Source organism: Streptomyces californicus (assembly GCF_000717645.1).
Lineage (GTDB): Bacteria > Actinomycetota > Actinomycetes > Streptomycetales > Streptomycetaceae > Streptomyces > Streptomyces californicus.
This window is the reverse complement of the sequence record NZ_JNZZ01000004.1, coordinates 1-57,671: the sequence shown is the minus strand read 5'-3', so window position 1 is coordinate 57,671 and position 57,671 is coordinate 1. Positions and strand designations below refer to the sequence as shown.

The 57,671-nt window shown below is 72.3% G+C and carries 47 protein-coding genes and 1 pseudogene (1 of these 48 running past the window's edge); 24 read left to right on the top strand and 24 right to left on the bottom strand.

The features are described 5' to 3' along the window. The 3 genes from IF19_RS0106870 to IF19_RS0106860 all read left to right on the top strand — a co-directional run. A protein-coding gene (locus IF19_RS0106870; protein ID WP_030276187.1) for an outer membrane protein assembly factor BamB family protein crosses the window boundary here: on the top strand, window positions 1-1,350 show its 3' portion. It extends 546 nt beyond the left edge of the window; only the last 1,350 of its 1,896 coding nucleotides appear in the window; its start codon lies beyond the left edge, outside the window; it ends in the stop codon at window positions 1,348-1,350. Between the two features lie 85 nt (window positions 1,351-1,435). After that, window positions 1,436-3,364 carry an outer membrane protein assembly factor BamB family protein gene (locus tag IF19_RS0106865; protein WP_030276186.1) on the top strand — a complete coding sequence of 643 codons (1,929 nt, stop codon included), beginning with the start codon at window positions 1,436-1,438 and terminating at the stop codon, window positions 3,362-3,364. 282 nt (window positions 3,365-3,646) lie between these two features. Further along, complete coding sequence (locus tag IF19_RS0106860; RefSeq protein ID WP_223857937.1) at window positions 3,647-4,450, top strand: helix-turn-helix transcriptional regulator; 804 nt, start codon at window positions 3,647-3,649, stop codon at window positions 4,448-4,450. Between the two features lie 116 nt (window positions 4,451-4,566). Here the strand turns inward: IF19_RS0106860 and IF19_RS0106855 are convergent, their stop codons facing one another. Together IF19_RS0106855 and IF19_RS0106850 are read right to left on the bottom strand one after the other, a co-directional pair. After that, entirely contained in the window at window positions 4,567-4,869 is a 303-nt protein-coding gene (locus IF19_RS0106855; protein WP_030115520.1) for a hypothetical protein, read from the bottom strand. A gap of 15 nt (window positions 4,870-4,884) precedes the next feature. Beyond that, window positions 4,885-6,555, bottom strand: coding sequence for a sodium:solute symporter family protein (locus tag IF19_RS0106850; protein WP_030115519.1), 1,671 nt, complete (start codon window positions 6,553-6,555; stop codon window positions 4,885-4,887). A gap of 304 nt (window positions 6,556-6,859) precedes the next feature. Between IF19_RS0106850 and galT the strand changes: the two genes are divergently transcribed. Genes galT through galK form a run of 3 tightly spaced genes read left to right on the top strand, consistent with a single transcriptional unit; the run spans window position 6,860 to window position 10,100 of the window. Beyond that, window positions 6,860-7,903: a galactose-1-phosphate uridylyltransferase gene (galT, locus tag IF19_RS0106845; protein WP_030115518.1), complete on the top strand. Its 1,044-nt coding sequence runs from the start codon at window positions 6,860-6,862 to the stop codon at window positions 7,901-7,903. After that, entirely contained in the window at window positions 7,900-8,898 is a 999-nt protein-coding gene (gene galE / locus IF19_RS0106840; RefSeq protein ID WP_030115517.1) for a UDP-glucose 4-epimerase GalE, read from the top strand. Before galT ends, galE begins: the two co-directional genes overlap by 4 nt. Then, window positions 8,895-10,100 carry a galactokinase gene (galK, locus tag IF19_RS0106835; protein WP_030115516.1) on the top strand — a complete coding sequence of 402 codons (1,206 nt, stop codon included), beginning with the start codon at window positions 8,895-8,897 and terminating at the stop codon, window positions 10,098-10,100. Before galE ends, galK begins: the two co-directional genes overlap by 4 nt. Window positions 10,101-10,230: 130 nt before the next feature. Here galK and IF19_RS0106830 read toward each other — a convergent pair whose 3' ends face one another. Beyond that, window positions 10,231-10,671 carry a GNAT family N-acetyltransferase gene (locus IF19_RS0106830; protein WP_030115515.1) on the bottom strand — a complete coding sequence of 147 codons (441 nt, stop codon included), beginning with the start codon at window positions 10,669-10,671 and terminating at the stop codon, window positions 10,231-10,233. 245 nt (window positions 10,672-10,916) lie between these two features. Here IF19_RS0106830 and IF19_RS0106825 point away from each other — a divergent pair, with 245 nt between their 5' ends. Continuing rightward, window positions 10,917-11,714, top strand: coding sequence for a response regulator transcription factor (locus tag IF19_RS0106825; RefSeq protein WP_030276185.1), 798 nt, complete (start codon window positions 10,917-10,919; stop codon window positions 11,712-11,714). On the opposite strand, the gene IF19_RS0106820 is transcribed toward IF19_RS0106825, so the two are convergent. Then, on the bottom strand, window positions 11,670-12,167 hold the full coding sequence (locus tag IF19_RS0106820; protein WP_030115513.1) for a MarR family winged helix-turn-helix transcriptional regulator: 498 nt from the start codon (window positions 12,165-12,167) through the stop codon (window positions 11,670-11,672). The two genes, IF19_RS0106825 and IF19_RS0106820, sit on opposite strands and share 45 nt — an antisense overlap. 88 nt (window positions 12,168-12,255) lie before the next feature. On the opposite strand from IF19_RS0106820, the gene IF19_RS0106815 reads away from it, so the two are divergent. Together IF19_RS0106815 and IF19_RS0106810 are read left to right on the top strand one after the other, a co-directional pair. Beyond that, the gene (locus IF19_RS0106815; protein ID WP_030115512.1) at window positions 12,256-13,068 is read left to right on the top strand and encodes a trans-aconitate 2-methyltransferase; all 813 of its coding nucleotides are present in this window, start codon (window positions 12,256-12,258) and stop codon (window positions 13,066-13,068) included. Next, window positions 13,065-13,445 carry a VOC family protein gene (locus tag IF19_RS0106810; RefSeq protein ID WP_030115511.1) on the top strand — a complete coding sequence of 127 codons (381 nt, stop codon included), beginning with the start codon at window positions 13,065-13,067 and terminating at the stop codon, window positions 13,443-13,445. Before IF19_RS0106815 ends, IF19_RS0106810 begins: the two co-directional genes overlap by 4 nt. A gap of 10 nt (window positions 13,446-13,455) precedes the next feature. Here IF19_RS0106810 and IF19_RS0106805 read toward each other — a convergent pair whose 3' ends face one another. The 3 genes from IF19_RS0106805 to IF19_RS0106795 form a co-directional block, all read right to left on the bottom strand. Next, window positions 13,456-14,058, bottom strand: coding sequence for a Uma2 family endonuclease (locus IF19_RS0106805; protein ID WP_030115510.1), 603 nt, complete (start codon window positions 14,056-14,058; stop codon window positions 13,456-13,458). A 122-nt stretch (window positions 14,059-14,180) separates the two neighbouring features. Beyond that, window positions 14,181-14,867 carry a TetR/AcrR family transcriptional regulator gene (locus IF19_RS0106800; RefSeq protein ID WP_030115509.1) on the bottom strand — a complete coding sequence of 229 codons (687 nt, stop codon included), beginning with the start codon at window positions 14,865-14,867 and terminating at the stop codon, window positions 14,181-14,183. Continuing rightward, window positions 14,864-15,850, bottom strand: coding sequence for an acyl-CoA desaturase (locus tag IF19_RS0106795; RefSeq protein WP_030115508.1), 987 nt, complete (start codon window positions 15,848-15,850; stop codon window positions 14,864-14,866). Before IF19_RS0106795 ends, IF19_RS0106800 begins: the two co-directional genes overlap by 4 nt. A gap of 387 nt (window positions 15,851-16,237) precedes the next feature. Here IF19_RS0106795 and ppc point away from each other — a divergent pair, with 387 nt between their 5' ends. Then, entirely contained in the window at window positions 16,238-18,967 is a 2,730-nt protein-coding gene (ppc, locus tag IF19_RS0106790) for a phosphoenolpyruvate carboxylase (RefSeq protein ID WP_030115507.1), read from the top strand. Window positions 18,968-19,121: 154 nt separating this feature from the next. Here the strand turns inward: ppc and pth are convergent, their stop codons facing one another. The 5 genes from pth to IF19_RS0106765 all read right to left on the bottom strand — a co-directional run bounded on the left by pth (window position 19,122) and on the right by IF19_RS0106765 (window position 24,273). Next, window positions 19,122-19,715 (bottom strand): aminoacyl-tRNA hydrolase, encoded by a 594-nt coding sequence (pth, locus tag IF19_RS0106785; RefSeq protein ID WP_030115506.1) that lies wholly within the window; start codon window positions 19,713-19,715, stop codon window positions 19,122-19,124. Window positions 19,716-19,856: 141 nt separating this feature from the next. After that, the gene (locus tag IF19_RS0106780) at window positions 19,857-20,450 is read right to left on the bottom strand and encodes a 50S ribosomal protein L25/general stress protein Ctc (protein WP_030115505.1); all 594 of its coding nucleotides are present in this window, start codon (window positions 20,448-20,450) and stop codon (window positions 19,857-19,859) included. Between the two features lie 209 nt (window positions 20,451-20,659). Next, window positions 20,660-21,637 (bottom strand): ribose-phosphate diphosphokinase, encoded by a 978-nt coding sequence (locus tag IF19_RS0106775; protein ID WP_018515674.1) that lies wholly within the window; start codon window positions 21,635-21,637, stop codon window positions 20,660-20,662. Between the two features lie 126 nt (window positions 21,638-21,763). Next, entirely contained in the window at window positions 21,764-23,206 is a 1,443-nt protein-coding gene (gene glmU / locus IF19_RS0106770) for a bifunctional UDP-N-acetylglucosamine diphosphorylase/glucosamine-1-phosphate N-acetyltransferase GlmU (RefSeq protein ID WP_030115504.1), read from the bottom strand. A 209-nt stretch (window positions 23,207-23,415) separates the two neighbouring features. Next, a complete protein-coding gene (locus IF19_RS0106765) occupies window positions 23,416-24,273 on the bottom strand; it encodes a hypothetical protein (RefSeq protein WP_030115503.1) in 858 nt (285 codons plus the stop codon). 156 nt (window positions 24,274-24,429) lie between these two features. Between IF19_RS0106765 and IF19_RS0106760 the strand changes: the two genes are divergently transcribed. Beyond that, window positions 24,430-25,755: a sensor histidine kinase gene (locus tag IF19_RS0106760; RefSeq protein WP_030119745.1), complete on the top strand. Its 1,326-nt coding sequence runs from the start codon at window positions 24,430-24,432 to the stop codon at window positions 25,753-25,755. A 4-nt stretch (window positions 25,756-25,759) separates the two neighbouring features. On the opposite strand, the gene IF19_RS0106755 is transcribed toward IF19_RS0106760, so the two are convergent. Then, window positions 25,760-27,058, bottom strand: a complete 1,299-nt coding sequence (locus IF19_RS0106755) for a helix-turn-helix domain-containing protein (RefSeq protein ID WP_030115500.1) — start codon at window positions 27,056-27,058, stop codon at window positions 25,760-25,762. Window positions 27,059-27,245: 187 nt separating this feature from the next. On the opposite strand from IF19_RS0106755, the gene IF19_RS0106750 reads away from it, so the two are divergent. Both IF19_RS0106750 and IF19_RS0106745 read left to right on the top strand, forming a co-directional pair. Next, a complete protein-coding gene (locus IF19_RS0106750; protein WP_030115499.1) occupies window positions 27,246-27,710 on the top strand; it encodes a glycine-rich domain-containing protein in 465 nt (154 codons plus the stop codon). A 116-nt stretch (window positions 27,711-27,826) separates the two neighbouring features. Then, the gene (locus IF19_RS0106745) at window positions 27,827-28,513 is read left to right on the top strand and encodes a class I SAM-dependent methyltransferase (RefSeq protein WP_418952711.1); all 687 of its coding nucleotides are present in this window, start codon (window positions 27,827-27,829) and stop codon (window positions 28,511-28,513) included. A 63-nt stretch (window positions 28,514-28,576) separates the two neighbouring features. Here the strand turns inward: IF19_RS0106745 and IF19_RS0106740 are convergent, their stop codons facing one another. Next, window positions 28,577-29,077, bottom strand: coding sequence for an SUKH-3 domain-containing protein (locus IF19_RS0106740; protein ID WP_030115497.1), 501 nt, complete (start codon window positions 29,075-29,077; stop codon window positions 28,577-28,579). 11 nt (window positions 29,078-29,088) lie between these two features. After that, the gene (locus IF19_RS0106735; protein ID WP_030115496.1) at window positions 29,089-29,613 is read right to left on the bottom strand and encodes a YwqJ-related putative deaminase; all 525 of its coding nucleotides are present in this window, start codon (window positions 29,611-29,613) and stop codon (window positions 29,089-29,091) included. A 236-nt stretch (window positions 29,614-29,849) separates the two neighbouring features. On the opposite strand from IF19_RS0106735, the gene IF19_RS0106730 reads away from it, so the two are divergent. The 4 genes from IF19_RS0106730 (at window position 29,850) to IF19_RS0106715 (ending at window position 36,130) form a co-directional block, all read left to right on the top strand. Then, window positions 29,850-30,827: an SMI1/KNR4 family protein gene (locus tag IF19_RS0106730; protein ID WP_030115495.1), complete on the top strand. Its 978-nt coding sequence runs from the start codon at window positions 29,850-29,852 to the stop codon at window positions 30,825-30,827. A 5-nt stretch (window positions 30,828-30,832) separates the two neighbouring features. Continuing rightward, on the top strand, window positions 30,833-33,394 hold the full coding sequence (locus IF19_RS0106725) for an SUKH-4 family immunity protein (RefSeq protein ID WP_418952713.1): 2,562 nt from the start codon (window positions 30,833-30,835) through the stop codon (window positions 33,392-33,394). A 280-nt stretch (window positions 33,395-33,674) separates the two neighbouring features. After that, window positions 33,675-34,628, top strand: a complete 954-nt coding sequence (locus IF19_RS0106720) for a coiled-coil domain-containing protein (protein WP_234313165.1) — start codon at window positions 33,675-33,677, stop codon at window positions 34,626-34,628. Window positions 34,629-34,978: 350 nt separating this feature from the next. Next, a complete protein-coding gene (locus IF19_RS0106715; protein WP_106973602.1) occupies window positions 34,979-36,130 on the top strand; it encodes a cytochrome P450 in 1,152 nt (383 codons plus the stop codon). A gap of 69 nt (window positions 36,131-36,199) precedes the next feature. Here the strand turns inward: IF19_RS0106715 and IF19_RS0106710 are convergent, their stop codons facing one another. From IF19_RS0106710 to IF19_RS0106680, 7 genes and pseudogenes are all read right to left on the bottom strand, one after another. Beyond that, window positions 36,200-37,528: a cytochrome P450 gene (locus tag IF19_RS0106710; protein ID WP_030115490.1), complete on the bottom strand. Its 1,329-nt coding sequence runs from the start codon at window positions 37,526-37,528 to the stop codon at window positions 36,200-36,202. After that, entirely contained in the window at window positions 37,525-38,139 is a 615-nt protein-coding gene (locus IF19_RS0106705) for a GTP-binding protein (protein ID WP_030115489.1), read from the bottom strand. Before IF19_RS0106705 ends, IF19_RS0106710 begins: the two co-directional genes overlap by 4 nt. Continuing rightward, entirely contained in the window at window positions 38,120-38,476 is a 357-nt protein-coding gene (locus IF19_RS0106700; protein WP_030115488.1) for a DUF742 domain-containing protein, read from the bottom strand. Before IF19_RS0106700 ends, IF19_RS0106705 begins: the two co-directional genes overlap by 20 nt. 110 nt (window positions 38,477-38,586) lie before the next feature. Further along, window positions 38,587-38,988, bottom strand: a pseudogene (locus tag IF19_RS0106695) (roadblock/LC7 domain-containing protein); the annotation flags it as partial. Window positions 38,989-39,102: 114 nt separating this feature from the next. Continuing rightward, window positions 39,103-41,376, bottom strand: coding sequence for a sensor histidine kinase (locus tag IF19_RS0106690; RefSeq protein ID WP_050498995.1), 2,274 nt, complete (start codon window positions 41,374-41,376; stop codon window positions 39,103-39,105). Window positions 41,377-41,933: 557 nt separating this feature from the next. Beyond that, a complete protein-coding gene (locus tag IF19_RS1000000137590; RefSeq protein ID WP_157854218.1) occupies window positions 41,934-42,053 on the bottom strand; it encodes a DUF397 domain-containing protein in 120 nt (39 codons plus the stop codon). Continuing rightward, complete coding sequence (locus IF19_RS0106680) at window positions 42,016-42,960, bottom strand: helix-turn-helix domain-containing protein (RefSeq protein WP_234313164.1); 945 nt, start codon at window positions 42,958-42,960, stop codon at window positions 42,016-42,018. Before IF19_RS0106680 ends, IF19_RS1000000137590 begins: the two co-directional genes overlap by 38 nt. A gap of 152 nt (window positions 42,961-43,112) precedes the next feature. Between IF19_RS0106680 and IF19_RS0106675 the strand changes: the two genes are divergently transcribed. Next, window positions 43,113-43,673 carry an ATP-binding protein gene (locus tag IF19_RS0106675; protein WP_372340809.1) on the top strand — a complete coding sequence of 187 codons (561 nt, stop codon included), beginning with the start codon at window positions 43,113-43,115 and terminating at the stop codon, window positions 43,671-43,673. Between the two features lie 166 nt (window positions 43,674-43,839). On the opposite strand, the gene IF19_RS0106670 is transcribed toward IF19_RS0106675, so the two are convergent. Together IF19_RS0106670 and IF19_RS0106665 are read right to left on the bottom strand one after the other, a co-directional pair. Further along, a complete protein-coding gene (locus IF19_RS0106670) occupies window positions 43,840-44,232 on the bottom strand; it encodes a VOC family protein (protein WP_030115482.1) in 393 nt (130 codons plus the stop codon). Between the two features lie 97 nt (window positions 44,233-44,329). Continuing rightward, on the bottom strand, window positions 44,330-45,925 hold the full coding sequence (locus IF19_RS0106665; RefSeq protein ID WP_050493726.1) for an MFS transporter: 1,596 nt from the start codon (window positions 45,923-45,925) through the stop codon (window positions 44,330-44,332). A 752-nt stretch (window positions 45,926-46,677) separates the two neighbouring features. On the opposite strand from IF19_RS0106665, the gene IF19_RS0106660 reads away from it, so the two are divergent. The 6 genes from IF19_RS0106660 (at window position 46,678) to IF19_RS0106635 (ending at window position 57,577) form a co-directional block, all read left to right on the top strand. Then, window positions 46,678-47,466 (top strand): ABC transporter ATP-binding protein, encoded by a 789-nt coding sequence (locus tag IF19_RS0106660; protein WP_030115480.1) that lies wholly within the window; start codon window positions 46,678-46,680, stop codon window positions 47,464-47,466. Next, entirely contained in the window at window positions 47,463-50,048 is a 2,586-nt protein-coding gene (locus IF19_RS0106655) for an ABC transporter permease (RefSeq protein WP_030115479.1), read from the top strand. The genes IF19_RS0106660 and IF19_RS0106655 overlap by 4 nt, the downstream gene beginning before the upstream one ends. 432 nt (window positions 50,049-50,480) lie before the next feature. Then, entirely contained in the window at window positions 50,481-50,732 is a 252-nt protein-coding gene (locus IF19_RS0106650) for a hypothetical protein (RefSeq protein ID WP_030115478.1), read from the top strand. Window positions 50,733-50,809: 77 nt separating this feature from the next. Continuing rightward, on the top strand, window positions 50,810-52,927 hold the full coding sequence (locus IF19_RS0106645; RefSeq protein WP_030115477.1) for an AfsR/SARP family transcriptional regulator: 2,118 nt from the start codon (window positions 50,810-50,812) through the stop codon (window positions 52,925-52,927). Between the two features lie 5 nt (window positions 52,928-52,932). After that, on the top strand, window positions 52,933-55,323 hold the full coding sequence (locus tag IF19_RS0106640) for a TOMM precursor leader peptide-binding protein (RefSeq protein WP_030115476.1): 2,391 nt from the start codon (window positions 52,933-52,935) through the stop codon (window positions 55,321-55,323). Then, window positions 55,313-57,577 carry a TOMM precursor leader peptide-binding protein gene (locus IF19_RS0106635; protein WP_030276182.1) on the top strand — a complete coding sequence of 755 codons (2,265 nt, stop codon included), beginning with the start codon at window positions 55,313-55,315 and terminating at the stop codon, window positions 57,575-57,577. The genes IF19_RS0106640 and IF19_RS0106635 overlap by 11 nt, the downstream gene beginning before the upstream one ends. Window positions 57,578-57,671: the final 94 nt, after the last annotated feature.

Genomic DNA, 57,671 nt, shown 5'->3' with positions numbered 1-57,671 from the left:
GACCCGAAGAAGCCCGTCGCCAACACCAGCAACGACCCCAAGCCCCCCAGCGGGTCGGCGACCCCCGACGAGGGCGACGGCAACGGCGACGGGCGCGAGGGGAACGACGACCTCAACGCCGGGCGCAAGCCGGGCGAGGCGAAGGTCGCCTGGCTCCAGAAGAACGACGTGGACGTGCCGCGCAACGGCGCGTCCGTGCAGGGCCCCTGGTTCGCCGGCGACGTGGTCGCCAAGGCCATGTACCGCAGTGTCTCCGGTTACTCGGTCGCCGACGGCAAGCAGAAGTGGACCATCCCGCTCCCCGCCGACGTGTGCGCCGCCCCCACCGACCCGACCGCCGACGGCAAGATCGTCATCGGCGTGAAGGACGGCACCACGGACAAGTCCAAGTGCTCGGTCCTCCAGATGATCGACCTCAACACCGGTAAGCCCGGCTGGAAGAAGTCGGTCAAGCAGAACGGCACCTGGGACTTCCTGTCGGACATCGGTCTGGCCATCAGCGGCGACACCGTCGCGGTGGGGCGCACCGGCAACGCCAACGCCTACCGGGTCAGCGACGGCAAGGAACTGTTCGGCAACCCCTCGGGCAACTGCAAGCCCTACGCCTTCGCCGGCGGCCCCAAGCTGATCGCCGCGGTCAACTGCCGTACCGGTGACGCCGAGAACCCGCAGGAGCAGGTCCAGGAGCTGGACCCGGCCTCGGGCAAGCCCAAGTGGACCTACCAGCCGCCGCGCGGCTGGGAGATCAGCAAGGTCTACTCGACCACTCCGCTCGTGATCCGGCTCGACCACGAGAAGAAGAAGCAGTGGGCCATCGCCGCGCTCACCGACGCCGGCAAGCTCCGCTCCCAGCTCGCCCCCGCCAAGGGCGACACGCTCACCGCCGACTGCGGCAGGGACTTCGCCATCTTCGGCAAGAAGCTCGACGGGTGCAGCGGCGTCGCCGCCGACGCCGACACCTTCTACATGGCGACCAAGGACGACACCAGCGGCACCGCCCGGACGAACAAGATCATCGCCTTCGACCTGAACAACGGAAAGCCCAAGTGGGACGCGCCCGCCCCGGCCGAACGCGTCCTGAAGCCGCTCGGCATGGAGGGCGGCGACGTGCTGCTCTACATGCAGCCCAAGTACGACGCGGCCGGAGCCGTCATGACGCTCCCGCAGGCCGGCGGCACCCCCAAGACGCTGCTGCAGCACCCGGAGTCGGCCGGCCGGATCGAGAACGGCTTCTTCTCGTCCAGGATCCTGTACCGGGACGGCCGTTCCTACGTCTTCAGCACGCGGGTGAGCGCGAGCAACGACAAGGAGGAGATGGAGCAGGCGACGATGCTGGTGTTCTCCAAGTGACCGACCGCCACGGCATCCGGCCGGACTCCGCTTTTCCCGTCCCCACGCGCCCCCACGCCCACTCGTTTCCAGAGGTACGTACGCCATGAGCCAGCCGCCCCAGCCACCGCAGCAGCCGCCCAACGAGCCGCCGAACCCGCCCCAGGGAGCCCCCGGCACGCCGCCTCCCGGCGCCCCGAACACGCCCCCGGCGCCGCCCGCCGGCGGCTTCGGCGCGCCGCAGGACCCCCCGCCGGGAGGGTTCGGCCAGCCGACCCCGCCACCCGCCGACCCCTTCGGCAAGCAGCCGCAGCAGCCCCCGGCCGGGCAGCCCCAGCCGCCCGCCGGACCGCCGCAGCAGCCCCCCACGCCGCCCGCCGGCGGCTACGGCGCCCCGCCGGCCCCCTCGGCCGGCGGCTACCCGACCCCGCCCGCGCCGCAGCCCAACGGCTACGGCTACCCGCAGGCCGAGCCCGGGTACGGCTACCCGCAGGGGCCCCGACAGCCCGCTCAGCAGGGGTACGGCTACCCGACCCAGCCGATGCAGCCGCAGTACGGCACACCGCAACCGGCCGCCGGCGGCAAGAAGTTCACCACCCAGATGCAGATCATCGTCGCCGCGGCCGTCGCCGTGGTGCTGATCATCGGTGCCGGAATCGTCTACTCCAGCACCGGTGGTGACGACAAGGGCGGCAAGAACGAGGCGTCCTCCGCCGGTTCCACCGGCGGCGAGGGCAAGGGCGGCGGCGGCCTGGCCGGCGGCGACGAGAAGGCGCCCGCCAACACCAAGTCCCAGGTCGCCTTCCAGCTCCCGGAGCCGGTCGTCGGCGACACCGTCGTCGTCAAGGGCTCCTGGCTCACGGACAAGGCGTACGTGAAGTCCGGCGTCGCCGAGATCAACGCGTACGACCGCGACAAGGGCACCAAGCTCTGGACCGTCCCGCTGGCCGGCGAGATGTGCAGCGCGTCCCGGCACATGAGCGAGGACCAGAAGGCGGCCATCGTCTTCGCGGAGGCGAAGCCGTCCAAGGAGAAGAAGTACCCGGCGTGCAACCAGGTCGGCGTGGTCGACCTGGTCGCCGGCAAGCTCCTGTGGAGCAAGAGCGTCACCTCCTCCACCGGCGGCGACCGGCCGACCCCCTTCGACGAGGTCACCCTCAGCGGCACCACCGTCGCCGCGGGCGGCACCCAGGGCGGTGCCGCCTTCAAGCTGGCGGACGGCGCCGAGCTGTGGAAGCCGAAGGTCGGCGCGGACGGCTGCTACGACAGCGGCTACGCGGGCGGCGAGGCCCTCGCCGTGGTCCGTACGTGCGGCACGTCCGACAACCGGCAGCTCAGCGTGCAGATGCTGGACGCGACGACCGGAGCGCCGCAGTCCACGTTCGCGCTGCCGGCGGGCGTCGACTTCGCCTCCATCGTCTCCACCAAGCCGCTGGTGGCCGCGGCCGACGTCGGTGACACCGCGGGCGACGGCAGCAGCATCTCCGACTTCTTCTCGATCGACGCGGCGACCGGCAAGCTGATCGTCCGCATCTCCGCCGACGCCGAGAAGTACGGGGCACGCTGCTCCGGCACCGACGTCGAGAGCTGCCGCCACATCGCCGTCACCAACAACCGGCTCTACCTGCCGACCGAGAGCCACGACGGCGCCAGTGAATACGGCGACACCAACGAGATCGTCGCCTTCGACCTGGCCACCGGCAAGCTCCTCGGCGGCCGGGCCGACGCGGGCGAGCGGTACTCCATGGTCCCGCTCCGGGCGGACGGCACCAGCGTCATCGCCTACAAGGAGGGGCCGTACGACAAGGGCGGCCAGGTCGTCTCCATCGACGGCGAGACCTTCAAGGAGACCAAGCTGTTGGAGAACCCGAGCGACGAGGCCGTGCGGAGCGCGGAGAAGAAGTTCCTCCCCGACTCGCACGAGCTGATCTACGGCGACGGGCGGCTCTACTTGGCGCAGACGATGGTCAGCGAGCCCAGCACCACCAACCCCGATGACAAGGACTACCTCGTCCTCGCCTACCGCGCCGAGTGATCACGGCCTTCGCCGGGCGCCCTTCCTGAGCGCTCCACCGAGCCGTACCCCGGGCCCCGCCGGTCGTCCAACGACCGGCGGGGCCGATCGTTTTCCGGCCCCGAACCGATCACCGGCAGTCCGCCGACCGGACCCGAACCGCGCAGAATCCGGCACTTCCGGGGGCTTCTTCCGCGATGGGGCCGCGCACCGTCGAACAAGCGTGTACCTTGCCGGGTCAGGAGTCCGGGGGCCGCGCGTACAAGGGCTGTGGGCGTACCGAGGTCATGGGGGAGAGAACCGATGGGCGGCGTGCGGCTCATGGTGGTCGACGACCACCGTCTGCTCGCCGAGGCACTCGCCTCGGCGCTGAAACTGCGCGGGCACCGGGTGCTCGCGGCGGCCGCGCCGACGTCCGGTTCGGCGGACCTGGTGGTCAGCAGGGCCCCGGAGGTCTGCCTGTTCGGTACGGCGTCGCCCGCCGCCCCCGGGGCCTTCGACCCGATCGCGCGCATCGGCCGGGAGCGGCCCCAAGTGGCTGTGGTTGTCCTCGGACCGGTGCCCAGCCCGCGCGGGATCGCCGCCGCGTTCGCCGCGGGGGCGGTTGGATACGTCCGGCACGACGAGCGGATCGAGGGCGTCGAGCGGGCCATGCTCAAGGCGCGGGCGGGGGAGTGCGCCATCGCCCCGCAACTGCTGCGGGGGGCCTTCACCGAGCTGCTCAACCCCGCGGTCCAGCCCGACGACGAGGGGCGGCGGCTGCTGCGGATGCTCACCCCGCGCGAGGCCGAGGTGCTGGTACGGGTCGCCGAGGGCGAGGGCACCCGGCTGATCGCGGCCGGCATGGGCATCGCCCCGAGCACGGCCCGCACCCACGTCCAGCGGGTCCTGATGAAGCTCGGGGTCGGCTCCCGGCTGGAGGCGGCCGCCCTCGCCGCCCGTACGGGCCTGCTGGCACGCGCGGCGGCCCACGCCCGGACGACCCGCCCCGCGACGACGGAAGACCCCGCGACGGCGGAGACCCCGGGGTCGGCGACGGACGCCCCCGGGACGGCGACGGACGGAGCCGCACCGCGGGGGCCGTACATCCCCGCACAGGACGGGTGACGCACGGCCCCCGGGCTGGGCGTCCGGCCCCGGCGCTCCGGAGGGGGCGCCGAAGGGGCGGGTGAGGGCCGCCGGAGCGGACCCGGTGGCCGGGTCCGCTCCGGCGGTCGGGCCGGTCAGCCCGCGCCGGGACCCGGGTCCTGGTCCTGCTCGGGCGACGCCGGGGCCTCGGCCGGGCGCAGCTTCATCCAGACCAGGAAGAACAGGCCGAGCGCCAGCATGGCGAGGCCGGTCCACAGGTTGATGTGGACGCCCTCGGCCTTCTTCAGGTCGGCGTCGGACGGGTTGAGCCCGGCGATGGTGACGATCACCCCGTAGACCACGAACAGACCGCCGATGATCCGCCGGATGTCGAAGAGACGGGCCGCGGTCGCGGACTTGCGCTCCAGCTCGGAGACTTCCTTGTGCAGTTCGGACACGGTGGGTGCCTCCGATCAGAACGAGTAGGGGATGTAGCACGCGGCGGCGAGCACGATCGCGCCCCACCCGAGCAGCGCGGGCTTGCGGTACCAGGCCCTGTCGGCCTCCTCCAGCGCCTCGTCGGGGTCGGGCGACTCGGTGCCGTACACCAGGCCGGCCAGCTCCGCCTCGGGCTTCGGCGCGGTGAAGAGGGTGACGGCGACCATGACGACGGCGCCGGCGACGAAACCGACGATCGCGGAGACGAAGTTGGCGCCCTGGTCGGACGGGATGTCGATGATCCCGCCCTTGTAGATCCAGAAGTAGTTGACCATCGCGGCGGCGGTGCCCGCGAGGAGGCCCCAGACACCGGACTTCATGGAGGCGCGCTTCCAGAACATGCCGATGATGAAGACGACGAACATCGGGACGTTGAAGAAGGAGAACAGCGTCTGCAGGTAGCTCATGATGTTCGAGAAGCTGGCGGCGATGAACGCCGTGCCGATCGAGGCCAGCACGCCGATCGCCGTGATCAGCCGCCCGAAGCGCAGGTAGTACGTGTCCGGCTTGTCCTTCACCACGTACCGCTGCCAGATGTCGGTGGTGAACACGGTGTTGAACGAGGAGACGTTGGCCGCCATGCCCGCCATGAACGCGGCGAGCAGACCGGTGACGGCTATGCCGAGGACACCGTTGGGCAGCAGCTCCTGCATCAGGAGGGGTATCGCGTCGTTGTAGGTGAGGTCCGAGCCCGCGGTGCCGATCTTGGGTACGATCACGGCGGCGACGAGGCCCGGGATCATCACCGCGAAGACGATGAAGATCTTCGGGAAGGCGGCGATCAGCGGGGTGCGCTTGGCGGCGGAGAGGTTCTTCGCGGACAGTGCGCGCTGCACCTCGGCGAAGTTCGTCGTCCAGTAGCCGAAGGACAGCACGAAGCCGAGGCCGAGGATGATCGTCAGCCAGTTGGCGCCCAGCGGGTTGGCGTCACCGATGCCGGTGCCGCCCCAGGCGGTCATGAAGTCCCCGCCGTGCTGCTTCGTCAGCGAGTCGCTCATGGCGTCCCAGCCGCCGACCCGCTTGAGGCCGAGGACGGTGAGGGGGATCAGCGCGGCGAGGATGACGAAGAACTGGAGCACCTCGTTGTAGATCGCCGAGGAGAGCCCGCCGATCGTGATGTAGACCAGCACGAACAGGCCCGCGACGACGATCGCGACCCACTGCGGCCAGCCGAGGAGCGCCTCCACGACGATCGACAGGGCGTAGAGGTTGACGCCCGCGATGAGGATCGCCGCGAACGCGAAGAGCACGGAACTGAGCAGGTGCGCGGACTTGTCGAACCGCTGGAGCAGGAACTCCGGGACGGATCGCACCTTGGAGCGGTAGTAGAACGGCATCATCACCAGGCCGAGGAAGACCATGGCGGGGATGGCGCCGATCCAGTACCAGTGCACCACCGCGACGCCGTACTGCGCGCCGGTGGCCGCCATGCCGAGGATCTCGGTGGCGCCGAGGTTCGCCGCGACGAAGGCGAGCCCGGTCACCCAGGCGGGCAGGGAGCGCCCGGAGAGGAAGAAGTCGAGGCTCGTCTTCACACTGGCACGGGCCATGAAGCCGATGCCGAGTACGACGACGAAGTAGATCGCCAGGATGGCGTAGTCGAGCCCGTTCGTGGGGAGCCGAAGCCCTTCGGCCAGTGTCTGCATGTGGGGGTACTCGCTTCGTATCGCGAACGTAACCCGACGGAACTTACGCCGTCATGTTCGAGAAATGAACAGTCGCGGTGGGGTTCTTTGTTCGATCGTGATCGAGCGCGACTGAATGTGCCGGAAGATCCCTTGATGTCCGGCTCCCGGTGGATCTTTCGCGGCGCCGGGCACTCCTCATGGTCCGCCTCGCCTGTTCCCGCACCCGTCACCCCTCATGCGCGATCGCCCCGCCATTGACGATGGTGTGCGCTTGTGATTTGTTGTGTGCGATTATGTTGAGAGGATCCGGTGGAGGACCCTGGTGAAGAAGACGGTGACGACCCTCGCCGACGGCCGCGAGCTGATCTACTACGACCTCGCGGACGACACCGTCCGTGACGCCGTCGACCAACGCCCCCTGGACGCCGTCTCGACCTCGTCCGAGGTCCGCCGCGACCCGCTGCTCGGCGACGCGGTCGCCATCGCCTCGCACCGCCAGGCCCGCACCTACCACCCGCCGGCCGACGCCTGCCCGCTCTGCCCCACCCGGGACGGACGGCACAGCGAGATCCCCGACGACCACTACGACGTCGCGGTCTTCGAGAACCGCTTCCCCTCCCTGGCCGGCGACTCCGGCCGCTGCGAGGTCGTCTGCTTCACCTCCGACCACGACGCGTCCTTCGCCGACCTCACCGAGGAGCAGGCCGCGCTGGTCCTCGCCGCCTGGACCGACCGCACGGCCGCCCTCGCCGCCCTCGACCAGGTCACCCAGGTCTTCTGCTTCGAGAACCGGGGCGCCGAGATCGGCGTCACCCTCGGCCACCCGCACGGGCAGATCTACGGCTACCCGTTCGTCACCCCGCGCACCGAGCTGATGCTCCGCAACGCCGCCCGCCACCACCGGGAGACCGGCTCCAACCTCTTCGACGACGTCGTCGCCCGCGAGGAGAAGGAGGCCACCCGTGTCGTCCTCGCCACCGACCACTGGATCGCCTTCGTCCCGTACGCGGCGCACTGGCCCTACGAGGTCCACCTCTACCCCCGCCGCCGCGTCCCCGACCTGCGGGAGCTGGACGAGGAAGCGCGGACAGAGTTCCCACAGGTCTATCTGGAACTCTTGAGGCGCTTCGACCGGATCTTCGGCCCCGGCGAGCCGCCGACCCCGTACATCTCCGCCTGGCACCAGGCGCCGTTCGGGGTCGACGGCCGGGACGACTTCGCCCTGCACCTGGAGCTTTTCACCATCCGTCGGACGTCCGGCAAGCTGAAGTTCCTCGCGGGTTCCGAGTCCGGCATGAACGTGTTCATCAACGACGTGCCGCCGGAGGCCGCGGCCGAGCGACTGCGAGAGGTAGCGACCCAGTGAGCACCCCCCGGAACACCACAGCCCCCCGGAAGAAGTACCTGGTCACCGGCGGCGCCGGATACGTCGGCAGCGTCGTCGCCCAGCACCTGCTGGAGGCGGGCCACGAGGTGACCGTCCTCGACGACCTCTCCACCGGCTTCCGCGAGGGCGTCCCGGCCGGGGCCGCCTTCATCGAGGGCCGCATCCAGGACGCCGCCCGCCACCTGGACCCCTCCTACGACGGCGTCCTGCACTTCGCCGCCTTCTCCCAGGTCGGCGAGTCCGTCACGGACCCCGAGAAGTACTGGGTCAACAACGTCGGCGGCACCACCGCCCTCCTCGCCGCCATGCGCGACCACGGCGTCCGCACCCTCGTCTTCTCCTCCACCGCCGCCACCTACGGCGAACCGGTCTCCAGCCCCATCACCGAGACCGACCCCACCGCCCCCACCAGCCCCTACGGCGCGTCCAAGCTCGCCGTCGACCACATGATCAGCGGCGAGGCCACCGCGCACGGACTGGCCGCCGTCTCCCTGCGCTACTTCAACGTCGCCGGGGCGTACGGAAGTTGCGGCGAGCGCCACACCCCCGAGTCCCACCTCATCCCGCTCGTCCTCCAAGTGGCCCTGGGGCAGCGCGAGTCGATCTCCGTCTACGGCGACGACTACCCCACCCCGGACGGCACGTGCGTCCGCGACTACATCCACGTCGCCGACCTCGCCGACGCCCACCTGCTCGCCCTGGACGCCGCCGCCCCCGGCGAGCACCTGATCTGCAACCTCGGCAACGGCAACGGCTTCTCGGTCCGCGAGGTCATCGAGACCGTCCGCAAGGTCACCGGCCACCCGGTGCCCGAGACCGCCGCTCCCCGCCGAGGCGGGGACCCGGCCGTCCTCGTCGCCTCCGCCGCCACCGCCGTCGAACGCCTCGGTTGGCAGCCCTCCCGCGCCGACCTGGCCGGAATCATCGCCGACGCCTGGCAGTTCGCCCGCCGAGAGGACACCACCACCCCATGACCGCCGAACCGACCACCACCGCCCCCGCCGAGGGCGAGCCCGCCGGGACCGACCCCGCCGCCACCTTCACCGAGCTGTACGGGAGCGAGCCCGACGGCGTCTGGGCCGCCCCCGGCCGGGTGAACCTCATCGGGGAGTACACCGACTTCAACGACGGCTTCGTCATGCCGCTCGCCCTCCCGCACACCGCGCGCGCCGCCGTCTCCCGCCGCGACGACGGCGTCCTGCGGCTGTACTCCACCGACGTCCCCGGCGGCGTCGTCTCGCTGCGCGTCGATGAACTGGCCCCGCACTCCGGCCACGGCTGGGCCGCCTACCCGGCCGGTGTCGTGTGGGCGCTGCGCCGGGCCGGGCACCCGGTCACCGGCGCGGACATCGCGCTGACCTCCACCGTCCCCACCGGCGCCGGGCTCTCCTCCTCCGCCGCCCTGGAGACCGTCACCGCCCTCGCCCTGAACGACCTCTTCGATCTCGGCCTGAGCGCCGCCGACCTCGCCGTGACCGGCCGCCGCGCCGAGAACGACTTCGTCGGCGTGCCCTGCGGGATCATGGACCAGATGGCCTCGGCCTGCTGCACCGAGGGCCATGCCCTCCACCTCGACACCCGCGACCTCTCGCTGCGCCAGGTCCCCTTCGACCTGGCCGCCCAGGGCCTGACGCTCCTGGTCGTGGACACCCGGGTCAAGCACGCGCTGGGCGACGGGGCGTACGCGGAACGCCGGGCCGGCTGCGAGGAGGGCGCCCGGCTCCTCGGCATACCGACGCTGCGCGACCTCCCGTACGAGGACCTCGCTGCCGCTCTCACCAGGCTGGCCGACGCCGGCGCGGACGAGTCCGTGATCCGCTACGTACGCCACGTCGTCGGCGACAACCACCGGGTCGAGCAGGTCATCGCCCTGCTCGACGCGGGCGACGTGCGCGCGGCGGGCCCCGTCCTGAACGAGGGACACGTCTCGCTCCGCGACGATCTGCGGGTCTCCTGCCCGGAGTTGGACCTGGCCGTCGAGGCCGCGAACACGGCGGGGGCGCTGGGGGCGCGGATGACCGGGGGCGGCTTCGGCGGCTCGGCGGTCGTCCTGGTGGAGGAGGCTCAGGCCGGCACGGTGGCCAAGGCCGTCGAGGAGGCGTTCGCGGCGGCCGGCCACGCGGCCCCGGGCGTCTTCGATGCCGTCCCCTCGGCCGGGGCGCGCCGACTGAGCTGAGACGGCGGGCCCGGGGCGCGCCGGTCGAACTGAGGGGCTCCGGGGCGCGCCGGTCGAACCGGGGCGGAGGAGCCCGGGGCACGCCGGTCGAACTGAGGGGCTCCGGGGCTCCGCGCCGCCGGGCCGGGTCTCACAACTCCTTGACCAGGATGAACTCCGTGACGCCCGGCGGGTAGTCGGCGACCCGGCCGATCTCCTCGTACCCCTGCTTGCGGTAGAAGCCGGGGGCCTGGAAGTCCCAGGTCTCCAGCCGCGACCGGGTGCAGGCGCGTTCGGTGCGGGCGGTTCGTTCGGCCTCGCCGAGCAGCCGCCCGCCGAGCCCCGCCCCCCGGTGCGGGGCGTCCACCCAGAGCAGATCGACGTGCAGCCAGTACGCCCACGTCCGCCCGGTCAGCCCGCCGGCCACGTCCCCGTCGCCGTCCAACGCCCACACCTCCAGCGGCTTCTCGTGCTCGGCGGAGGTGGACAGCAGCGCACGCAGACCGGCCGACGCCGTGACGTTGTCCTCGTGCAGACGCCCGTTCAGCAGAATGCGACGTTTTCTGTCTACTTCTGTCACAAGGCGGAACATGAAACACACCCTAAACATCTGAGGCAACCAGTTCGTCGAATCTCCTTCCCCCTGTGGCCCCCGCCCGTACGCTGATCCTCAGCACCGGTGGGGGCCGGTGCCGATTCAGGGGAGCGAGAGAGCCGGGTACGGCGTCCGGGGCAGGGCGGCAGGCGGTTCGACGGCGGCGGCCGTCGGCGCGGCAGGCCGCAGTGGAGCCCCGAGCGCCGTACCCGTGGCTTTCCGCCCCTACCGATGGGGGTTCAGTGGCGCGTATCCGGGTTCTGGTGGTCGACGACCACCGCATCTTCGCCGAGTCGCTCGCGGCCGCCCTCGCGGCCGAGCCGGACGTCGAGGTCTCCGCGGCGGGCAGCGGCCCGGCCGCCCTGCGCGCCCTGGAGCGCGCGGCCGCCGAGGGGCGCGGCTACGACGTGCTCCTGGTCGACGCCGAGCTGGGCGCCCAGAGCGCCGCGGACCCGCCCGTCGTCCCCGAGCCCCGCCGCGAGGAGTCGGCCGCGGTCCACGGCATCGCGCTGGTCGCCGGCGTCCGCGCCGCCCGGCCCGGCGTGCGGTGCGTGGTGCTCGCCGAGAAGGACGACCCGCGCACCGCCGCGCGGGCGCTCCAGGCGGGGGCCTCGGGCTGGGTGGCCAAGGACTGCTCGCTCCAGCGGCTGCTGGCGGTGGTCCGGGGCGTCCTGCGCGACGAGACGCATCTGCCGCCCGCCCTCCTCACCGGCGTCCTGCGCGAGCTGACCGCCGCCCGCAAGCACCGCACCGAGAGCGAACGGCTGGTGGAGTCGCTGACGCCCCGGGAGCGGGAGGTGCTGCGCTGCATGGTGGCCGGGCTCGGCCGCAAGGCGGTCGCGGAGCGGCTGTTCCTCTCCCCGCACACGGTGCGCACCCACATGCAGAACGTGCTGGGCAAGCTCGGGGTGCACTCGACGCTCGCCGCGGTGGCCCTGGCCCGCCGCGCGGGCGTCGGCCCGGAGGCCGGACCGCTGGGCCCCGAGGCCGGGCCCTTACGTGGGGATGTTGTCGAACGGGGCAGTCAACTGGCGCAGTAGTCCGGCAAGTTCGCCACGCTGGGCGCGGGACAGCTCGGCGAGGATGGCGCGCTCCTGGGCGAGCAGCCCGGCCAGCGACTGATCGGCCTTGTCGCGCCCCTCGGCGGTGAGGCGGACGAGCACCCCGCGCCGGTCGCTGGGGTCGGGCAGCCGCTCGACGAGGTTCTTCTTGGTCAGCCGGTCGATGCGGTTGGTCATGGTGCCCGAGGTGACCAGCGTCTGGGTGAGGAGCTGCCCGGGGGAGAGCTGATACGGGGCGCCGGCCCGGCGCAGCGACGTCAGCACGTCGAACTCCCAGGGCTCCAGGTTGTGCTCGGCGAAGGCGATGCGGCGGGCCCGGTCGAGGTGGCGTGCCAGGCGGGAGACGCGGCTGAGCACCTCGAGCGGTTCCACGTCGAGGTCGGGGCGCTCGCGGCGCCATGCAGCGACCAGTCGGTCGACCTCGTCCTCCATGACGATCAGTGTAGTGGGTCCCTCGACATGAAGTCTCTTGAATTCAAGTGTCTTGACATCGAGATACTTCGGTCGTGATCCTGGACCCATGACCGCACCCGACCGGCCCGCCTGGGACCCGCACCAGTACCTGCGCCACGCGGACCACCGCACCCGCCCCTTCCACGACCTCCTCGCCCGCGTCGGCGACCTCCCCGGCCACCCGGAGCCCCGCATCGCCGACCTCGGCTGCGGCGCGGGCAACGTCACCGCCCTCCTCGCCGACCGCTGGCCCCGCGCCCGTATCACCGGCTACGACACCTCCCGCGAGATGCTCGCCGAGGCCGCCGCCCACGCCCGGCCCCCGCACCTCGACTTCGCCGAGGCCGACGCCGCGACCTGGCAGCCCACCGAGACGTACGACCTGATCGTCTCCACCGCCGCACTCCAGTGGATCCCCGACCACGCCGCCCACTTCCCCCGCTGGATCGCCGCCCTCGCTCCCGGCGGCACCTTCGCCTTCCAGGTCCCCGGCAACTTCACCGCCCCCAGCCACACCCTCCTGGCCGGCCTCCGCGAAACCGACCGCTGGCGCCCCCTGCTCCACGGCGTCGGCGACCGCACCGCCGCCGTCCTGGAACCCGCCGACTACCTCACCCGCCTCCAGGACCTCGGCTGCACCGCAGACGTCTGGGAGACCACCTACCTCCAGACCCTGCACGGCGACGACGCGGTCCTCGACTGGGTCAAGGGCACCGCACTGCGCCCCGTCCTCACCGCCCTCGCCGACGACCCGGCCGCCCGCGACGCCTTCACCGCCGCCTACCGCGACCTGCTGCGCGCGGCCTACCCGCCCGGCCCGCACGGCACGCTCTTCCCGTTCCGCCGCATCTTCGCCGTCGCCCGGAAGGACCAGCCATGACCGGCCTCCCCCACGGCCTCGCCGCCGTCGACCACGTCCAGCTCGCCGCCCCGCCCGGCTCCGAGGACACCCTGCGCGCCTTCTACACCGACGCCCTCGGCATGACCGAGATCCCCAAACCCCCGGTCCTCGCCGCCCGCGGCGGCTGCTGGTTCGCCGCCGGACCCGTCCAGCTCCACCTGGGCGTCGAACAGGACTTCCACCCCGCGAGGAAAGCCCACCCGGGCCTGCGCGTCACCGGCATCGAGGCGTACGCCGCCCACCTGGAGGCCCACGGGGCCGAGGTCACCTGGGACGACGACCTCCCCGGCCACCGCCGCTTCTACGCCCACGACCCCGTCGGCAACCGCCTGGAGTTCCTGGAGCCCGACGCGTGACAGCCCCGCCCTACAACTCCTTCAACGCCTCCGCCGACACATCGATGTCCACCGGGAACGGCACCCCCGTCTTCAACCGGTCGTGATGGATCCCGGTCAGCGCGTACGCCTTCGTCACCGGGTCCAGCTCGTAGACCCGCACGACGGGGTGCTGGTCCGTGCCCGTCATCTCCACCAGCCAGAAGTTCGGGATACCGGCCGACGCGTACTTGTGCGGCTTGGCCTCACGGTCCCGGGCCTCGGAATCGGGCGAGACGACCTCGACGGCGAGGAGGACGTCGGCGGCCTTGAAATGAGTCTGTTCGAGGTCGGTGACGGCTGAAGCCCGGACGACGGACACATCGGGTTCCGGACCGTTGCGCCGGTCCAGAACCACGGTCATCTCACGTTCCACCTTCACATCCGCCGGAGCGGTACTGCGCAGGCCATTCACCAACAGGTCGATCGTCTTTTGGTGAAAGCGTCGCTGCGGACTCACGAAAACCAGGCTCCCGTCGATCAGCTCGGTGTGCGGCGGGAGATCGGGCAGCGTGAACAGGTCGTCCACGGTGTATCCGTCCTGCGGGGGCACCGGCCAGCGGGAACTGTGCGCGGTGGTCGGCTCGGCGGTCATGGTTCCTCCCATGGACGAATCCTCTGCCCTCCCGACCACACTACGGCGGGAAAACCACCCCCGTCATCACAACGGGTGACGACGGGGGGAAGGGTTACGCGATCAGCGGTGATCAGCCGCGATCAGCTCTTCCGGTGCCCTATCAGCCGAGGCTTCGCCTCCAGGTTCTCCAGCCCGTGCCAGCACAGATTCACCAGATGGGCCGCCACCTCGGCCTTCTTCGGCTTGCGCACGTCCAGCCACCACTGACCCGTCAACGCCACCATCCCCACCAGCGCCTGCGCGTACAGCGGCGCCAGCTTCGGATCGAAACCCCGCGCCTTGAACTCCAGCCCCAGGATGTCCTCCACCTGCGTCGCGATATCGCTGATCAGCGAAGCGAACGTCCCCGTCGACTGCGCCACCGGCGAATCCCGCACCAGGATCCGGAAACCGTCCGTGTACGACTCGATGTAATCCAGCAACGCGAACGCCGCCTGCTCCAGCAGCTCCCGCGGATGACCCGCCGTCAGCGCCCCCGTCACCATGTCCAGCAACTGCCGCATCTCGCGGTCGACCACCACCGCGTACAGCCCCTCCTTGCCGCCGAAGTGCTCGTACACCACCGGCTTGGACACCCCGGCACGCGCCGCGATCTCCTCCACCGACGTGCCCTCGAACCCCTTGTCCGCGAACAGGGCGCGACCGATGTCCAGCAACTGCTCGCGGCGCTCCTTCCCCGTCATCCGGACCCGACGGGCCCGCCGTGAGGAGGAAGTCCTGCTCTTCTCGCTGTTCGTGCTGGAGTCGGTCGCCACGTCGTCAATCATGCCGCGTCGGCCGGTACACGCGTGCGCCGGGAGTCGATCCGCGCCGCATCCGGCCACCGCACGTCATGGGCCCAGCCCAGCACCTCGAACCAGCGGATCAACCGGGCGCTGGAGTCGATCTGCCCCCGCATCACCCCGTGCCGGGCACTCGTCGGATCCGCGTGGTGCAGGTTGTGCCACGACTCGCCGCACGACAGCACCGCCAGCCACCACACGTTCCCCGACCGGTCACGCGACTTGAACGGCCGCTTCCCCACCGCGTGACAGATCGAGTTGATCGACCACGTCACATGGTGCAGCAGCGCCACCCGCACCAGCGAACCCCAGAAGAACGCCGTCGCCGCACCCCACCACGACCCCGTCACCAACCCGCCCACCAGCGGCGGAATCGCCAACGAGACGATCGTGAACGTCAAAAAGTGACGGGACACCGCCCGGATCGCCGGATCCTTGATCAGATCGGGGGCGTACTTCTGCTGCGGCGTCTGCTCCTCGTCGAACATCCACCCGATGTGCGCCCACCACAGGCCCTTCATCAGCGCCGGCAGACTCTCCCCGAACCGCCACGGCGAATGCGGATCACCCTCCGCGTCCGAGAACCGGTGGTGCTTGCGGTGATCCGCCACCCACCGCACCACGGGCCCCTCCACCGCCAGCGAACCCATCACCGCCAACGCGATCCGCAACGGCCGCTTCGCCTTGAACGAACCGTGCGTGAAGTACCGGTGGAAACCGATCGTGATCCCGTGGCACCCGATGAAGTACATCGCCACCAGCAGACCCACGTCCAGCCAGCTCACCCCCCACCCCCACGCCAACGGCACCGCCGCGACCAGCGCCACGAACGGCACCACGATGAACGCCAGCAGCGCGAACTGCTCGATCGACCGCTTGCTGTCGCCGCCCAGCGTGGCGGGCGGCAACGGCGCCGCCACCGCCTCGGACGGCTCGGTCCCGTCGATCACAGGGGGAGTACTCGGCACAGGGACACCTCTGAGGGTGAGGAGAACGCTCGGACGGCCGTGGCTACGGTTCCGTAACCTACGGCTTGGTAAGTATGGCAGTGACCGGTACCACAACACGAGAGGCCGCTCCCACCCGTCAGCCGCGATAGCCCACCCGCGCCCGGGGTAGGGGATACCCGCCCGGGTCCGTCCCGAGCGGCGCCCACGCCCCCGGGCCACCGGACGCGCCGCCTGCGACGACACCTATCCTGGGAGGGTCGGACAGCGCGGTCCGCACCCGCTCGCCGGGGCGTGGCGACAGCACCGCTGCCAGCCGCAGGGCCCCGGACCCCGCCACCCGCCCCCACCCACAAGGGGACGGCGAAGCGAACGCACCTCCTCATTCACTGCAAGGAGCCGCACACCGTGAGCAGTGCCGACCAGACCCCTGCCGCCAGCCCCGCGCTGCGCGCCGACATCCGCCGCCTCGGCGACCTCCTCGGCGAGACCCTCGTCCGCCAGGAGGGACAGGAACTCCTCGACCTCGTCGAACGGGTCCGCGCCCTGACCCGCACCGACGGCGAAGCCGCCGCCGAGCTCCTCGGCGACACGGACCTGGAGACCGCCGCACAACTCGTACGCGCCTTCTCCACCTACTTCCACCTCGCCAACGTCACCGAGCAGGTCCACCGCGCCCACGAGATGCGCGACCGCCGCTCCGCCGAAGGCGGCCTCCTGGCCCGCACCGCCGACCGCCTCAAGGACGCCGACCCCGACCACCTGCGCGAAACGGTCAAGAACCTCAACGTCCGGCCCGTCTTCACCGCCCACCCCACCGAGGCAGCCCGCCGCTCCGTCCTCAACAAGCTCCGCCGCATCGCCGAACTCCTGGAAACCCCGGTCATCGAGGCCGACCGCCGCCGCCTCGACCTCCGCCTCGCCGAGAACATCGACCTCATCTGGCAGACCGACGAACTCCGCGTCGTCCGCCCGGAACCCGCCGACGAGGCCCGCAACGCCATCTACTACCTCGACGAACTCCACGCCGGCGCCGTCGGAGACGTCCTGGAAGACCTCGCCGCCGAACTCGAACGCGTCGGCGTCGAACTCCCCGCAGGCACCCGCCCCCTCACCTTCGGCACCTGGATCGGCGGCGACCGCGACGGCAACCCCAACGTCACCCCCGCCGTCACCTGGGACGTCCTCATCCTCCAGCACGAACACGGCATCACCGACGCCCTGGAGATGATCGACCAGCTCCGCGGACTCCTCTCCAACTCCATCCGCTACGCCGGAGCCACCGAGGAACTCCTCGCCTCCCTCCAGAACGACCTCGACCGACTCCCCGGCATCAGCCCCCGCTACAAGCGGCTCAACGCCGAGGAGCCCTACCGGCTCAAGGCCACCTGCATCCGCCAGAAGCTCGTCAACACCCGCGAACGCCTCGCCGAAGGCACCCCCCACCGCCCCGGCTGCGACTACCTCGGCACCGCCGAACTCCTCGCCGACCTGGAACTCATCCAGACCAGCCTCCGCGAACACCGCGGCGGCCTCTTCGCCGACGGCCGCATGGACCGCACCATCCGCACCCTCGCCGCCTTCGGCCTCCAACTCGCCACCATGGACGTACGCGAACACGCCGACGCCCACCACCACACCCTCGGCCAGCTCTTCGACCGGCTCGGCGAGGAATCCTGGCGCTACGCCGACATGCCCCGCGACTACCGGCAGAAGCTCCTCGCCAAGGAACTCCGCTCCCGCCGCCCCCTCGCCCCCACCCCCGCCCCCCTCGACGCGGCCGGCGAGAAGACCCTCGGCGTTTTCCACACCATCAAGGAAGCCTTCGAACGCTTCGGACCCGAAGTCATCGAGTCCTACATCATCTCCATGTGCCAGGGCGCCGACGACGTCTTCGCCGCCACCGTCCTCGCCCGCGAAGCCGGACTCCTCGACCTCCACGCCGGCTGGGCCAAGATCGGCATCGTCCCGCTCCTGGAAACCACCGACGAGCTCAAGGCCGCCGACGTCATCCTCGACGCCATGCTCGCCGACCCCTCCTACCGCCGCCTCGTCTCCCTGCGCGGCGACGTCCAGGAGGTCATGCTCGGCTACAGCGACTCCTCCAAGTTCGGCGGCATCACCACCAGCCAGTGGGAAATCCACCGCGCCCAGCGCCGCCTCCGCGACGTCGCCCACCGCTACGGCGTACGCCTGCGCCTCTTCCACGGCCGCGGCGGCACCGTCGGCCGAGGCGGCGGCCCCTCCCACGACGCCATCCTCGCCCAGCCCTGGGGCACCCTCGAAGGCGAGATCAAGGTCACCGAACAGGGCGAGGTCATCTCCGACAAGTACCTCATCCCCGCCCTCGCCCGCGAAAACCTCGAACTCACCGTCGCCGCCACCCTCCAGGCATCCGCACTCCACACCGCACCCCGCCAGTCCGACGAAGCCCTCGCCCGCTGGGACGCGGCCATGGACACCGTCTCCGACGCCGCCCACCACGCCTACCGCAAGCTCGTCGAAGACCCCGACCTGCCCGCCTACTTCCTCGCCTCCACCCCCGTCGACCAGCTCGCCGACCTGCACCTCGGCTCACGGCCCTCCCGCCGCCCCGGCTCCGGCGTCTCCCTCGACGGCCTCCGCGCCATCCCCTGGGTCTTCGGCTGGACCCAGTCCCGCCAGATCGTCCCCGGCTGGTTCGGCGTCGGCTCCGGCCTCAAGGCCCTGCGCGAAGCCGGACTCGACACCGTCCTCGACGAGATGAACGAGCACTGGCACTTCTTCCGCAACTTCATCTCCAACGTCGAGATGACCCTCGCCAAGACCGACCTGCGCATCGCCCGCCACTACGTCGACACCCTCGTCCCCGACGAGCTCAAGCACGTCTTCGACGCCATCGAAGCCGAACACGCCCTCACCGTCAGCGAACTCCTGCGCATCACCGGCGGCCAGAAGCTGCTCGACACCAACCCGGTGCTCCAGCAGACCTTCTCCATCCGCGACGCCTACCTGGACCCCATCTCCTACCTCCAGGTATCCCTGCTCGCCCGCCAGCGCCAGGCCGCCGAGAACGACGAAGAGCCCGACCCGCTCCTCGCCCGCGCCCTGCTCCTCACCGTCAACGGCGTTGCCGCCGGACTCCGCAACACCGGCTGACCCGCACACGAAGCAGCACACGCAACGGGGCGGTCCCGCCGCGCGACGAACATCGCACCGGCAGGACCGCCCCGCACACCACCACCGACGACAACCCGAGCAGCCGGACACACCGACCGACCACCCACCCGGACACCGCCCACACCGGCACCGCTCAGGAGTTGTACGCGCTCTGCGCCCGCTCCAACCCCTCCGCCAGCAGACACTCCACCGCATCCGCCGACCGGTCCACCAGGAACGCCAACTCCTTGCGCTCCGTGGACGAGAAATCCCTCAGCACGAAATCCGCCACCTGCATCCGCCCCGGCGGCCGCCCGATCCCGAACCGCACCCGGTGATACTCCGGACCCATCGCCTTCGTCATCGACTTCAGCCCGTTGTGCCCGTTGTCCCCACCGCCCAGCTTCAACCGCAGCGACCCGTACTCCACATCCAACTCGTCGTGCACCGCCACCACATGGTCCAACGGCACCTTGTAGAAATCCCGCAGCGCCGTCACCGGCCCACCCGACAGATTCATGTACGACATCGGCTTCACCAGCACCACCCGCCGACTCCCCGGACCCGGCGGACCGATCCGCCCCTCCACCACCTGCGCCTGCGCCTTCTGCGCCCGCTTGAACTTCCCGCCGATCCGGGTCGCCAGCAGATCCACGGTCATGAACCCGACATTGTGCCGGTTCGCCGCGTAGTCGGGCCCGGGATTGCCCAGGCCCACGATGAGCCAGGGGTCGGTGGCGTCGGACATCAGCGCTCGGTCTCCTCGTACGCGTACGGGCGGTAGCAGGCGAACGGGGCGGCGGCTCCCGCAAGGGAACCACCACCCCGTCGGTCAGGCAGGTGGAGCATGTCACGCGACCGGGGCCGACGCGACGGAGAACGCGGAGGCTCAGGCCTCGGCAGCCTCGTCCTCGGCGGCGGCCTCGTCCGCGGCCGGCTCCTCGGCCTGCGCGGCGACGACCTGGATCACGATGGCGTCCTCGTCACCGGCCAGCGTGGAGCCCTTGGGCAGCTCGATGTCCTTCGCGACGATCGAGTCACCGGCGTCCAGACCCGCGACCGAGACCGTGACGGACTCGGGGATGTGGGTGGCCTCGGCCTCGACCAGCAGCGTGTTCTGGACGAACTCCAGCAGGTTGGCACCCGGCGCCAGGTCGCCCTCGGTCTGCACCGCGATCTCGACCTCGACCTTCTCGCCCCGCTTCACCGTCAGCAGGTCGACGTGCTCGATGGTGCCCTTGAGGGGGTGACGCTGCACGGCCTTCGGGATGACCAGCGCGCTCTTGCCCTCGATCTCCAGACCGATCAGCACGTTGGCCGTACGCAGCGCCAGCAGCAGCTCGTGACCCGGCAGCGTGACGTGAACCGGCTCGGCACCGTGGCCGTAGACCACACCGGGAACCTTGTCGGCACGACGGATACGGCGGGCGGCGCCCTTGCCGAACTCGGTACGGACCTCGTTGGCGAGCTTGATCTCAGCCATGGTTGCACTCCTCGTCAGATGGGGTGAGCCGTCGGAAGACGGAACACGAACGGTCACCCGGCCCACGACAGGCCTGCTACGAAGAGCGCGTCGATAACGGACCGCCGTACACAAGTACGGCCTCCCTCGCCGAGCAACTCCCTGAGTCTACCCGGCAGGGAGGCCGCACCCCAAAGTGGATCAACGCGGGGCCGGAAGCCCCGCGCTCGTCAGCCCTGCTCCTCGAAGAGGCTCGTCACCGAACCGTCCTCGAACACCTCACGCACCGCACGCGCGATCGTCGGAGCGATCGACAACACCGTGATCTTGTCCAGCTCCAGCTCACCCGGGGTCGGCAGCGTGTCCGTGAACACGAACTCGCTCACCTTCGAATTCTTCAACCGGTCCGCCGCCGGACCCGACAGCACCCCGTGCGTCGCCGTCACGATGACATCCTCCGCACCGTGCGCGAACAGGGCGTCCGCCGCCGCACAGATCGTGCCACCCGTGTCGATCATGTCGTCGACCAGCACACACACCCGGCCCTCGACGTTACCCACGACCTCGTGCACCGAGACCTGGTTCGGCACGTCCTTGTCACGCCGCTTGTGCACGATCGCCAGCGGCGCGTCCAGCCGGTCGCACCAACGGTCGGCGACCCGCACCCGACCCGCGTCCGGAGACACGATCGTCAGCTTGGACCGGTCGACCTTCGCACCCACGTAGTCCGCCAGGATCGGCAGCGCGAACAGGTGGTCCACCGGACCGTCGAAGAAGCCCTGGATCTGGTCCGTGTGCAGATCCACCGTGAGGATCCGGTCCGCACCCGCCGTCTTCATCAGATCCGCGATCAGCCGCGCCGAGATCGGCTCACGGCCCTTGTGCTTCTTGTCCTGACGGGCATACCCGTAGAACGGCACGATCACCGTGATCGAACGGGCCGACGCGCGCTTCAACGCGTCCAGCATGATCAACTGCTCCATGATCCACTTGTTGATCGGAGCCGTGTGGCTCTGGATCAGGAAGCAGTCCGCGCCACGTGCCGACTCCTGGAACCGCACATAGATCTCACCGTTGGCGAAATCGAACGCCTTCGTCGGCACGAGACCGACTCCCAGCTGATGGGCGACCTCCTCGGCCAGCTCGGGGTGGGCGCGGCCGGAGAAGAGCATCAGTTTCTTCTCGCCGGTCGTCTTGATCCCGGTCACAGCACAGTCTCCTCAGACGTGTTTCTGGCGCCGCACGCATAGGTCCCGAGGTGCAACGAGCCAGCCGAAATGGGGTGAGCATCTATCACGGTACGCCGTCACCGGCGCACCTGTTTCCGGTCAGCTTTACCCGTCGGTCTCCTGCGCCGACGCCTGAGCGGCCTGCGCGGCCGCGCTGCCCGGACGCTTCCGGGCCACCCAACCCTCGATATTCCGCTGCTGGCCCCGGGCCACGGCCAGCGAACCGGCCGGCACATCCTTCGTGATGACCGACCCGGCGGCCGTGTAGACCCCGTCCCCGACCGTGACGGGTGCCACAAACATATTGTCCGAACCGGTACGGCAGTGGGAGCCGATCGTCGTGTGGTGCTTGGCCACCCCGTCGTAGTTCACGAAGACGCTCGCCGCACCGATGTTGGTGTGGTCCCCGATCGTCGCGTCCCCCACGTAACTGAGATGGGGCACCTTCGTGCCCTCCCCGACGGTCGCGTTCTTCATCTCCACGTACGTACCGGCCTTGGCCTTCGTCCCCAGCCGCGTCCCCGGCCGCAGATACGCGTACGGACCCACCGACGCCCCCGCACCGACCTCGGCCGAGTCCGTCACCGAGTTGTCCACCCGCGCGCCCGCGCCGACGACGGTGTCCCTGAGCCGCGAGTTCGGCCCCACCTCGGCGTCCTCCGCGAGATGGGTGGACCCCAGCAACTGCGTCCCGGGGTGCACCACCACGTCCCGCTCGTACGTCACCGTCGCGTCGATCAGCGTGGACGCCGGGTCCACCACGGTCACGCCCGCCAGCATCGCCCGCTCCAGCAGCCGCTCGTTCAGCAGACGACGGGCCTCGGAGAGCTGCAGCCGGTTGTTGATCCCGAGGATCTCCCGGTGGTCGCCCGCCACGCACGCCCCGACCCGGTGGCCGGCCTCGCGCAGGATCGACAGCACGTCGGTGAGGTACTCCTCGCCCTGACTGTTGTCCGTGCGCACCTTGCCCAGCGCGTCGGCCAGCAGCCGCCCGTCGAACGCGAACACCCCGGAGTTGATCTCCCGGATCGCCCGCTGCTCGTCGGTGGCGTCCTTGTGCTCGACGATCTCGGTGACCGCGCCGGAGACCGCGTCGCGCACGATGCGCCCGTAACCGGTGGAGTCGGGGACCTCGGCGCTCAGCACGGTGACAGCGTTGCCGTCGGCGGCGTGGGTCGCCGCCAGCGCGCCCAGCGTCTCGCCGGACAGCAGCGGGGTGTCGCCGCAGACAACGATCACGGTCCCGTCGACGACCCCGCCGAGCTCGTCGAGCCCCATGCGGACGGCGTGCCCCGTGCCGTTCTGCTCGGCCTGGAAGGCGGTGCGGACGGGGGCGACGCCGGCGTTCAGGTGCGCGGTGACCTGCTCGCTGGCGTGTCCGACGACCACGACGAGGTGCTGGGGGTCCAGCTCACGGGCGGCGGCGACGACATGTCCGACGAGCGAACGCCCGGAGATCTCGTGCAGAACCTTGGGAGTCTTCGACTTCATGCGGGTGCCCTCACCCGCTGCGAGGACGACGACGGCTGCCGGGCTGGTTGCGCTCACGGATGTGCCCTTCGGCTTCGGGTGGTGGTCATCCGCAGGATACCGGGGGTGTCTCCACCGGAAACGGGGGCGGGCCCCGACCGGTGTGGTCGGGGCCCGCGTGCAGGAGCTCCCCCACCAGGATTTGAACCTGGACATACGAGACCAAAACTCGCAGTGCTGCCTGATTACACCATGGGGGATTAATTCCGACCGAACCGGACATTACGTCAGCTCGCCGGACCGGCACCCAACACTATGCCGTACCAAGCGCCCTCCACGCGACGATAGAGCTCGGCGCTTTTGGTCACGTAGATGACGAGGCAGCCGTGGTACGTCGCGCCGGTGTTCCTGCGATTGGTCTTGGGGTTGTGCTTCTTGAGCGTTGCTCTCATGAAGGCGGTCCGAGGCACTCCTGTCACGTCCGACCAGAAGCGTTCGGCCCCCGGAGCGTCCCCCGACTCGTGAATGCTGACGCGGATGTGCAGGCGGTCCCGGGCGACGCCCAGCAGGTCGAGCCACCTCAGGTAGACCTTGATCACGTTGGGATCGCTGTTGATGAAGAGCAGTGACTCCCGGCGGCTGTACGGCTTGTCCTTCATGCCCTCCGCCCAGTAGAGCGTGACCCCGGCGATGAAGAGCTCTCGGTCGGACAGCTTGCCGATGGATTCGCGTGCGGCCCGCTTCGTCTCCACCCTCTCCCGGTCCTGGCCTGCGCGGAGGTTCGCCAATCCCGCGTTCATTCGGGCGAGGCGTTCTTCCTCTGTGTAGCGCGGCTCCGGCTTCGGCAGGTCCCGCACCCAGAGCGAGATCGAACTCTTCGAGCATCCCAGCTCCACCTGGATCTGGTCGTAGGTCATGCCCTGGAGCCGTAGCTCCCGGGCCTTCTCCCGCAGGTCGTCCTTGGCGCGGGGGCGTTTGGTCCACTCCGGGGCGGGCTCGCCCTGGAGGAGGCGGTGGAGCATGTCGTTGTTGAAGACCTTGAGCCGATCCCTGATCTGCCGGACGCTCAGCCCCTCCCGGCGCAGCGCCACCGCCTGGGCGCGTAATCCTTCGAAGTCGGCGTACTTGCCTGTGGTTTCCGTCATACGGTGAGTGTCGTCCGGAATGCGAACCTCCGGGTCGAAAGCGTGGTCGATTCGCCATTTCGGGCGATCGGTATGTGTTTCGTGCTTGTTCGAACGCGGAACGTGCTGTTGCCGGTCCCCCGGAATCGCGCCGCGTCCGCCCGTAGGGTGGATGCCATGACCGCAACGGGGGCAGACCGGGAAGCGGCGGGATCGACCACCCGCGGCTACTGGTGGTGGGAGCGGCGGCGGAGTGTCGCCCTGGACGTGGGACTGGCGCTGGTTTCGGCGCTGGAGTGTGGCCTGGAGGGGGTGGAGTTCGCCGGGAACACCGGGTTGCCGGTGCCGGTGGGCGTGGTGATCGGGCTGTTGGCGGGTTCGGTGCTGCTGGTGCGTCGGCGGTGGCCGATCGCCGTGGTGCTCGTGACGATCGCGATGACGCCCGCCGAGATGGGTTTCCTGATGGCCCTGGTGGGCCTCTACACGCTGGCGGCGTCCGAGGTGCCGCGCCGGATCACCGTCGTGCTGGCGGGGATGGCGCTGGTGGGGACGTTCATCGTCACGTATGTGCGGTTGCGGCAGAGCGTGGCGGAGCAGGCGGACTTCGGGCCCGGGGACTGGTACGTCCCGTTGATGTCGGTGTTCATGGCGGTGGGGCTGACGGCGCCGTCGGTGTTGTTCGGCCTGTACATAGGGGCGCGGCGCCGGTTGATGGAGAGTCTGCGGGAGCGGGCGGATTCGCTGGAGCGGGAGTTGTCGCTGCTGGCGGACCGGGCGGAGGAGCGGGCGGAGTGGGCGCGTACGGAGGAGCGGACGCGGATCGCCCGGGAGATGCATGACGTGGTCGCCCACCGGGTGAGTCTGATGGTGGTGCATGCCGCGGCTCTGCAGGCGGTGGCGCCGAAGGATCCGGCGAAGGCGGTGCGCAACGCGGCGCTGGTGGGGGACATGGGCCGGCAGGCGTTGACGGAGTTGCGGGAGATGCTCGGGGTGTTGCGGACGGGGGAGGCGTTGACGGCGCCGGCTGCGGCGGGCGGGGTTCCGTTGGCGTCGGTGCGGCGGGCGGCCGGTGAGGCCGCGGCCGTGGTGGTGTCGGAGGAGGGGCCCCGGCTGCGGGAGCTGGAGGAGTTGGTGGCGCAGTCGCGGCAGGCGGGGATGGTCGTGGAGTTGTCGGTGGACGGTGAGGCGCGGCCGTATGCGCCGGAGGTGGAGCAGACGGCGTTCCGGGTGGTGCAGGAGGCGTTGACGAACGTGCACAAGCATGCGGCGGGTGCGAAGACGTGGGTGCGGCTCGCGCATCGGGGTGGGGAGGTCGCGATGCAGGTGGAGAACGGTCCGTCGGATGTGGCGGCGGCCGATGCGGGGTTGCCGAGCGGGGGGAACGGTCTGGTGGGGATGCGGGAGCGGGTGCTGGGGCTGGGGGGTGTCTTCGTGTCCGGTCCGACGGAGGCGGGGGGCTTCCGGGTGTCGGCGGTGCTGCCGTGCGGTGAGGCGGCTGCCTGAGGGGTCAGTACACCTGGCTCGCCGGGGTCGACGCGGCGACGTGCAGCTCTCGCACACCAGCGGTCCGGGGATGCCGTTGCATCAGCTCCGTGACGATGCTGCGGATGGCGGGCCGGTCCCGTACCTCACCCGGGCTTGCGCGGTGGGCGTCGAGCAGCGCGTGGGCGGTCTGCTCCGGGCGGCCCCAGGACCACCAGGCACGGGCCATGTCGGTCCCCAGACGTGCTTTGCGCTCGGCCGTTGGGAAGTGGTCGGGCCGCAGGTTCCGTCCGGCCTCCAGCGCCGCGCCCGCGTCCCCCAGAGCCCAGTGGACCCCGACGGTGTAGAGGTCCACGGCCGCCGGGCTGATCGGGAAGAGACGTCCAGCGGGCGCGATGGTCGGCAGGGGGCGGGCGGCGTGCCGGGCCTCCTCGGTCATGGCCAGGGCCTCGGTGCGCCGGCCAGCTCGGGCGGCGGTGTAGGCCAGCGTGCACAGCATCTGCGCGTAGGCCGAGGACGCTGCGTCGGTCCGCAGCCCTGTCGCCTCCACCCGGGCTGCGGCCGACTCCATGAGGGCCTGGGCCTCCTCGCCCCGGTCCTGGTGGCGGAGCACGATCGCGAACTCACGGGAGGCGGCGGCAGCGGCGAGCGGGGAACCGGACACCTCGGCCCATGTGCGCGCCCGGTCGGCGGTGAGGCGTGCCTGCTCGTACGAACCGAGCTTGATCAGCAGGGCGGCGCTCAGGCTGTAGGCCGAGGACAGCCGCGCCTGGTCCAGCTCACGGCGCGAGGAGGCGGCGGCGTGCCCGTCGGCCAGGAGGCCCGGCAGCAGTCCGAGGAGCTGCGTGTGCGCGCCTCGGTCGTACAGCTCGCGTGCGGAGACCATGCGGGCGTCGAGTGCTCCTCTGCCGGTGGGCGGCGGAGTGTCGGCCAGGGCCTGGTCCATGCCGAGCAGCATGGCGGCCGGGAGGGTCGCCGTGGCGGTGAGCAGCGAGCGGCGGCGCATCGGGTCCTCCTCGGCGTGCGGACTGGCCGACACTCTAGTGGCGGCTGGACCGGAAGGAGCGGGGGGCGCCAGAGAACTCACCAGGATGTGTCGGGGAATGCCCACCGTGGACGCGGCCCGGTGGATGAGCGTCAGGTCGGTGACGTGGGCGCGGCGTTCCATACGCGAGACCGTCGCCGCTGAGCACCCCAGGTGCTCGCCGAGTTCGGCGAGCGTCCACCCCCGGTACTCTCGGCCCAGCCGTATGAGCCCGCCCGGCCGGCGCCGAGTGACTAACTCTCTGACTTTCGCGCTGTTCCAGAGCGGGTCACCGGGCACTGGCCCCTCCCCTGCTGCACGACTGGGGGCCACCACGGTACGGGCGCGGGACGGCACCCGTCGAGACCGCTTGCACGACATGCAAGAGGCTTGCGCGGAGAGCCAGTTGGTCGCCGGCGGGCTGCCGGGTGCGGTGTTCTCGTTACATCGCCCCGCACCTCGCGGGGCACCGTCCGAGGGAGGCACCATGGCAACCGCAGCCGAAACCCCCGTCACCGCCGACCCGGTGACCGGCCCGGCCCGCTCTCCCCGCGGCATCGTTCCGGCGGACCTCTGGGAGAAGCAGGTTGGCCTGTTGATGCGGGACTACCCGTACGACTCCGTCATGGCCACCCGTGTCCTCGGCCAGGGCTATGCCTACCTGCTCACCGCCATGTCCCTCCGCGGCGATGGCCTGGGGCTCGCCCCGAGCAGGCTCGTGGACATCGGCGTCCACACGATCATCCTGGATACCGTCGCCTACGCCGAGTTGTGCGACAAGTACAACGACGGCCACTTCCTGCACCACGTGCCCAAGGCCGAGATGAAGAACGACGGGTCGGTCGTCAGGACCGCCCATCTCGTCGCCCGCGCCGGGTGGGAGGTGGATCTCCCGCTGTGGGAGGACGCCGCCGAGTGCGGCCCCTGCCACCCGGGTAACGACTCGCACTGACCACCGCGTGACGTCCTCGGCGGTTCGGGCCTGCGGCTCGGGCCGCTGAGGCACGCTCGGGTGACCTTCACCGAAACCGGCAGCGGCCCGCGCGCGGTGCCACCAGGATGACCCGGGTGACGACCGCAGACCTATGGCACCACTACGGCCGGACCCGCGCCGAGCGGGACCACGCCGTCCCCGACTCGTTCCGCTGGACGTGGAGTCAGCAGGATGGGCCGGGCCCGGAAGTCCTCGGTGACCTCACCGGTAAGACCCTGGCCGACCTCGGCGCCGGTACCGCCCGTCACGCCGCGTACCTGGCCGTGCACCACGCCCCCGGCCGGATCGACGCCGTGGACGCCTCCCCGGCCCAGTACGACATGGCTACCGGCCTGTACGCCGACCTCGCTCCGCGCCTGCGCCTCGTCCACGCGGACGTCGTTGCCCACCTTCGCGTGAACCCGGGCGCCTACGACGTGCTCTACAGCCACTTCGGCGCGGTGGACTTCACCGACCCCCGCGAAGTGATCCCGGCTGCGGCCTGCGGGCTGCGTCCCGGTGGGCGTCTGGTTTTCTCCACCCTTGCTCACTACCTGTCCGGCAAGCCCGCGCAGCCGGACGTCACGGCCGCAGAAGTGGAGGCGAAGACCCCGGGGGGCGAGAGCGCCACCATGTACCGGTGGGTGCTGCAGGAGCACGTGTGGGCCAAGCTCTTGGAGCAGGCCGGGTTCACCGGCATCCGCGCCGCGGAGCTGCCTGCCGGTGACGGTCCCAGGTCCGCTGTCACCCTTCTCGTCACGGCCGAGTTCACTGCTTCGTGAGCCCGGACGTACCGGTGCGCCGGCATGGGTTCGCAGGGGGCCGGGCGTGGGGGCGTGTGTTGGTCAGGCGGAGGTGAGGCGGGCCGGTTGGGTGCCGGTGATCAGGGTGGCGAGGGCTTCGTCGATGTCCTGGCCGAGGAACCAGTCGCCGGTGTGGTCGATGCTGTAGACGCGTCCTTCGGCGTCGATGGCGAGGACGGCCTGTTCGTCGCCCTCGGCTCCGAGTGGGCTGACCTCGGTTTCCAGGGCGCGGCTGAGGTCGCCGAGTGTGCGGGCGAGGTGGAGGCCGTACAGGGGGTCGATGTAGACCGTGGTGGGCGCGATGTGGCGGCCCGCGGCGGTGGCGGTGATGTGGAGGCCGCCGAATTCGGCCCAGGCTTCGACGGCGGCCGGGAAGACGGCGTGCCGGTGGCCGGCGGGGGAGGTGTGGGAGCGCAGGGCGTCGGCCCATTCCTCGGCCTGGCGGATGTCCCAGCGGCCGGGTTGCCAGTCGGCTTCGCGCAGGGCGGCGTCGACGGCGACGGGGAAGCGGGTGGTGGAGGTGTTCTGGTGGTGGTCGTGCATGGGTGGACCGGTCAGCCCTTCTCGGCGGAGGTGGCGGTGCCGGTGGCGGTGAGGTCGACGGGGCGTACGCCGAAGTGGGACAGGAGGGCGGAGCAGGAGCGGCAGGGGGGTGCGTAGCTGCCGTGGAGGGGGTCGCCGTCCTCGCGGATGCGGCGGGCGGTGATGCGGGAGTGTTTGAGGGCGCGGCGGGCTTCGCCGTTGGTGAGGGGTTTGCGCTGGGCGCGTTTGGAGCGTCCGCTCTCGGCGGCGGTGAGCTGGCGGGAGAGCAGTATGGCTTCGGGGCAGCGGCCGGTGAAGCGTTCGCGCCGGTTGATGGGGAGGGTGTCGAGGAAGTCCTGGACGAGTGGGTGCAGGGCGGGTGGCTGGTCGCCCTTGCCGGCGGTGCAGGTCAGTGTCTCGCCGCGGACGGACAGGGCGGCGGCCACGGCGGGGAGGATCCCGTCGCGGCGGTGGATCAGTCGGGGTGCGCGGCTGGTTTCGGTGGTGCTCCAGCTGAGGCGCGGGTCCCCTGATGTGACGGTTTGTGCGGTTTGCATCGTGCTGACGTCCCTCCCTGCAATCCCCCGAGTTGCGGGGACAGCCTGCCAAATGTGCCAGGTGGTGGGGAAGCTGGGTCGGGGAAACGGGCCCGCGTGTCGTGTTGAGGGGTCCGATCGTCGCCTCACCGTCATCCGAATGTGACCGTTGGTGATGGTGGCGGCGGGGCCAGGGGGCCGTGTCGCGCCACCGCTTAGGCTGTGCGGAACACCGGACGCAGCAGGGGGCATCAGCCATGACGACAGGTCGGCTCGGGCAGCAAGCCGCGCCACCGAACGCCGCCTATGCCGGGCAGGTCGTGAACTTCCCGGACCCGGTCCGGGCGTCCCGGCATCCCGGCGGGGTGCGGATGGACGGGAGCGGTCACCCGGTCTTCTCGCCGTACGCGCGCGCGGCGGCGGAGATCGCCGATCCGCCTCCGGGTTTCGGTGTCGACGAGTTGCGTCTGACGGATTACGTGTCGGCGAACGCGGCGATGGCGGCGGCCGGGCACGAGTTGTGGGACACGATTCCCGCGGTGGCGACGCCGCACGGCTGGACGTGGCATCACGTGCCCGGTGGCCGGCGGATGGAGTTGGTGCCGGTGGAGGTGAAGGCGCTGCTGCGTCATCACGGGGGTCTTGCGGGGACGGACGTGGATCTGGAGCGGCGCGGTACGCGGCCGTTGCAGGAGACGCGTCCGGCGCACTTCCGGTTGCCGAAGGGCGCGGTGGCGGTGAGCGAGCAGCAGGTGCAGGGGGTCGAGGAGGATCTCGGGTACCGGCTGCCGGGTGCGTACCGGTCGTTCCTGAAGGCGGCGGGCGGTTCGGCTCCGGTGGGCGCGGCGTTGGACGCGGAGCTGGGGCTGCTGGTGGATCAGCCGTTCTTCACGGTGCGCGACGAGGCCGCGATGAACGACCTGGTGTATGTGAACAAGTGCCTGCGGGACCATTTCACCAAGGACTATCTGGGTGTGGCGTTCGTGCAGGGCGGGATTCTGGCGGTGAAGGTGCGCGGTCAGGATCCGGGTTCGGTGTGGTTCTGCCCGTACGACGATGCCCGGGACCGGGACGGTTGGAGTGTCCAGGACCGGGTGGAGCGGCTGTTGCTGCCCTGTGGTGAGGACTTCGACGTGTTCCTGGGGCGGTTGGCGGGCAATCCGCCGGAGCTGGAGACCGTGGCGAACCTGATGGTGGACGGCGGCTTCGCGCGCGTCGTCCCGGTGGAGGGGTGAGCGCGGTGGTGACGTTCGCGCAGGCGCAGGAGCGGGCCGATGAGTGGGTCAACGGTGACGTGCCCGCGTATCAGCACCGCGAGGTGCGGGTCCGTGAGTTCGAGCTGGGTTTCGTGGTGTGGGCGGAGGACCGTCCGGAGGGGCCTGTTTCGGACGGGGGCCGTCAGCGGTTGGTGATCGCCCGGGACAGTGGTGAGGCGACGTTGTGGCCGGGGCTGCCGGTGGGTGAGGTGATCCGGCGGTACGAGGAGGAGTACGGGGGTTCGGCGGGTGCGCCGGAGCCGGCTCCGGAGCCGGCGCAGCGGGTGGATCTGAATCAGACGTCGTTCTTGTTGACGCCGCCGGAGTGGCTTCAGGAGGCGGCGGACAAGCTGGGGATTCCGGATCACCGTGCGGAGCGGCGTGAGGCGGCCGACGCGGCGCGGGCGGACGCGGGTGTTCCGGCGGACTCGGGTGTTCCGGCGCGTGGCGGCGCAACGGCGGGTGGCGGAGCTTCGGCGGGTGGCGGTGCGGATGCCGCGTCGGCCCCGGCTGCGGCTGCGGCGGCCGGGCCCTCCGACGCGGTTCCGGCCCCGGTGACCCCGGCCGCCGGTGGCGATGTCGACCATGAGCCGACCGCGCAGGACGGGGTGCCCGCCGGGGTGACTCCGTGGGCGGGTACGGACACCAACTCCGACTCCGACGACGGGGCGGTTCCGCTGCCCGCGACGGTGTTCGCGCCGCCGCTGTCGGGCACGGACGACGAGGAGGCGCCGCCGCCGGTCGTTCCGGCGGAGGCGCCCACCGCGCTGATGTCGGGGGGCAGCCAGCTGCCGCGTACGCAGGTGGCGCCGGCGCTGCGGCCGGACGGCGGGGCTCCCGAGGGGGCCGGTGACATCGCGGACGCGGCGACCAGCAAGGCCGTGGCGCCGCCGCGCGGGGCGCGCGGGGGCGGTGCGGCGACTCCGCCGCCGCCCGGTGCGCCGGGGGTTCCCGGGATGCCGCCCGGTGCGACGCCGCCGCCGTCGGGCCCGGGTGCGCCCGGCGCTCCGGCGGGCGGGTACGTGCCGACGCAGCTCGTCTCCCAGCTCGGCCCGCCCGGGGCCACCCCGCCGGGTCCGCCCGGTCCGCCGGGCGCCACGCCGCCGCCCGGTCCGCCCGCGCCCCCCGGTCCTCCCGGTGCCACGCCGCCTCCGGGCGGCGGGGTGCACCATGCCGCGACGATGCTCGCGGACGGGAGCAGTATCGGTGCGGGTGTTCCGGGCGCGCCCCGGCCGCCGGGCCCGCCGGGTGCTCCGGGTGTTCCGCAGCCGCCGGGTCCGCCCGGGGTTCCGGGTGCGCCGCAGCCGCCCGGTCCGCCGGGTCCGCCGCCGGGGGCGACGCCGCCTCCGGGGGGTGGGGTGCACCACGCGGAGACGATGTTCGCCGCGCCGGGCCAGGTCGGTCCGCCCGGGGGTTCGCACGGCGGGGTTCCCGGTTCCGTACCGCGGCCGCCGGGTCCGCCCGGTCCGCCGCCGGGCGCGCCGGTGCCGCCGCCGGGCGCGCACACTCCGCCGCCGGGCGGGCACACCCCGCCGCCCCCGGCGTACGGCTATCCGCAGCAGCCCACCGGTCAGCCGACCGTGGGCCCCGGCTACCAGGCCGTGCTGCGGTTCCGGGCGCCGGACGGCAGTGAGCAGCAGCTGATCCGCCGCTCGGCGCCGGGCACGCCGCACCCCGAGTGGCAGATGCTGCACGAGCTGCGGGCGATGAACGTGCCGCCGCAGCAGGTCATCGAGCTGCACACCGAGCTGGAGTCCTGTGAGCTGCCGGGCGGGTACTGCGCGCGGATGATCCGGGAGACCTGGCCGCAGGTGCGGATCACCAGCGTCGCCCCGTACGGCACGGATCACGCGAGCCGGCAGCAGGGCATGCAGCATCTGCTGACGCACCAGGGCGAGCTGCACCAGGTCGCGGACGGCCCGGCGCGGCCCGCGCCGGTGCGGGCGCCGCTGCCGCAGATGCCGCCCGCGCCCGCGCTGCCGCCGGAGGCGGTGGCCGAGGAGCTGGCGCAGGCGTTCGGTCCGCAGGGCATCCTGCGGTTCGACCAGCGGGCGGTGTCCCGTCAGGGGGTGCCGGAGGTCGTCGCGCGCACGCTGGTGTGGGCGGGGCTGCCCGCCGATTTCGGGCCGTTCTTCTGGGCGCAGCCGGGTCAGCCGGTGGTGCCGACGCTGGGCGAGCTGGCGGCGCAGCGGCAGGTGCAGGCGGCGCCGGACGCGGGGTCGTACCTGGTGATGGGCACCGACTTCGGCAAGGCGATCTGTGTGCAGTACGGCACGGCGAACATCGTGGCCGTGCCGGTGGAGGCGGGGCCCGGCGGGCAGTCGGTTCCGCCGCAGTTCGTGAACACGGGGCTGCCGGAGTTCGTGCGGTCGATGGCGCTGCTGGGCCGGATGTGGCGGCTGCGGTTCGGGCTGACGCCGGAGCAGGCGGGGCGTTGGACCGTCGATTTCCAGGCACAGCTGGTGGCGTTGGACCCGGCGGCGCTGGCGTCGCCGGAGAGCTGGTGGTCGGTGGTGCTGGAGCAAATGTGGGACGGCCTGATCTGACGTTTCCGCCGGGGGATCCGGCGGTCTGAGCCGTCGGATCCGGCGGCTTGATTCCGGCGGTCTGTTCGAGGCGCCCGGACCCGGGAGGGGTTCGGGCGCCTCGTCGTGTGCGGGGTGATGTGGGGGGTGGTGCTGGTTCGCCCTGATCTGTGATGCCGATCGCTTCCGGCCGGATTGGCGCTGATCGATTCCGACTTCCGACACGAATTGCCGCATCCTTGACGTATCGAGAGTGTCGTGGTGTGTCGGTGGGTCGGTTGCCCGGAGAGAGGCTTCAGGGATGAGTGCTGGACCGGTGTCCGCGTACGACGTCGTCGGGATGCGGGGGCGTGGCTACCGTCCGGACCAGGTGGACCGGGCGACGGCCGAGCTGACCGCTGAACGGGACCGGGCGCTCGCCGAGGTCGCCCGGCTGGCGGACCGGGTCGAGGAGCTGGGCGCCGAGACGGCCCGGCTGGTGGAGACCGCCGCGGCGCTGCCCGTCCAGGACTACGCGGAGCTGGGGGAGCGGGCGCGGCGGATCCTGGCGCTGGCCGAGGAGGAGGCGCGGGCGCTTCAGGACGGGGCGGTCGCGGCGGGCCAGGCGCTGCGCGACGCGGCCGATGCGGCGGGCCGGGCGGCCGGGGACGCGGCGCGCGAGGCGGCGGACGCGGTGCGGGCGGCGGCGGAGCGGGCGGCCGAGGAGCGGGTGGCGGCGGCGGTCCGGGAGGCGGAGGGCCTGTCGGCGGCGGCCCGGAAGGACGCCGACGAGGCGCGGTCGGCGGCGGCCGAGGCGATGGCCGCGACCCGTGATCGTACGGCGAGTGTGCTGGCCCACCAGGAGCAGGAGCACACGGAGCGCCGCAAGGCGGCCGAGGCGGAGCTGGCGGCGGCGGAGGCGGCGCTGGAGTCGCGCCACGCGGAGCTGACCGAGCGGGCCGAGGCGCTGCTCGCGGAGGCGGGCCGGAAGCTCGCCGCCGCCCAGGAGGCGGCCCGGCACGGCCAGGAGGACGCGGAGGCGCGGGCGGCGGAGCTGCTGGCCGAGGCCCGGGTCCGCGAGGAGCGGGTGGTCCGGGAGACGGAGCGGATCCTGCGGGTGCACGAGGAGGGCCGCGAGGAGGTTCAGGCGCACATGGCGCACGTGCGCAGCTCGCTGGCGGCGCTGACGGGGCGGGTGGCGCCGGCGGAGGAGCGGGAGGAAGCGGGGGAGCGGCGGGCGGAGGAACGGGAGCCGGAGCGACGCCCGGAGAAGTAGCGGGCGGGGCGCCCCCGGCGTTCAGCGGTCCGCTGTCTGGAATGGCGGGCCGCTGTCTGACGCTGCGGACCGTGGCCCGTACGACCGGGGCCCGGCCGCCAGGGGCCCGCCGGACTGGGGCCGCCCGACCCGTGCCCGCCCGACCCGGGCCCGCCGGGCCCGCCGGGGCCGGGCGTCGATTGGGCGCAACGGGTGGCAACTCTTGACGAACGCCTGTTCCGGGGAACAGATGGAAGTGTTCAGTTCACACGTATCCATTCCCCGTTCAGCAGGGAGGGTTCATGTCGGTCACCGCGCCGGACATTCTGTCACCCGAGTTCGAGAGCGACCCGTATCGGGCATATCGCAGCATGCGGCAGGAGTCGCCGCTGTTGTGGCACGAAGCCACCAAGAGTTACGTCGTCTCCCGTTACGAGGACGTCGAGCGCGTCTTCAAGGACAAAGCCGGTGAATTCACCACCGAGAACTACGACTGGCAGATCGAGCCCGTGCACGGGCGGACGATTCTCCAGCTCAGCGGGCGTGAGCACGCGGTGCGCCGGGCGCTGGTGGCGCCCGCTTTCCGTGGCAGCGACCTGCGGGACAAGTTCTTGCCGGTCATCGAGCGCAATTCACGCGAACTGATCGACCGGTTCCGGCACACCGGCTCCGTGGATCTGGTCGCCGACTACGCCACCCGTTTTCCGGTGAACGTCATTGCGGACATGCTCGGGTTGGACAAGTCCGACTATGAGCGTTTTCACGGGTGGTATACGGCTGTCATCGCTTTTCTGGGTAATCTCTCCGGCGATCAGGACGTGGCACGGGCGGGTGAGCGCACCCGAGTCGAGTTCGCCGAGTACATGCTGCCGATCATCCGCGCGCGGCGGGAGAATCCGGGTGACGACCTCCTGTCGACGCTGTGCACCGCGGAGGTCGACGGCGTCCGGATGAGCGACGAGGACGTCAAGGCGTTCTGCAGTCTGCTGCTCGCGGCCGGTGGGGAGACCACCGACAAGGCCATCGCCGGGATCTTCGCCAACCTGCTGACCCACCCCGAGCAACTGGAGGCGGTCCGCGCCGACCGGAGCTTGATATCCCGGGCCTTCGCCGAGACCCTGCGCTTCACGCCGCCGGTGCACATGATCATGCGGCAGTCGGCGTCGGACGTGGAGCTGAGCGGCGGCACCGTACCGGCGGGCTCCACGGTGACCTGCCTGATCGGCTCCGCCAACCGTGACGAGGAGCGCTACCGGGACCCCGACAGCTTCGACATCTTCCGCGAGGACCTGTCCGCCACGAACGCCTTCTCGGCGGCGGCCGACCACCTCGCCTTCGCCCTCGGCCGGCACTTCTGCGTCGGCGCCCTGCTGGCCAGGTCCGAGGTGGAGATCGGCGTCGGCCAGTTGCTCGACGCCATGCCGGACCTGCGGCTCGCCGACGGCTTCGACCCGGTCGAGCACGGCGTCTTCACCCGGGGGCCGCAGAGCCTGCCGGTCCGGTTCACGCCCGTCTCCGGCTGACCGGCGCCCCTTCGCCCGCGGGCGCCGACCCGCGGGCGAAGGGGGAACACGTCCTGCCGCGCCCCCGGCCTACTGCGCCACCGGGCTGAACTGGACCGGCAGTTCGGAGAGCCCGCGCATCCAGATCGACGGCCGCCAGGACAGCTCGTCGGGCTCCACCGCCAGCATCAGGTCCGGAAGGTGCTCCAGCAGCGTCTCCACCGCCGTACGGGCCATCACGTCGGCCAGCAGCGGCGCGGGGTAGGGGCAGCGGTGCTCGCCGCTGCTGAACGACAGGTGGGCGGAGTTCTCGGCCCCGACGTACGACTCCGGCCAGATCTCCGGGTCCGTGTTGGCCGCCGCGAGCCCCAGGACCAGGCAGTCGCCGGCCCGGATGTGCCGGCCGCCGAGCTGGGTGTCGCGTACGGCCCAGCGGCCGATGAAGTTCTGCGTCGGGGTGTCCAGCCACAGCACCTCGTTGAGCGCCTCGCCGACGCTGAGCCGGCCGCCGGAGACGTTCACCGCGAAGCGCTCGTCGGTCAGGAGCAGCCGCAGCGCGTTGCAGATCCAGTTGGCGGTGGGCTGCTGGGCGGCGGCGATCACCGAGATCAGGTCCTGGACGATCTCCTCGTCGGTGAGGCCCGCCTCGTGCGTCACCATGCGCGAGGTGACGTCCGGCCCGGGGGCCGCCCGCTTGTCCGTGACCAGTTGGCGCAGCCGGTCCCCGACCCGCCCGTACGCGGCCACCGGGTCGTCCCCCTCGCCGGCGTCCAGCGAGATCCGCAGATCGTCCACCAGCCGCTGGGTGTCCTCGCCCGACACCGGCATACCGCACATCTGGACCACGGCCCGCATCGGCAGGGCGTGCACGTAGCTGTGCATCAGCTCCGTCCGGCCGCTGCCGGAGAATCCCGCGATCAGCCGGTCCGCGATCCGCCGGCAGTCGCGTGCCAGCTCGAACTGGTCCACGCCCTCAAGGGCCTCGGTGATGACCCCGGCCCGGCGGCGGTGCTCGTCGCCCTCGGTGAACAGGACCGACGGCTGGTACCCGACGAACGGCATCAGCGGCCAGTCCGGCGGAATGCTGTCCCACTGGTTCCAGCGGCGCGAGTCCCGGGCGAACAGTTCGTCGTGCGTGGTGACGTAGGACAGCTCGGAGTAGCCGAGGACCAGCCACGCCGGAACGTCCCCGTCCAGCAGGACCGGTGCCACCGGGCCGTGCTCCCGCCGCAGCGACCGGTAGAGCTCGGTGGGCGTCTGCTGGTACGAGGCCCCGGCGAGGCGCACCGCTCCGGCCCCGCCGCCGACCGGGCAGCCGGAGGCGGCGGGGCCGGTCGCTGCCGCGTGGGCGCCGGGGCCGGCGTTCGGGTCGAAGGACGTGCCGACGGCGAAGTCGTAGGACGGGTCGGAGGTGGTCATGGTGTCGTCTCCCGGGCGATGGCCATCGTGCGCAGATGGTCGACGAGCGTGATCAGGACGTTCTTGCTGGAGTTCCGGACCCGGGCGTCGCAGTCGACCATCGGGACGTGCTCGGGCAGCGCCAGGGCCTGGCGGATCTCGTCGAGCGAGTGGTGGCCGTCGTCGTCGAAGCGGTTGACGGCCACCACGAACGGGGTGCCGTGGTGTTCCAGCCGGTCGATCGCGTACCAGGAGTCGTCCATCCGGCGGGTGTCGACGAGGACGACCGCGCCGAGGGTGCCGGAGAACAGGCGGTCCCACAGGAACCAGAACCGCTCCTGGCCCGGCGCGCCGAACAGGTACAGCACGATCCGCTCGGTGAGGCTGATGCGGCCGAAGTCGAAGGCGACCGTGGTGGTCGTCTTGCCGTCGACGCCGCTCGTCTCGTCGACCCCGACGCCCGCCTGGGTCATGACCTCTTCGGTGTTCAGTGGCCGGATCTCGCTCACCGAGCGGACCAGTGTCGTTTTCCCGACGCCGAACCCCCCGACGACCACTATCTTCAGGCCGGTCTCGGCCGCGTCGGCCAGCGGTGTGCGCTGGGCCGGCAGTTCACAGCTTCCGGAGACCATGGAGCACCTCCATCAGCAGTTCGGAATCGGGGAGGTCGGAGACGGCGCTGGCCGCGCGGGGGTGGCGGGCGGTGATCCGGCCCATGACGTGGAGGTCGTCCAGGAGGATGCGCACCACCGTGACCGGCAGCCCGAGTTCGGCGGCGACCTCCACGACGGCGGTCGGGTGCTTGCACAGTTCGAGGATCCGCACGTGCTCCGACTGCATGCCGGTGGTGGGTCGGCACTCGCTGACCACCAGGGTCACCAGGTCGAAGGAGTCCGCGGCCCGGCTGCGGCCGCCGGTGACCGTGTAGAGCCGGTCCGGGGACCCGGTGTCGACGGGCCGGCGGGTCACGACCGGCTCCCGGGCGCCGTACCGCCCCCGGGCGGGGCGCCTCCCGGTGCGTCGCCGGGCAGGCCGGTGCTCCTCGCCACGGGGCCGGTGCCGCGGTGCCGGGGGGCGCCGGGCGCGCCGGCGCGGGGGGCGGCGCGCAGGTGCTCGCCGATCTGCTCGACCATCTGCGTCATCTGGTTCCCCACGATGCTGGGGTCGGCCTCCTCGGTGGCGACGACCGCCAGGTGCGCGCCCTCCCCGGCCTCGACGATGAAGAGCAGGCCGCCGTGGAACTCGGTCATCGAGTGGCGTACGCCCCCGGAGCCGTCGCCGAACTCGATGGAGGCGCCCTGCGCCAGCGCCTGCATGCCCGAGCAGATGGCCGCGAGCTGGTCGGCCTGGTCGAGCGTGAGGTGCTCGCTCCAGCAGAGCTTCAGCCCGTCGCGGGACAGGGCCAGGGCGTGCCGCGTTCCGGGGGTCTGATCGAGCAGCCTCTGCAGAAGCCAGGTGAGGCTGTTGTCTGTGGTCTGCATGATGAGTGACGGGACCGTGGCGCCGGCGACCGGCCGACGGCCCGTACCTCCAATCTCGGATGATCGAGCGAGCGCGTCCGGGGGACCGGACACCCTGCGGTGGTCTGCTCCGGGCTACGGAGCGGAGGACGGCGGCGGTACGGCCCCGGGGCCCGGGTCACCGGGGGCCCCCGACCCCGGCTCTCCCGTGGCCGGGGAACCGGCGCCTCCGGTGGGCGGGTTCGCGGGCCGCCTGCCCCGGTGGAAGGCCCCGAACTGCTCGCCCGCGCTGCGGGGCGGGGTGGCCCGGGGCGTGTTGCCGCGCGGGTCCGCCGGGCCGCTGAACGCGGGCGCGCCGCGGTGGCGGCCGCGTTCCCGCTCGGCCTCGCCCATGGTGCGGCCGGGGGTGCGGACGGGCAGCCCGCCGGGGGTGGAGGCCGCCGCCGGACGGGGAGTGCCCGCCGGGCGGGAGGACGCCGGCGGCTCGGCCGCACGCGGCCGGAACACGAGCCGGTCGTCGGCCGGCGCGGGCGACGGCTGCGGCACGGTCGGGCCGCCGGGCGGCGGGGTGACCGGCGCGTGGCCCGACGCCTGGGCGGGCCGCTGGGGGAGCCCCTGGAGGGGTTCCCGCGCCGGGCCCGGGTCGAATCCGTGGGCGGGCGTCCGGCCGGGCGCCCGGGCCGGACCGAAGTCGATCCCGTGGGCGGGCGTACGCGAGGGGTACGGGGACGGCCCGGGCGCGGGAGGCGCGGTGAGGGCGTCCGGCCGGGCGGGGCTCGCGGGCGCCGGGGCGGTGTACGCGTCCGGCAGCGTGGTCGCGGGCGGGCTCGCGGCGGGCGGCGCGGCCGGTACGGGGCCGGGCGCGGGCACCGGCGTCGGCGCGGGGGCGGTGGTGCCGGCGGGGGACGGTGACGCGTCCACGGCGGCCGGGTTCTGGGCCGCAGGCGCCTGGGCCGCCGGGGCCTGGGCGGCGGGAGCGGCCGGGAGGGCCGTGGCGGCCGTCGTGCTGGTCGCCCCCGTGGAGGCGGCGGCTTCGCGGAGGGCCGGGGCCGGGTGGCTGTCGCGGGCCTCCTGGGCGATCAGGTGCCTCGGCAGCAGGACGACCACGCCGGTGCCGCCCCGCGAGGAGGGCCGGTAGTTGACGCTGATGCGGTGCTTGACCGCGAGCCGCCCCACCACGGCGAGGCCGAGCCGGGTGCCCTGGAGGGTCGCCAGGTCGGTCGTCCGCCCGGCGACCGAGTCCGTCGCCCGGCGCATCGCCGCTTCGGCCATCTTGAGGCCGCTGTCCTCGATGGTGACGACGACTCCGGTGCCGCGCTCCTCGACGTAGACGTGCACCTCGTCGATGGGCGGGGAGAAGTTGGCCGCGTTGTCCATGAGTTCGGCGAGCAGGTGCATGACGCCCTCGGCGGCGAAGCCGGCGATGGAGACGTTGGACGAGCAGTGCAGCCGGACCCGCTGGTAGGCGGCGATCCGGCCGACCGCGCCGCGCAGGATGCTCTCCATCACGATCGGGCGGTTCCAGGCGCGGCTGGGACGGCCGCCCATCAGGAGGGCCAGCCGGTCCGTCATCAGACCGAGCTGCGAGGTGCTGTGGTCCAGCTTCAGCAGGTCCCCGAACACCTCTTCGCCGTGACGTTCCTGCATGCTGCGCAGGTCGGCGAGCATGCTGACGGACTTGGCCTGGACGCGGCTGAGCGCCTTGGCCGACGCGGTCTGCGCGGCGAGGGCGCGGCGCTCGCTCAGTGCGAGCTCCCGGAGCACGGCCTCGACGGACGCGCGCAGCAGCCGCTGCTCCGGCAGGTAGACCTCGGCCTGCACCGTCGCGCCGGACTCGCCCTCGCGGAGCCGGGAGACGGCGGTCGGCAGCGTCTCGCGGGTGAACCGCTCCACCTCGGAGGTCAGCGCGTGCAGCTCCTCGCGGAGCCGGGCGTTCTCGGTGCCCATCTCGTCGTGGACCCGGGTGCTGTCGGTGCGCAGCGCGGCGGTCTGCTGCTCCTGCCCCTCGATGGTGTTCGCCACGATGTGCAGGAGCTTGCGCTGGCGCGGGCTGCGTGGCAGCGGGACCTGGCCGAGCGCGTCGGCGGCCTTCGCCCCGCCGCGTACGAGCTGGATCAGGGCGGGCAGCGCCACGTCGGCGGTGTGCGCGGTGTCCAGGTCGAGCGCGGACAGCGAGGACTTCAGCTGTTCGGCCTCGTCGGCCCGGGCCGATGCGGCGCGCTGGGCGCGGCCGGCGCCGGCGTGGGCGGCGGCGAGCGAGACGGCCAGGACCACCCAGGCGGTGACCACGACCGCGACCGCCCAGCCGCGCGCCTCGGACGGCGCCAGGACCACGGCCACGGCTCCGGCGACGGCGGTCACGGCCAACGTGGCCACAAGGGGTGCTATCGCCGCCTTCGGCGCGTTCATCGGCCGCCGCCGCTGACTGGCTGGTACGGGTTTCGGCATGGATGCGGTCCCTCAGATCTACCGAGCGGAAGGTATGCGAAAGGTGTGCGGCCACCCCGAAAAGGTGCGGATCACCTGGCTGAACCGGAATCGGGATAAGCGGAAGCGACCTTTCCTGTCAGGGGTTGACCACATCGTAGACATGCTCATGCGACGGATGATCCGGTCGACGTCATAGTCCGTAGGCAGAGTGATTTTGACGGGAAGTGGCCAGCTGGCCGCAGGTGCTGTGGTATCCGCGAGGTAGCGCGCGGTGAAGTCGGCCCTGGGGCGGGAATGGGCTCCCGGAGATTGGTCGGGGCATATGCGATACGCCCGTTGTGCGGCCCCGGCGCGGAAACGGTGACGCGTGAGCGGGCCGGGTGGAGGGGCCCTTTTCGGCCAATCTCCATGGCCTCGCCGGAGGATATCGACGGGTGGCGTGGTCCGATATCTCCGTAAGGGCCCCGGTGCGTGCGTGGTGACACCAGTCAGCGGAACGCCGCCTTCGGCACCGGGGGAGAGCGCCGACTGACGCGTCAGCGGGCGACGACGCCCGTGATGAAGGCGGCCCAGGCGTCGGCGGTCAGGGTGAGGGAGGGCCCGGTGGGGTTCTTGCTGTCACGGACGGGGACGACGCCGGGGAATCCGTCCGCCACCTGCACGCAGTTGCCGCCCTCCTCGTTGCTGTAGCTGCTGCTGCGCCAGGCGGCGGCGGTCAGATCGCGACGGGATACTCGCTGCACGGTAATCGGCCTCCAGCACGGATCGGATCAGATCGAGCGACATCAGCGGTGGCAGCGCCATCGCTGTGAGCTGATGGTAGGTCAGGGAGAACTGTTCGACCTCCTCCGGCTCCTCGGTCAACTGGCCGTGGTGGGCTCCTTCCGTGTAGGCGATCTCGGTGCCGTCCGGCATCACCAGCACGGAGAGGGAACCGGCCAGCGCCCCGTGCGCGCCCTGGTCGAACGGCAGCACCTGAACGGTGATGTTGGGCTCCTTCGCCATCCTGAGCAGCCTCTCCAACTGGCCGCGCATCACCGCCGCTCCGCCGACCGGCCGCCGGAGCACGGCCTCGTCGAGGACGACCCACAGCTCCGGCCGGTCCGGGCCGGTCAGCCGCACCTGCCGGTCGAGCCGGGCCGCCACGCGCTCCTCCAGGTGCTCGGCGTCCCGCAGTGAGTGGCCCATGCTCAGCAGGACCCGTGCGTATTCGGGGGTCTGCAGCAGACCCGGCACGGCGTGCGAGGAGTACTCGCGGATCACCCTCGCGCGGGCGGAGTACGCGATGAACGCCTGCGACCAGTCCGGGAACGCCTCCCGGTACACGTACGGCCAGAGGTCGATCAGTAACTCGTCCGCCACCAACTCCCGGTCCAGGACACGGGTCAGCTCCAGCGTGGGCTTCGCGCCGGTCGCGCGTTCGAGCTGGGCGATCCGGCTGCCCACCACGTGGGCGAGCGCGCCCACTTCGGTCTGGGTGAGCCCGGCCGCGTCGCGCAGCTTGCGCAGGCGTGATCCGAAGAGGGCGGCCATGGAGGACTGCGGGTCAATTGCTTTGGCCATGGGGTTACTTCCGATTCTTACGGCCCGCACGGTAAGGCGCTGTCATCTTCCGAGGCTAGGACGCGCCGCCGACTCTTGAGTACGGAACGTCACACGACCGCCCGTGTGGGTGACGTGGGACGTCGGACGAATCGAGCGAGCGGATGGCCAGGATGAGTGGCGAGAACACGACCACGGCGGAGAGCCCGAAGTGTGCGAGGTGCGCGGAGTGCGCGGACTGCGCGGCGAAGGACGGCGGGAGAGACGCGGCCCTGCCCGCTCGGCGCGGCTTCGGACTGACCGCCAACGGGTACGGCAGCCTGTCCCGGCAGTTCCGCCCCACTCCCGCGGGGGCCCGCCTCGCGCGGCGCACCGTGGTGCGGCGGCTGGCGGAGTGGGGGTTCGGGCCGACGACGGACGCGTCGTGCTCGGTGGCGCTGGTGGTCGCCGAGCTGGCCGCCAACGCGGTGTGCCACGGACGGCTGCGGGGGCGGAACTTCCACGTCCGGGTGGACTACGAAGGCCCGGCGAGCCGCTTCCGTATCGAGGTCTCGGACGCCGTGCTCGGCCGGGTCCCCGAGCAGCCGAAGCTGCCCGATGACGACCAGGAGACGGGGCGCGGCCTGTTCCTGGTGGAGGCCGTGGCGACGAGGTGGGGGTGGGAGTCCAGGAACCCGGTCGGGAAGACGGTGTGGGCGGAGGTGCCGGCCGACCGGCCGGTGCCGACGGCGTAGTCCCGGCTCTGCGGCACGGTCCTTGCTCCGGGGAGCCCCGGCTCAAGGAGGGGGGCCCGGCCGGGCGGAACGGTCCCGGCCGGGCGGAACGGTTCCGGCCGGGCGGGACCGGTCCCGGGCGACGCCGCTCTCGTCGGCGCGGCCCGCGAACTCCTCAGGAGCCGGGTCAGGAGCCGGTCTGCATGATCTGGATCAGGTTGCCGCAGGTGTCGTCCAGGACGGCCAGGGTGACGGGGCCCGCCTCCATCGGTTCCTGGGTGAACCGGACGCCGAGACCGCTCAGCCGCTCGAACTCCGCCCGTACGTCGTCCACGGCGAAGGCGGTGGCCGGGATGCCGTCCGCGACCAGAGCCGTCGTGTACGGCTTCACGGCGGGGTGCTTGTCCGGTTCCAGGAGGAGTTCGGTGCCGTCGGGGTCCTCCGGCGAGACCACCGTCAGCCAGCGGTCCTCGCCGCCGAGCGGCACGTCGTGCTTCTTCCGGAACCCCAGGACGTCCGTGTAGAAGCGCACGGCCTTCTCCTGGTCGTCGACGAAGACGCTGGTCAGGGTGATCCTCATGGCTGCTCTCCGGTACGTCGGGTGGGGGCGTCGGCCGGGAGCGTGCTCAGGGGCCCCGGTTCCTCGATCCTGGCACGGCTCCCGGTGCGGGGCAGCCTCAGCGGTCCTGGCGTGCCGGGGCCGCCTCCGACGCCGTGGGAGTCGCGGCCGGGTCCGGCGCCGTGGGGCTGTCGGACGGTTCCGTGATGACCGGGAAGCGGCGCGGGGCCAGGGTGATCAGGGCGAGCAGGGCCAGGGCGGCGGCTCCGGCGGCCCCGACGTAGACGTGGTCGACCGCCGCGTCCACCGCCCGGCGCAGGTACTCCGCCGCCGCCGACGAGACGGCGCCCGGATCCTCCAGCGTGCGGGCCACCGCGTCCAGATCGCCGGGGAGGCCGTCCACCGGCGCGTCGAGGAGGCGGGCGGCCAGGACGCCGTTCGCGATGGCCCCGAAGAGGGCCGCACCGATGCTCTGGCCGACCTGGCGGCAGAAGAGGACCGACGCCGTCGTCGTACCGCGCTCCGCCCAGCCGACCGTCGACTGGACGCCCACGATCAGCGGGAGCTGGAAGAGGCCGAGGGCCGCGCCGAGCAGGAGCATCAGCAGCGCGGGGTGCCACGCCTCGCCGGGATAGGGGAGGAGCGGGAAGGCCAGCAGGATCAGCAGGGCCGCGCCCATGCCGAGCATCGCGGTCCGGCGGAAGCCGATCCGGTTGTAGACCCGGTCGGAGAAGGCCGCCGAGACGGGCCAGCTCAGCGTCATCACGGAGAGCACGAATTCGGCGGCTATCGGCCCGAGGCCGAGCACCGACTGGGCGTACGTCGGCAGGAAGACGGTCGGCGCGACCATCAGCAGCCCCATCGCGCCGAGGGCCAGGTTGACCGAGGCGATGGTGCGCCGCCGCCACACCCAGCCCGGGATGATCGGCTCCGCCGCCCGCCGTTCGACGACGACCGTGAGCGCGGCCAGGAGCGCGCTCGCCCCGAACAGGCCGAGCGAGGGCGCCGAGAACCACGGCCAGGCGACGCCGCCCTGGACGAGGGCCGTGAGGAGCAGCGCCCCGGTGGCGAAGACGGCGAGCGCGCCCGCCCAGTCCACCCGGGGCCTGGTGGCGGGGCGCGGGCGCGACGGTTCCTGGAGGTGGCGGACGACCCGCCAGAGGGCGACCGCCCCGACGGGGAGGTTGATCAGGAAGATCCACCGCCAGTCGGCGTACCCGGCGAGCAGCCCGCCGGCCACCGGTCCGGCGACCGAGGAGGTGGCCCACACCGTCGACAGCCGGGCCTGGATGCGGGGCCGTTCCTTGAGCGGGTAGAGGTCGGCCGCGATGGTCTGGATCGTGCCCTGGAGCGCCCCGCCGCCCAGCCCCTGGACGATGCGGAAGGCGATGAGCGCGGCCATGTTCCAGGCGGCCGCGCAGAGCAGGGAGCCGACCAGGAAGAGGATGATCCCGGCGATCAGGACCGGCTTGCGGCCGAAGGTGTCGGAGAGCTTTCCGTACAGGGGGAGGGTGACGGTGACGGCGAGCAGGTAGCCGGAGAAGAGCCAGGAGAAGACGGTGAACCCGCCGAGGTCGCCGACGATCTGCGGGACGGCGGTGGAGACGATGGTGCCGTCGATCGCGGCCAGCGCCATGCCGAGCATGAGCGCCGCCACGACGGGGCGGCGGCCCCGGGTGGTGGTGGCGGCGGGTGCGGCGGGTGCGGCGGGTATGGCAGGTGTGGTGCCATCGGCGCTCGCGGGGGTGGCTGAGCCGTCCGCCGCGGCCGGTCCGGCTGTCGTGCCCGGTCCGCTTCTCGGGGCTGAGTCCGGTTCCGGTTCCGCTTGCGTGGCCGTGGGGGAGCCTGTTCCCGCTTCGGTGCCCGAACGGGGGCCTGTGCCCGTTTCCGTGGGCGTGCCTGTGCTCGTACGGGAGGCCGGGCCCGCTTCCGTACGGGAGTCCGCTGTCGTGCGCGGGCCCGTGGCCGGGGCGGGCGGGCCCGTATCCGCGCTGCTCGCGTCGGCGTCGCTCGTATCCGCGCCGCCCGCGTCTGCGGCGCTCCTGTCGTCCGTGCGGTCCACCCGGGTTCCCTTCCCTATGCACCTATCTCCCGGGGCACTGTCTCATCCGGGCGCGTGGGAGGGGAGGGGCCGAGAAGGGAGGGGAGTGCCCGACGCGGTCGGCGAGGCCGCCGGGCCCGCCGCCGACGCGTGTCCCTGACCTCGTGTCCGCCCGGGGGCTGATTCCCCTAGGGGGCGCACCCGCACAGCGGCCAGGGCCCGTTCCTCCCGGCGGAGGACGTGGGGGTGGGGGCCGTTTCCTTAGCCTCTTCTTACGTCGCCGCTATGGCTTGCCGCAGGGGGGCGGGTGGGGAAAACCCCACCCGAAGACTGCGCTGAGCACCATCGCGCCGGGCACGGTCACGCCAGCAGAATCGGACCGTACCCAAAGACGTCCTGCCATCGACCGACATAGGAGTAAAACCGTGACAACGGCTGTGACCATTCCCAGGCACGGGGGCACTGGAGGGCGTACGGCCGTCGCGGCACGAGCGCGGCAGGTCGTGAAGGCGTACGGCACCGGCGAGACCCGGGTCGTCGCGCTCGACCACGTCGATGTGGACATAGCCCGCGGGCAGTTCACGGCGATCATGGGCCCGTCCGGCTCCGGCAAGTCGACCCTGATGCACTGCCTGGCCGGGTTGGACACGGTCACGTCGGGCGAGATCTTCCTCGACGAGACCGAGATCACCAAGCTCAAGGACAAGAAGCTCACCCAACTCCGGCGTGACCGGATCGGGTTCATCTTCCAGGCGTTCAACCTGCTCCCGACGCTCAACGCCATCGAGAACATCACGCTGCCGATGGACATCGCGGGCCGCAAGCCGGACGCCGGCTGGCTCCAGCAGGTCGTGGAGACGGTCGGGCTCGCCGAGCGCCTCAAGCACCGGCCCACCCAGCTCTCCGGCGGCCAGCAGCAGCGTGTCGCCGTCGCCCGGGCGCTCGCCGCCCGGCCGGAGATCATCTTCGGCGACGAGCCCACCGGGAACCTGGACTCCCGCGCCGGGGCCGAAGTCCTCTCCTTCCTCCGCAAGTCGGTCGACGAGCTGGGCCAGACCATCGTCATGGTCACCCACGACCCCGTCGCCGCCTCCTACGCGGACCGGGTGCTGTATCTCGCCGACGGCTCCATCGTCGACGAGATGCACCACCCGACCGCCGAGCAGGTCCTCGACCGCATGAAGAACTTCGACGCCCGCGGGCGGACGTCATGACCGTCTGGAAGACCTCCGTGCGCAACTTCCTCGCGCACAAGGGCCGGATGGCCCTCTCCGCCGTGGCGGTGCTGCTCTCCGTCGCGTTCGTCTGCGGCACGCTCGTGTTCACCGACACGATGAACACCACCTTCGACAAGCTCTTCACCATCTCCTCGCCCGACGTCACCGTCAGCCCGAAGGACGCCGAGGGAGCCGAGGAGCAGCCCGGAAACGGGAAGCCCGCATCCCTGCCCGCCTCCGTGGTCCAGCAGGTCGCGAAGGCCGACGGGGTGGAGCGGGCCGAGGGTTCCGCGTTCTCCATGGCGGTCACGGTCGTCAACAGCGAGAACGAGAACATGGGTTCGCAGACCGGCGCACCCACCATCGCGAGCAACTGGACGAAGAACGACCTGCGGTCGATGGAGATCACCTCCGGGCACGCGCCCCGCGGCCCCACCGAGGTGATGGTCGACGCCGACACCGCGAAGAAGCACAAGCTCGGGATCGGCGACGAACTGCGGATCATCGCCGCGACCGGCGACCTCAGGGCGAAGATCGGCGGCATCGCGGCCTTCACCGTCACCAACCCGGGCGCGGCCGTCGTCTACCTCGACACCGCCACCGCCCAGAAGCACCTGCTGGGCGCCCCGGACGTCTTCACCCAGGTCCTGGTGACCGCGGAGAGCGGAGTCAGCGACGCCCGGCTCAAGGAGAGCGTGGCCGCCGCACTCGACGGCTCGGCCGCGTACAAGCTGCAGACCCAGAAGGAGGCCGCCGACGCCAACAAGGACTCCATGGGCGCCTTCCTGGACGTCATGAAGTACGCGATGCTCGGCTTCGCCGGGATCGCCTTCCTCGTCGGCATCTTCCTCATCGTCAACACCTTCTCGATGCTGGTCGCCCAGCGCACCCGTGAGATCGGGCTGATGCGGGCCATCGGCTCCAGCCGCAAGCAGGTCAACCGCTCCGTGCTGCTGGAGGCGGTCCTCCTCGGCATCGTCGGCTCCCTGCTCGGCGTCGCCGCCGGCGTCGGCCTCTCGGTCGGGCTGATGAAGATGATGAGCGCCGTCGGCATGGAGCTGTCCACCGGCGACCTCACCGTCGCCTGGACGACCCCGGTCATCGGCCTGCTGCTCGGCGTCGTCGTCACCGTCCTCGCCGCGTACATACCGGCGCGCCGGGCCGGCAAGGTCTCCCCGATGGCCGCGCTGCGCGACGCCGGGACGCCTGCCGACGGCCGGTCCGGCTGGATCAGGGCCGGCATCGGTCTCCTCCTGACGGCCGCCGGCGGTGCGGCCCTGTGGGTGACCACCCAGGCCGACAAGGCCACCGAAGGCTCGATGTACCTCGCCCTCGGCGTGCTGCTGACCCTGATCGGCTTCATCGTGATCGGCCCGCTCCTGGCCGGTGTCGTGGTCCGCGCCCTGAGCGTCGTCGTCCTGCGGCTCTTCGGCCCGGTCGGCCGGCTGGCCGAGCGCAACGCCCTGCGCAACCCCCGCCGCACGGGAGCGACGGGCGCGGCGTTGATGATCGGGCTCGCCCTGGTGGCCTGCCTGTCCGTCGTCGGGTCCTCCATGGTGGCCTCGGCCACCGAGGAGCTCGACAGGTCGGTCGGCGCGGACTTCATCGTCCAGGACGGCGGAGCCGGCCGCCCGATCGTGCCCCAGGCCGCCGACGCCGTGCACGCCGTGCCCGGTCTGGAGCACGTGACGGACTACGCCTTCCTCAAGGCGAAGATCACCGCACCGAACGGGAAGACGGCGGACGAGGGGATCACCGCCGCCGACCCCACCTACCAGCAGGACGTCCGCCGCACGGCGCTCTCCGGCGACCTGGCCGAGGCGTACGGCAAGGACGCCATGTCCGTCGGGGAGGACTACGCGGAGAAGCACGGGGTGAAGGTCGGCGACACCATGACCGTCGCCTTCAAGGAGGGGAAGACCGCGAAGCTCACGGTGGCGGCCATCACCTCCGACGACACGAACATCGACCGCGGGGCGATGTACGTCAACCTCACCACGGCGGCCTCCTATGTCGCGGCCGACCGGATGCCGCAGAACGCGGTCATGTTCGCCAAGGCCGAGGAGGGCAAGGAGAAGGAGGCGTACGCGGCCCTCAAGAGCGCCCTCGCCGAGTACCCGGTCTACTCCGTGCAGAACCAGGCCGACTTCAAGGAGACGCTCAAGGACCAGGTCGGCCAGCTGCTGAACATCGTGTACGGCCTGCTCGCGCTGGCGATCATCGTCGCGGTCCTCGGTGTGGTGAACACCCTGGCCCTCTCCGTGGTCGAGCGGACCCGGGAGATCGGCCTGATGCGCGCCATCGGCCTCTCCCGCCGCCAACTGCGCCGCATGATCCGCCTGGAGTCCGTGGTCATCGCCCTCTTCGGCGCGCTGCTCGGCCTCGGTCTGGGGATGGGCTGGGGCACCGCCGCGCAGAAGCTGCTGGCCCTGGAGGGGCTGGAGGTCCTGGACATCCCGTGGCCGACGATCCTCACGGTGTTCGCCTGCTCGGCGCTGGTCGGACTGTTCGCCGCCCTCGTCCCGGCCTTCCGGGCGGGCCGGATGAACGTCCTGAACGCCATCGCGACGGACGGGTGAGCGTCCGGGGAATGTGCCAGGGGGCTGCGCCGGGTGCGTGACCGGGGCTCCTCCCGCCGGGCGACGGGAGGCCCACGGAAGCGGGGGCGCCCCTGGAGGCCCCGGCGGGCGGCGGGTGCGTCGTCTGCCGGGACAGCCCTCCCGGCGGGCGGCGGGTGTGCCGGGAGGGCCGTTCCGGCAGGGATGACCCTTCGGGTGTCACCGTAGGATGACCGGCAGGCTCCGGGACGTTCCTCCAAACGTCCCGGAGTCGAACTCGTTCCCCGCCAGGGCCCGTTGTGCACGGCGGAGCGTGTCAGCTTGCTGCACAGCGCGGCGGGCCACCGTGCAGCATGCTGACACCGCGGCCTCTCTCGTGGCGCGTTCCACGCTGGCATCGTCGTGCCTGCCGGGAGGACCCCCGGCACCGACGCCACGGCCGAAGGGGAACACGTGAACAGCTCTCCGCTCGCGCGGACACAGCGCCGCACCGCCAGAGCCGCCGCCCTCGTCACCGGTATCGCCCTCGCCGCCCTCGCCCTCACCACCGGCACGGCGTCGGCCACCACCCCGGCGGGCCCGCCGCCCGCTGTCGTCGACGACGTCACCCGGCTGATCTGTACGGAGTTGGAGGGCGTTCTCGGCCAACTGCCCCCGCACTCCCCGCCCGTACAGGTGTGCAAGCTGGTCAACGGCTGGGACTAGCGGTGTCGAGCCCGGTCCCGGTGGGGACAGGCGGTACGGCGGGGGAGACGGGACGGCCTTCCGGCACGCGGGCCGCGGTGCGGTTCCAGCTCCTCGGGCCGCTGGCCCTCGCGGACGGCCCCGACACCGTCGTCCTCCAGCCCTCCAAGCCCGCGAACCTGCTCGCCGCGCTACTCCTGAACGCCAACTCCACGGTATCCGCCGGGTACTTGCAGCGGGCGGTGTGGGGCGAGGAACAGCCCGCCACCGCCAAGGCCGCCCTGCAGACCTGTGTCCTGCGGCTGCGCCGGCTGTTCGCCAAGCACGGAGTCACCGGCACGGCCATCGAGGCGGTCCCCGGCGGCTACCGGATCGTCGCCGGGCCGCCCACCCTGGACCTCCTCGCCTACCGCGACCAGGTGCGCCGGGCCACGGCCATGGACCACGACCCGGAGGCCGAGCTGTACACGCTCCGGGACGCCCTCTCGCTCTGGCAGGGCGCGCTGCTCGCCAACGTACGGTCCGCCGTTCTGCACCGCGACGAGGTGCCCCGGCTCGCGGAGGAACGGCTGCGCGTGGTCGAGCGGGTCTGCGACCTGCTGCTGGGGCTCGGCCGCTGCGGCGAGGCGCTCGTCGACCTGTGGACCGCTACGCGCGTATATCCGGGACACGAACGCTTCCACGAACAGCTCATCGAGGCCCTGTACCGCAGTGGGCGTCAGTCGCAGGCGCTCGCCGAGTACCGCAGGGTGAAGGACTTCCTGCGGGAGGAGCTGGGCGTCGACCCCTCGCCCTCCCTGCGCCGCCTCGAACTGTCCATCCTGCGCGGCGAGGAGCTGGGTCCGGTGGGACAAGCGGCTCTTGCCGCGTCGGCCCCCGGGCAGGCGGCTCCCGTCGTGGCGGCCTCCGGTGAGGCGGTGGGCTCCGGTTCGGCCTCCGGTGAGGTCGTGGGCTCCGGTTCGGCCGCCGGTGCGGTGGTGTCCCGCGTCGTCCGGGGCGAGACCGTGCCGCAGCCGGACGCCGAGACCCCCGGATCCGAACCCGCCCCCGCACCCGGGCCGGACCCCGTACCCGCGCCGGACCCCGCCACCATCCCCACGCTGGTCACCGCCCCCGTCCCCACGTCTGCCCGCGCGCCGGTCACCGCCCCTGCCCCCGCGCCGGTCACCGTCCCGCCCGGCGCGGCCACGGGGGCTCCGAGCGCCGCCGGGGCCTGCGCACCGTCCGCCGACGCCGGGGTCGGGCCCGTTCCCGGCGTACCGCACTTCACCGGTCGCGCCGCCGAGGCCGAGGCGATGGCCGCCCGCCTCACCGCGCCACCGCCGACCGGCCCCGCGGACCACCGGGCCCTTGCCGTCGTGGTCTCCGGTGCGCCCGGCATCGGCAAGTCGGCGCTCGCCCAGCACGTGGCCCGGCAGGTCGGGGACGCCTTCCCCGCAGGGCGGCTGCTCGTCCGGATGACCCGTGCGGACGGCGAACCCCGTACGGCCGATGAGGTCTCCGCCGCGCTCGCCGACGCCCTCGGCGCGACGGGCGAGGGGCGTGCGCTGCTCATCCTGGACGACGTGGTGGACGCCGATCAGGTGCGCCCGCTGCTCACACCCGGGGGCCCGCCCGGGCCCGGGCCCGGCCTCGCCGTCGTGGTCACCAGCCGGATGGGGCTCGGCGGACTCATCGCCACCCACGGCGGCTGGGTGCAACGCCTGACGGCCTTCACGGAGGCCGAGTCGTACGGACTGCTCTTGGCCGCCCTGGGCGCGGAGAGGGTGGAGGCCGAACCGGAGGCGGCCCACCGGCTCACCGCCGTGTGCGGCCACTTCCCCGCCGCGCTGCGCATCCTCACCGCCCGCCTGCTCACCCGGCCGGGGCTGCGGCTCGCCGACGCCGTCGACTGGCTGGGCGACGACCCGCTCGCCCGGCTCACCCTGACCGACTCCCCGGGCCACTCCGTCACCGGCCTCTTCGACCGGGCGCTCGACCGGCTCGACCCCCGGCTGTCGCAGGCGTTCACCCACCTCGCCCAGGGGCCGCCGGAGCTCCTGGCCGACGGGGGACCCGAGCACGAAGGACCCGTACCCGAAGCCGTACGGGAACAACTCGCCGACGCCGGACTGCTGGAGGACGGCCCGCCGGGCCCGTACCGCATCCACGGCCTGCTCCGCGCCCACGTACGAAGAACCGCCCGGATCCGCGACCGCCGCACAGAGAAGGTGTGATCCCCATGGCCGACAGCGCCGCACCCACCGCACCCACAGCGCCCGCCGCCCCCGCACAGGCCGCCGCACCCGCCGCCCCCGCACCCACCGCCTCAGCACCAGAACCCGCCGCTCCCGCGTCGGCTGCGACGCCTGCCGCGCCTTCGGTGACGGCCGGCGGGGCCGGGGCGGCCGGGACGCCCGGGACGGCCACGTTCGACGCGCTCGCCGGTACCCGGCCGCGTATCCGGCGCGACGTGCTGTTCACCGAGACCCCCGGCGGGGTGCTGTTCCACAACGCCGACGGGGGCTTCCACCTCACCGGCCGGACCGCCTACCGCTTCGCCTCCCTCGTCGTCCCGCACCTCACCGGAGCGCACCGGCTGGCCGACCTCTGCGCCGGGTTCGGGCCCGCGCAGCGGGCGATGGCCGCCGAACTGGTCAAGACGCTGTACGCGCGTGGCTTCGCCCGCGACATCCCCGGGGCGGAGTCCGCCGGGGAGACCGTGGACGAGGAGACCGCCGAACGGTTCGCCGCGCAGATCGCCTACGTCGACCACTACACCGACGACGCCCCCGCCCGGTTCGCCCGCTACCGCGCCACCCGCGTCGCCGTCCTCGGCGACGACGAGACGGCCCACTGGTGCGCGCTCAGTCTCGTACGCAACGGATGCGCGGCCATCGGCACCGCCGCCCCCGCGACACGCCCAGCCCTCGCGACCGCCCCGGACGGTCTCGTCGCTGAGGCCGCCGCCAACGGAGCGCGGGTGGAGGCCATTGCCGCCGGGGCGGGAGCGGGCTGGGCCGACCTCGGCGGTTACGACGTCGTCGTGGTCACCGGCGCGGACGCCGGGGCACGCACCCACCGGCTGCTGGCCGCCGGGGTGCCCGAGGGCGTGACGCTCATCCCCGCCTGGCTGTTCGGCCGCCGTCTGGTCGTCGGCCCGCTCGCCACCGCCGACTCCGCCGGCTGCTGGAACTGCGCCCTGCTGCGCCTCGGCGGCAACGTCGACGCCACCACGGCGGCCGAACTGTGGAGCGAGGCCGCCGGGGCCGCGCCGACCGCGCGGGCCCCGCTCTCCGGTCCGGTCGCCGCCATGGTCGGCAACCTCGTCGGCTACGAGATCTTCCGCTTGGCCACCGGGGCGCTGCCCGCCGAGACGGCCGGCCACGTCCTCGTCCAGGACCTCGAATCGCTGGACGTGATGGCCGAGCCGGTCCAGCCCCACCCCCGGTGCACCCGGTGCGCCGCGCTCCCGGCCGCAGGCGGCGCGGCGAGTCCCGCCGCCCTCCCGGAGGGGCTGGCGCTGCCCATCACGGCGACCGTGGAGACCGCCCGCGACGCGGAGGAACTGGTCGAGGAGCTGAACCGGATCAGCGCCGTGCTGGTCCGCCCGTACACCGGGATCTTCCGCAGCTACGACGACGAGGAGCTGACCCAGACCCCGTTGAAGCTCAGCCGCGTCGAGGTGGCGCTCGGGGACGGCGGGCGCAGGCGCGTCGCCGCGTTCGACGTGCACCATCTGGCCGGGGCGCGGACGCGGGCGCTGTACGCGGCGGCCGAGGCGTACGTGGAGCACGTGGTCCCCCAGGCAAACGTCGAGGACGGCGACCGGGCGGACGACCGGAACCTGCGGACGCTGGGGCCCGAGGCCCTGACGACCGGCGGCGGCACCGGGGCCGTGCCCGCCGCCTGGGCGGTCGCGACCTCCCTCATCGGCAAGGACCCGGTACGGGTTCCGGCCGCCGCCCTGCGCCCGTTCGGGCCCCACAACCACGACCGGGCGCACCTGGCGACCGCGGCGGGCTCCGGGGCGGGCGGCAGCGCGGCGGAGGCGGCGGGGCGCGGACTGCTCTCCGCGCTCGCCCACGACGCCCTGCTCCGCGCCGTGCGGGGGACCACCCGGGTCGGCCCGGTGGCGGTCGGCGGCGACGATCCGGAGCTGGTGTTCCTGCTGAAGTCGGCCGCCAACCTGGACATCGCCGTGGACCTCCTCGACCTGGGTGAGGCGGACCGCACCTCGGCGTCCGTGGTGCTGGCCCGGGAGGCGGACGGCCCGTCCTCGGAGGGGCGTTGGGCGGTCGGCGCCGGGCTGTCCCGGCGCGCGGCCACCGCCGCCGCCCTGCGCGACCTCCTCGGCCAGGTGCAGCTCGCCGCCGAGGACCCGGGGGCGGCGGTCGATCCCGGGGACCCGCTCATGGCCGACCTGGCCGCCGGGGCGATCGCGGTGGGCGGGGAGTCCGTCGCGGCGGACGGCGCTGAGACCACGTTCGACGCGGTGCTGGAGGCCCTGCGGTCCGCCGGACGCGACGCCCTGTACGTGTCGACGACCCCGGCGGACCTGGCCTCCGTGCCCGTCGCCACGGCCCGGGTCCTGCTCACGGTGGACGGCGAGGGCGGTACCGATGCCCGTTGAGACCGTGCGGGACGCGCCCGCCTCGCCCGCCGCGCCGGACGCACCGGAGGTGCGCCGGGAACCGGGCACGCCCCGCGCCCGAGGCCCCCAGGACGCGTCACAGCCCCAGGGGTCCCCGCACGCGGCCACAACGGCCGCACCGCGCGTGCCGGCCGTACTGGCGGAAGGCACCCGGTCGTTCGCGGAGCTGCTGGGCAAGGCGCTGGCCCGGCACGGCGGAACGGCGGCCGCCGTTCCGCTGGACGTCCAACCCCTCGGCGTACAGGACGCGTTCACGGCTGACGGGTCCGTGCCCGGGGGCGATGCCGTACCCGTCCGCCACTACGGGCGGCACGCGGTCGTCGGCCCCTTCCCGACGCGGACCGGTACCGATCCGCACGACCGGCGCACCCCACCCGACCAGCCCGGTCCGCAGGCCCCGTCCAACCGGACCACCCCGCAGGCCCCGTACCACCGGGCCGCGACGTCCGACCGGCTCGCCCCGCACGCCAGGAACGACCGGCCCGCGAGGCCCGACCGCCCCACCCCGCATCACCACCGCCCCTGCGCCCGCTGTCTGGAGCGCCGGTGGCAGGCGGTCCGGTCCGTCGCCGTGCGCGAGGCCCTGGAGCTGGGCTCCGGGACCGGAGCGGCGGGCCCGCCCCCGTACCTGACCCCCTTCGCGGCCGAAGCCGTCGCCGGGGTGATCGCCGCCCGGCTGGCCGGCGGCGGGCCGGAGACCGGGGCCTTCCCGGCCGTCCACCTGGTCGACCTCCAGACCCTGGCCGTACGCCACTACCCGCTCGTCCCCGACCCGGAGTGCCCCGGCTGCGCGCGGCCCGAACCCGACAGCGACGAGGCCTCCGTGCTCACCCTGCGGCCCGCGCCCAAGCTCCGTCCCGGCGGCTTCCGGGTCCGGGACATCGCGGACTACGAACTGCCCGTCCAGCCGTACGCCAACCCCGTCTGCGGGTCGCTGGGCCCCTCCGTCGTCCAGGACGTCTCCTCCACGTCCACCTCCGCCACCATCGGCTGCTTCTCGCTGCGGTCGGGACCGTATCTGCGCGAGACGTTTTGGGGCGGGCACGCCGACACCTTTGCCGAGAGCATGCGCATCGGGGTCCTGGAGGGCCTGGAGCGGTACGCGGGCATGCGTCCCCGGTCCAAGCAGGCCCAGGTGAGGGCCAGTCTGCACGCCCTGTGCGCGGAGGGCCGGGCCGTCGTGGACCCGCGCGTCTGCGGCCTGTACTCCGACGCCTTCCACCGGGCGAACCCGCGGGTGCGCCCCTTCACCCCGGACCGGGAGATCCCCTGGGTGCGCGGCTGGTCGCTGCGCGACTCCCGCACCGTTCTGGTCCCCGAAGTGCTCACGTACTACCACGCCCCCGGCCTGGAGAACCGGTTCGTGCAGGAGAGCTCCAACGGCTGCGCCTCCGGCGGCGCGCTGGAGGAGGCCGCCTACTTCGGGCTGATGGAGATCGTCGAGCGGGACGCGTTCCTGCTCGCCTGGTACGGGCGGGCCGCGCTCCCCGAGATCGACGCGCGCACCAGCCGCCGCCCCGTCGTCCGGCACATGGTGGACCGGCTGGAGATGTACGGGTACGAGGCGCGGTTCTTCGACACCCGGATCACCTTCCCGATCCCCGTCGTCACCGGCGTCGCCGTCCGGCCCGACGGCGGGCCCGGCCGGATGTGCTTCGGCGCGGGCGCCGGGCTCGACCCGGAGGCGGCGCTCGCCGGGGCGCTCTGCGAGATCGCCACCGACGCCGTCAACCTCCCGGGCCGCACCGAGCGGGACGAGGCGCGGCTGCGGGCCATGGCCACCGACTTCGCCAAGGTCGAGGCGCTGCACGACCACCCGCTGGCGTACGGGATACCGGAGATGGGCGACCACGCGGACTTCCTGCTCGGCGCACCCGGCGGAGTCCGCCCGCCGGCCCGTTCCTTCGCGGAGCTGTACGGGGGCGGGCCCGGCGCCCGGCCGGTCCTCCCGGCCTCCGACGACGTGCGCGAGGACCTGCTGCGGTGCGTGGACGCCGTCGCCGCCGCCGGGTTCGACGTGGTGGTCGTCGACCAGACCATGCCCGAACAGCGCGACCTCGGGCTCACGACGGTGAGCGTGATCGTGCCCGGACTGCTGCCGATCGACTTCGGCTGGACCCGCCAGCGCGCCCTCGGCATGCCCCGGCTGCGCACCGCCCTGCGCGAGGCGGGGCTGCGGGCGGCGGACCTCACCGACGCCGATCTCAACCCGGCCCCGCACCCGTTCCCCTGACCTGACCTGACCTGACCTGAGCGGATCCGACCCGCGCCCCCGGCCCCCGCCCTCTCCCAGCCCCCGACCCGCGCCCCCCGGCCCCGCCCTCTCC

What these genes read in the sequence shown, in the direction of transcription:
- IF19_RS0106640 (WP_030115476.1), top strand. Translation starts at nt 52,933, where the DNA reads ATGGCCGACAGCGCCGCACCCACCGCACCCACAGCGCCCGCCGCCCCC.
- IF19_RS0106690 (WP_050498995.1), bottom strand. Translation starts at nt 41,376, where the DNA reads ATGAACGCGCCGAAGGCGGCGATAGCACCCCTTGTGGCCACGTTGGCC.
- pth (WP_030115506.1), bottom strand. Translation starts at nt 19,715, where the DNA reads ATGTCCGACGCCACCGACCCCTGGCTCATCGTGGGCCTGGGCAATCCC.
- IF19_RS0106865 (WP_030276186.1), top strand. Translation starts at nt 1,436, where the DNA reads ATGAGCCAGCCGCCCCAGCCACCGCAGCAGCCGCCCAACGAGCCGCCG.
- IF19_RS0106860 (WP_223857937.1), top strand. Translation starts at nt 3,647, where the DNA reads ATGGGCGGCGTGCGGCTCATGGTGGTCGACGACCACCGTCTGCTCGCC.
- IF19_RS0106810 (WP_030115511.1), top strand. Translation starts at nt 13,065, where the DNA reads ATGACCGGCCTCCCCCACGGCCTCGCCGCCGTCGACCACGTCCAGCTC.
- IF19_RS0106670 (WP_030115482.1), bottom strand. Translation starts at nt 44,232, where the DNA reads ATGAGGATCACCCTGACCAGCGTCTTCGTCGACGACCAGGAGAAGGCC.
- IF19_RS0106780 (WP_030115505.1), bottom strand. Translation starts at nt 20,450, where the DNA reads ATGGCTGAGATCAAGCTCGCCAACGAGGTCCGTACCGAGTTCGGCAAG.
- IF19_RS0106675 (WP_372340809.1), top strand. Translation starts at nt 43,113, where the DNA reads ATGAGTGGCGAGAACACGACCACGGCGGAGAGCCCGAAGTGTGCGAGG.
- IF19_RS0106750 (WP_030115499.1), top strand. Translation starts at nt 27,246, where the DNA reads ATGGCAACCGCAGCCGAAACCCCCGTCACCGCCGACCCGGTGACCGGC.
- IF19_RS0106850 (WP_030115519.1), bottom strand. Translation starts at nt 6,555, where the DNA reads ATGCAGACACTGGCCGAAGGGCTTCGGCTCCCCACGAACGGGCTCGAC.
- IF19_RS0106710 (WP_030115490.1), bottom strand. Translation starts at nt 37,528, where the DNA reads ATGACCACCTCCGACCCGTCCTACGACTTCGCCGTCGGCACGTCCTTC.
- IF19_RS0106705 (WP_030115489.1), bottom strand. Translation starts at nt 38,139, where the DNA reads ATGGTCTCCGGAAGCTGTGAACTGCCGGCCCAGCGCACACCGCTGGCC.
- IF19_RS0106730 (WP_030115495.1), top strand. Translation starts at nt 29,850, where the DNA reads ATGACGACAGGTCGGCTCGGGCAGCAAGCCGCGCCACCGAACGCCGCC.
- IF19_RS0106805 (WP_030115510.1), bottom strand. Translation starts at nt 14,058, where the DNA reads ATGACCGCCGAGCCGACCACCGCGCACAGTTCCCGCTGGCCGGTGCCC.
- IF19_RS0106720 (WP_234313165.1), top strand. Translation starts at nt 33,675, where the DNA reads ATGAGTGCTGGACCGGTGTCCGCGTACGACGTCGTCGGGATGCGGGGG.
- IF19_RS0106655 (WP_030115479.1), top strand. Translation starts at nt 47,463, where the DNA reads ATGACCGTCTGGAAGACCTCCGTGCGCAACTTCCTCGCGCACAAGGGC.
- IF19_RS0106815 (WP_030115512.1), top strand. Translation starts at nt 12,256, where the DNA reads ATGACCGCACCCGACCGGCCCGCCTGGGACCCGCACCAGTACCTGCGC.
- IF19_RS0106680 (WP_234313164.1), bottom strand. Translation starts at nt 42,960, where the DNA reads ATGGCCAAAGCAATTGACCCGCAGTCCTCCATGGCCGCCCTCTTCGGA.
- IF19_RS0106635 (WP_030276182.1), top strand. Translation starts at nt 55,313, where the DNA reads ATGCCCGTTGAGACCGTGCGGGACGCGCCCGCCTCGCCCGCCGCGCCG.
- IF19_RS0106740 (WP_030115497.1), bottom strand. Translation starts at nt 29,077, where the DNA reads ATGCACGACCACCACCAGAACACCTCCACCACCCGCTTCCCCGTCGCC.
- IF19_RS0106760 (WP_030119745.1), top strand. Translation starts at nt 24,430, where the DNA reads ATGACCGCAACGGGGGCAGACCGGGAAGCGGCGGGATCGACCACCCGC.
- galK (WP_030115516.1), top strand. Translation starts at nt 8,895, where the DNA reads ATGACCGCCGAACCGACCACCACCGCCCCCGCCGAGGGCGAGCCCGCC.
- IF19_RS0106830 (WP_030115515.1), bottom strand. Translation starts at nt 10,671, where the DNA reads ATGTTCCGCCTTGTGACAGAAGTAGACAGAAAACGTCGCATTCTGCTG.
- IF19_RS0106765 (WP_030115503.1), bottom strand. Translation starts at nt 24,273, where the DNA reads ATGACGGAAACCACAGGCAAGTACGCCGACTTCGAAGGATTACGCGCC.
- IF19_RS0106715 (WP_106973602.1), top strand. Translation starts at nt 34,979, where the DNA reads ATGCGGCAGGAGTCGCCGCTGTTGTGGCACGAAGCCACCAAGAGTTAC.
- IF19_RS0106800 (WP_030115509.1), bottom strand. Translation starts at nt 14,867, where the DNA reads ATGATTGACGACGTGGCGACCGACTCCAGCACGAACAGCGAGAAGAGC.
- IF19_RS0106735 (WP_030115496.1), bottom strand. Translation starts at nt 29,613, where the DNA reads ATGCAAACCGCACAAACCGTCACATCAGGGGACCCGCGCCTCAGCTGG.
- IF19_RS0106820 (WP_030115513.1), bottom strand. Translation starts at nt 12,167, where the DNA reads ATGGAGGACGAGGTCGACCGACTGGTCGCTGCATGGCGCCGCGAGCGC.